General features: G+C 54.8%; 55 protein-coding genes (2 of these 55 only partly in view). 25 read left to right on the forward strand and 30 right to left on the reverse strand.

From position 1 onward, the window contains the following. The 7 genes from N7V53_RS15785 to gmk all read right to left on the reverse strand — a co-directional run. On the reverse strand, positions 1-1,693 hold the 5' portion of the coding sequence (locus N7V53_RS15785; RefSeq protein ID WP_279794099.1) for an AsmA family protein. Its footprint begins 32 nt before the window's first position; only the first 1,693 of its 1,725 coding nucleotides appear in the window; its start codon is at positions 1,691-1,693; its stop codon lies off the left edge, out of view. A gap of 123 nt (positions 1,694-1,816) precedes the next feature. Continuing rightward, positions 1,817-3,202: a uracil-xanthine permease family protein gene (locus tag N7V53_RS15790; RefSeq protein ID WP_279793955.1), complete on the reverse strand. Its 1,386-nt coding sequence runs from the start codon at positions 3,200-3,202 to the stop codon at positions 1,817-1,819. Positions 3,203-3,327: 125 nt separating this feature from the next. Next, positions 3,328-5,409 carry an ATP-dependent DNA helicase RecG gene (recG, locus tag N7V53_RS15795; protein ID WP_279793957.1) on the reverse strand — a complete coding sequence of 694 codons (2,082 nt, stop codon included), beginning with the start codon at positions 5,407-5,409 and terminating at the stop codon, positions 3,328-3,330. 3 nt (positions 5,410-5,412) lie between these two features. After that, the gene (trmH, locus tag N7V53_RS15800) at positions 5,413-6,102 is read right to left on the reverse strand and encodes a tRNA (guanosine(18)-2'-O)-methyltransferase TrmH (protein ID WP_279793958.1); all 690 of its coding nucleotides are present in this window, start codon (positions 6,100-6,102) and stop codon (positions 5,413-5,415) included. 4 nt (positions 6,103-6,106) lie between these two features. Next, on the reverse strand, positions 6,107-8,224 hold the full coding sequence (gene spoT / locus N7V53_RS15805; protein ID WP_042715011.1) for a bifunctional GTP diphosphokinase/guanosine-3',5'-bis pyrophosphate 3'-pyrophosphohydrolase: 2,118 nt from the start codon (positions 8,222-8,224) through the stop codon (positions 6,107-6,109). An 18-nt stretch (positions 8,225-8,242) separates the two neighbouring features. Further along, entirely contained in the window at positions 8,243-8,518 is a 276-nt protein-coding gene (gene rpoZ / locus N7V53_RS15810) for a DNA-directed RNA polymerase subunit omega (protein WP_007369481.1), read from the reverse strand. A gap of 54 nt (positions 8,519-8,572) precedes the next feature. Next, positions 8,573-9,196 (reverse strand): guanylate kinase, encoded by a 624-nt coding sequence (gene gmk, locus N7V53_RS15815; RefSeq protein WP_279793959.1) that lies wholly within the window; start codon positions 9,194-9,196, stop codon positions 8,573-8,575. A gap of 255 nt (positions 9,197-9,451) precedes the next feature. On the opposite strand from gmk, the gene ligB reads away from it, so the two are divergent. Next, on the forward strand, positions 9,452-11,131 hold the full coding sequence (gene ligB / locus N7V53_RS15820) for an NAD-dependent DNA ligase LigB (RefSeq protein WP_279794100.1): 1,680 nt from the start codon (positions 9,452-9,454) through the stop codon (positions 11,129-11,131). Here ligB and N7V53_RS15825 read toward each other — a convergent pair. Beyond that, on the reverse strand, positions 11,125-11,742 hold the full coding sequence (locus N7V53_RS15825) for a trimeric intracellular cation channel family protein (RefSeq protein WP_042715004.1): 618 nt from the start codon (positions 11,740-11,742) through the stop codon (positions 11,125-11,127). The two genes, ligB and N7V53_RS15825, sit on opposite strands and share 7 nt — an antisense overlap. Positions 11,743-12,005: 263 nt before the next feature. Continuing rightward, positions 12,006-12,869 (reverse strand): YicC/YloC family endoribonuclease, encoded by an 864-nt coding sequence (locus N7V53_RS15830; protein WP_124966977.1) that lies wholly within the window; start codon positions 12,867-12,869, stop codon positions 12,006-12,008. Positions 12,870-12,993: 124 nt separating this feature from the next. Between N7V53_RS15830 and rph the strand changes: the two genes are divergently transcribed. Both rph and pyrE read left to right on the forward strand, forming a co-directional pair. After that, a complete protein-coding gene (rph, locus tag N7V53_RS15835) occupies positions 12,994-13,710 on the forward strand; it encodes a ribonuclease PH (protein ID WP_279793960.1) in 717 nt (238 codons plus the stop codon). A gap of 120 nt (positions 13,711-13,830) precedes the next feature. Continuing rightward, positions 13,831-14,472 (forward strand): orotate phosphoribosyltransferase, encoded by a 642-nt coding sequence (gene pyrE / locus N7V53_RS15840; protein WP_139567446.1) that lies wholly within the window; start codon positions 13,831-13,833, stop codon positions 14,470-14,472. A 35-nt stretch (positions 14,473-14,507) separates the two neighbouring features. Here pyrE and N7V53_RS15845 read toward each other — a convergent pair whose 3' ends face one another. The 4 genes from N7V53_RS15845 to coaBC all read right to left on the reverse strand — a co-directional run bounded on the left by N7V53_RS15845 (position 14,508) and on the right by coaBC (position 18,080). Then, entirely contained in the window at positions 14,508-15,524 is a 1,017-nt protein-coding gene (locus tag N7V53_RS15845; protein WP_279793961.1) for an SMP-30/gluconolactonase/LRE family protein, read from the reverse strand. A 184-nt stretch (positions 15,525-15,708) separates the two neighbouring features. Continuing rightward, complete coding sequence (slmA, locus tag N7V53_RS15850) at positions 15,709-16,305, reverse strand: nucleoid occlusion factor SlmA (RefSeq protein ID WP_124966979.1); 597 nt, start codon at positions 16,303-16,305, stop codon at positions 15,709-15,711. Positions 16,306-16,429: 124 nt separating this feature from the next. Beyond that, positions 16,430-16,888, reverse strand: coding sequence for a dUTP diphosphatase (gene dut / locus N7V53_RS15855; protein WP_042714993.1), 459 nt, complete (start codon positions 16,886-16,888; stop codon positions 16,430-16,432). Continuing rightward, positions 16,866-18,080 carry a bifunctional phosphopantothenoylcysteine decarboxylase/phosphopantothenate--cysteine ligase CoaBC gene (gene coaBC / locus N7V53_RS15860; protein ID WP_042714991.1) on the reverse strand — a complete coding sequence of 405 codons (1,215 nt, stop codon included), beginning with the start codon at positions 18,078-18,080 and terminating at the stop codon, positions 16,866-16,868. The genes dut and coaBC overlap by 23 nt, the downstream gene beginning before the upstream one ends. A gap of 169 nt (positions 18,081-18,249) precedes the next feature. Here coaBC and radC point away from each other — a divergent pair, with 169 nt between their 5' ends. The 4 genes from radC to mutM all read left to right on the forward strand — a co-directional run bounded on the left by radC (position 18,250) and on the right by mutM (position 20,447). Then, entirely contained in the window at positions 18,250-18,918 is a 669-nt protein-coding gene (gene radC, locus N7V53_RS15865; protein WP_279793963.1) for a DNA repair protein RadC, read from the forward strand. Positions 18,919-19,134: 216 nt separating this feature from the next. Beyond that, a complete protein-coding gene (gene rpmB / locus N7V53_RS15870) occupies positions 19,135-19,371 on the forward strand; it encodes a 50S ribosomal protein L28 (RefSeq protein WP_002436699.1) in 237 nt (78 codons plus the stop codon). A 20-nt stretch (positions 19,372-19,391) separates the two neighbouring features. Then, positions 19,392-19,559, forward strand: coding sequence for a 50S ribosomal protein L33 (rpmG, locus tag N7V53_RS15875; RefSeq protein WP_003024094.1), 168 nt, complete (start codon positions 19,392-19,394; stop codon positions 19,557-19,559). A gap of 78 nt (positions 19,560-19,637) precedes the next feature. Beyond that, entirely contained in the window at positions 19,638-20,447 is an 810-nt protein-coding gene (mutM, locus tag N7V53_RS15880) for a bifunctional DNA-formamidopyrimidine glycosylase/DNA-(apurinic or apyrimidinic site) lyase (protein WP_124966982.1), read from the forward strand. Positions 20,448-20,486: 39 nt separating this feature from the next. Here mutM and coaD read toward each other — a convergent pair whose 3' ends face one another. Both coaD and waaA read right to left on the reverse strand, forming a co-directional pair. Beyond that, a complete protein-coding gene (gene coaD, locus N7V53_RS15885) occupies positions 20,487-20,966 on the reverse strand; it encodes a pantetheine-phosphate adenylyltransferase (RefSeq protein WP_279793965.1) in 480 nt (159 codons plus the stop codon). An 8-nt stretch (positions 20,967-20,974) separates the two neighbouring features. Next, complete coding sequence (waaA, locus tag N7V53_RS15890) at positions 20,975-22,252, reverse strand: lipid IV(A) 3-deoxy-D-manno-octulosonic acid transferase (protein ID WP_124966984.1); 1,278 nt, start codon at positions 22,250-22,252, stop codon at positions 20,975-20,977. Positions 22,253-22,637: 385 nt separating this feature from the next. On the opposite strand from waaA, the gene rfaQ reads away from it, so the two are divergent. The 9 genes from rfaQ to N7V53_RS15935 all read left to right on the forward strand — a co-directional run bounded on the left by rfaQ (position 22,638) and on the right by N7V53_RS15935 (position 31,557). Further along, positions 22,638-23,690: a lipopolysaccharide core heptosyltransferase RfaQ gene (gene rfaQ, locus N7V53_RS15895; RefSeq protein ID WP_279793966.1), complete on the forward strand. Its 1,053-nt coding sequence runs from the start codon at positions 22,638-22,640 to the stop codon at positions 23,688-23,690. Next, on the forward strand, positions 23,690-24,814 hold the full coding sequence (locus N7V53_RS15900) for a glycosyltransferase family 4 protein (RefSeq protein ID WP_279793967.1): 1,125 nt from the start codon (positions 23,690-23,692) through the stop codon (positions 24,812-24,814). The genes rfaQ and N7V53_RS15900 overlap by 1 nt, the downstream gene beginning before the upstream one ends. Beyond that, positions 24,807-25,604 (forward strand): lipopolysaccharide core heptose(I) kinase RfaP, encoded by a 798-nt coding sequence (rfaP, locus tag N7V53_RS15905; protein ID WP_279793968.1) that lies wholly within the window; start codon positions 24,807-24,809, stop codon positions 25,602-25,604. The genes N7V53_RS15900 and rfaP overlap by 8 nt, the downstream gene beginning before the upstream one ends. A gap of 19 nt (positions 25,605-25,623) precedes the next feature. Continuing rightward, on the forward strand, positions 25,624-26,718 hold the full coding sequence (gene waaB, locus N7V53_RS15910; protein WP_279793969.1) for a lipopolysaccharide 1,6-galactosyltransferase: 1,095 nt from the start codon (positions 25,624-25,626) through the stop codon (positions 26,716-26,718). Then, the gene (gene waaO, locus N7V53_RS15915) at positions 26,715-27,731 is read left to right on the forward strand and encodes a lipopolysaccharide 3-alpha-galactosyltransferase (protein WP_279793970.1); all 1,017 of its coding nucleotides are present in this window, start codon (positions 26,715-26,717) and stop codon (positions 27,729-27,731) included. Before waaB ends, waaO begins: the two co-directional genes overlap by 4 nt. 20 nt (positions 27,732-27,751) lie before the next feature. Then, positions 27,752-28,774 (forward strand): glycosyltransferase, encoded by a 1,023-nt coding sequence (locus N7V53_RS15920; RefSeq protein WP_270221906.1) that lies wholly within the window; start codon positions 27,752-27,754, stop codon positions 28,772-28,774. A 20-nt stretch (positions 28,775-28,794) separates the two neighbouring features. Further along, positions 28,795-29,493 carry a lipopolysaccharide core heptose(II) kinase RfaY gene (gene rfaY, locus N7V53_RS15925; RefSeq protein WP_279793972.1) on the forward strand — a complete coding sequence of 233 codons (699 nt, stop codon included), beginning with the start codon at positions 28,795-28,797 and terminating at the stop codon, positions 29,491-29,493. A gap of 97 nt (positions 29,494-29,590) precedes the next feature. Then, positions 29,591-30,448, forward strand: a complete 858-nt coding sequence (waaZ, locus tag N7V53_RS15930) for a 3-deoxy-D-manno-oct-2-ulosonate III transferase WaaZ (RefSeq protein ID WP_279793973.1) — start codon at positions 29,591-29,593, stop codon at positions 30,446-30,448. A gap of 14 nt (positions 30,449-30,462) precedes the next feature. Beyond that, positions 30,463-31,557 (forward strand): glycosyltransferase family 9 protein, encoded by a 1,095-nt coding sequence (locus N7V53_RS15935; protein WP_279793974.1) that lies wholly within the window; start codon positions 30,463-30,465, stop codon positions 31,555-31,557. Positions 31,558-31,591: 34 nt separating this feature from the next. Here the strand turns inward: N7V53_RS15935 and N7V53_RS15940 are convergent, their stop codons facing one another. From N7V53_RS15940 to rfaD, 4 genes are read right to left on the reverse strand one after another with little or no spacing between them, the layout of a single operon-like run. Beyond that, entirely contained in the window at positions 31,592-32,848 is a 1,257-nt protein-coding gene (locus N7V53_RS15940; RefSeq protein WP_279793975.1) for an O-antigen ligase family protein, read from the reverse strand. A gap of 10 nt (positions 32,849-32,858) precedes the next feature. Beyond that, positions 32,859-33,818: a lipopolysaccharide heptosyltransferase RfaC gene (rfaC, locus tag N7V53_RS15945; protein ID WP_279793976.1), complete on the reverse strand. Its 960-nt coding sequence runs from the start codon at positions 33,816-33,818 to the stop codon at positions 32,859-32,861. Positions 33,819-33,821: 3 nt separating this feature from the next. Continuing rightward, entirely contained in the window at positions 33,822-34,868 is a 1,047-nt protein-coding gene (gene rfaF / locus N7V53_RS15950) for an ADP-heptose--LPS heptosyltransferase RfaF (protein ID WP_279793978.1), read from the reverse strand. A 2-nt stretch (positions 34,869-34,870) separates the two neighbouring features. Further along, positions 34,871-35,803, reverse strand: coding sequence for an ADP-glyceromanno-heptose 6-epimerase (gene rfaD / locus N7V53_RS15955; protein ID WP_076769324.1), 933 nt, complete (start codon positions 35,801-35,803; stop codon positions 34,871-34,873). 214 nt (positions 35,804-36,017) lie between these two features. Between rfaD and kbl the strand changes: the two genes are divergently transcribed. The 3 genes from kbl to N7V53_RS15970 all read left to right on the forward strand — a co-directional run bounded on the left by kbl (position 36,018) and on the right by N7V53_RS15970 (position 39,569). Further along, positions 36,018-37,211 (forward strand): glycine C-acetyltransferase, encoded by a 1,194-nt coding sequence (gene kbl, locus N7V53_RS15960; protein WP_124966997.1) that lies wholly within the window; start codon positions 36,018-36,020, stop codon positions 37,209-37,211. 9 nt (positions 37,212-37,220) lie between these two features. Beyond that, positions 37,221-38,246 carry an L-threonine 3-dehydrogenase gene (gene tdh / locus N7V53_RS15965; RefSeq protein WP_124966998.1) on the forward strand — a complete coding sequence of 342 codons (1,026 nt, stop codon included), beginning with the start codon at positions 37,221-37,223 and terminating at the stop codon, positions 38,244-38,246. Between the two features lie 288 nt (positions 38,247-38,534). Then, a complete protein-coding gene (locus N7V53_RS15970; protein ID WP_279793979.1) occupies positions 38,535-39,569 on the forward strand; it encodes a glycosyltransferase in 1,035 nt (344 codons plus the stop codon). Positions 39,570-39,578: 9 nt separating this feature from the next. Here the strand turns inward: N7V53_RS15970 and N7V53_RS15975 are convergent, their stop codons facing one another. The 3 genes from N7V53_RS15975 to gpmM are packed head-to-tail and all read right to left on the reverse strand — an operon-like array spanning position 39,579 to position 43,330. Further along, positions 39,579-40,508, reverse strand: a complete 930-nt coding sequence (locus N7V53_RS15975) for a divergent polysaccharide deacetylase family protein (protein ID WP_279793980.1) — start codon at positions 40,506-40,508, stop codon at positions 39,579-39,581. 2 nt (positions 40,509-40,510) lie between these two features. Then, a complete protein-coding gene (gene envC, locus N7V53_RS15980; RefSeq protein WP_124967001.1) occupies positions 40,511-41,776 on the reverse strand; it encodes a murein hydrolase activator EnvC in 1,266 nt (421 codons plus the stop codon). Positions 41,777-41,785: 9 nt separating this feature from the next. Continuing rightward, positions 41,786-43,330 carry a 2,3-bisphosphoglycerate-independent phosphoglycerate mutase gene (gene gpmM / locus N7V53_RS15985; protein WP_279793981.1) on the reverse strand — a complete coding sequence of 515 codons (1,545 nt, stop codon included), beginning with the start codon at positions 43,328-43,330 and terminating at the stop codon, positions 41,786-41,788. A gap of 244 nt (positions 43,331-43,574) precedes the next feature. Between gpmM and N7V53_RS15990 the strand changes: the two genes are divergently transcribed. From N7V53_RS15990 to cysE, 5 genes are all read left to right on the forward strand, one after another. Beyond that, the gene (locus N7V53_RS15990) at positions 43,575-44,006 is read left to right on the forward strand and encodes a rhodanese-like domain-containing protein (RefSeq protein WP_042718673.1); all 432 of its coding nucleotides are present in this window, start codon (positions 43,575-43,577) and stop codon (positions 44,004-44,006) included. 47 nt (positions 44,007-44,053) lie between these two features. Next, positions 44,054-44,305: a glutaredoxin 3 gene (grxC, locus tag N7V53_RS15995; protein ID WP_054802704.1), complete on the forward strand. Its 252-nt coding sequence runs from the start codon at positions 44,054-44,056 to the stop codon at positions 44,303-44,305. A 39-nt stretch (positions 44,306-44,344) separates the two neighbouring features. After that, a complete protein-coding gene (secB, locus tag N7V53_RS16000) occupies positions 44,345-44,812 on the forward strand; it encodes a protein-export chaperone SecB (RefSeq protein ID WP_042718670.1) in 468 nt (155 codons plus the stop codon). Next, on the forward strand, positions 44,812-45,822 hold the full coding sequence (gpsA, locus tag N7V53_RS16005; protein ID WP_042718668.1) for an NAD(P)H-dependent glycerol-3-phosphate dehydrogenase: 1,011 nt from the start codon (positions 44,812-44,814) through the stop codon (positions 45,820-45,822). The genes secB and gpsA overlap by 1 nt, the downstream gene beginning before the upstream one ends. Positions 45,823-45,905: 83 nt before the next feature. After that, complete coding sequence (cysE, locus tag N7V53_RS16010) at positions 45,906-46,727, forward strand: serine O-acetyltransferase (protein ID WP_042718667.1); 822 nt, start codon at positions 45,906-45,908, stop codon at positions 46,725-46,727. 153 nt (positions 46,728-46,880) lie between these two features. On the opposite strand, the gene trmL is transcribed toward cysE, so the two are convergent. From trmL to N7V53_RS16050, 8 genes are all read right to left on the reverse strand, one after another. Then, complete coding sequence (trmL, locus tag N7V53_RS16015; RefSeq protein ID WP_042718666.1) at positions 46,881-47,354, reverse strand: tRNA (uridine(34)/cytosine(34)/5-carboxymethylaminomethyluridine(34)-2'-O)-methyltransferase TrmL; 474 nt, start codon at positions 47,352-47,354, stop codon at positions 46,881-46,883. 62 nt (positions 47,355-47,416) lie between these two features. After that, positions 47,417-48,604 carry an FMN-dependent L-lactate dehydrogenase LldD gene (gene lldD / locus N7V53_RS16020; RefSeq protein WP_279793983.1) on the reverse strand — a complete coding sequence of 396 codons (1,188 nt, stop codon included), beginning with the start codon at positions 48,602-48,604 and terminating at the stop codon, positions 47,417-47,419. Then, positions 48,601-49,377 (reverse strand): transcriptional regulator LldR, encoded by a 777-nt coding sequence (lldR, locus tag N7V53_RS16025; protein WP_279793984.1) that lies wholly within the window; start codon positions 49,375-49,377, stop codon positions 48,601-48,603. Before lldR ends, lldD begins: the two co-directional genes overlap by 4 nt. After that, positions 49,374-51,029 carry an L-lactate permease gene (gene lldP, locus N7V53_RS16030; RefSeq protein WP_124967006.1) on the reverse strand — a complete coding sequence of 552 codons (1,656 nt, stop codon included), beginning with the start codon at positions 51,027-51,029 and terminating at the stop codon, positions 49,374-49,376. Before lldP ends, lldR begins: the two co-directional genes overlap by 4 nt. A 261-nt stretch (positions 51,030-51,290) precedes the next feature. Continuing rightward, the gene (locus tag N7V53_RS16035) at positions 51,291-51,653 is read right to left on the reverse strand and encodes a YibL family ribosome-associated protein (protein ID WP_124967007.1); all 363 of its coding nucleotides are present in this window, start codon (positions 51,651-51,653) and stop codon (positions 51,291-51,293) included. Positions 51,654-51,707: 54 nt separating this feature from the next. Then, positions 51,708-52,295, reverse strand: a complete 588-nt coding sequence (gene mtlR / locus N7V53_RS16040) for a mannitol operon repressor MtlR (RefSeq protein WP_094193208.1) — start codon at positions 52,293-52,295, stop codon at positions 51,708-51,710. Next, positions 52,295-53,458, reverse strand: a complete 1,164-nt coding sequence (gene mtlD / locus N7V53_RS16045; protein ID WP_124971199.1) for a mannitol-1-phosphate 5-dehydrogenase — start codon at positions 53,456-53,458, stop codon at positions 52,295-52,297. The genes mtlR and mtlD overlap by 1 nt, the downstream gene beginning before the upstream one ends. Before the next feature lie 94 nt (positions 53,459-53,552). Beyond that, complete coding sequence (locus N7V53_RS16050; protein WP_279793985.1) at positions 53,553-55,466, reverse strand: PTS mannitol transporter subunit IICBA; 1,914 nt, start codon at positions 55,464-55,466, stop codon at positions 53,553-53,555. Between the two features lie 654 nt (positions 55,467-56,120). On the opposite strand from N7V53_RS16050, the gene N7V53_RS16055 reads away from it, so the two are divergent. Continuing rightward, on the forward strand, positions 56,121-56,410 hold the 5' portion of the coding sequence (locus N7V53_RS16055) for a glutathione S-transferase (RefSeq protein ID WP_279793986.1). It continues 319 nt past the right edge of the window; 290 of the gene's 609 nt are visible here — the first part of the coding sequence; it begins with the start codon at positions 56,121-56,123; its stop codon lies off the right edge, out of view.

Raw genomic sequence — 56,410 nt, forward strand, 5'->3', positions numbered from 1 at the left:
GCGCAACGGCACTCGCGCTGCTCACCGTACCGCCGTGCATGCTCTGTTTAATCTGCTGTTTTTGCGCGTTGACTGCCTGTAACTCGCCGTTGACGGAGGGCTTTAACGGCGCTTCGGCGCGCACCTGGCCGCTGGCGGTTAACTGCAAATTGCCTTCGCCATCAATCGGCAATGCGGGCCAGCCCCACGCCTGCAATACATTGACCGGCACGCCGCGCCCGTTGAGGCTGACATTGACGCTGCGATCCGGTGTTTGCGCAACCACCGCTCTCGCTTCCAGCAGCCCCTGGCCGGTAAAGGCACTAAGCTCGGTGATATTGACCGTGTTGCTATTGGCATTGAGCGCCAGCGACGGGCGGCGGACATCGACGCGGTTAAAGGTGCCTGCGGCGGCGTTCAGCTTCGCATTTCCGCTCCAGATCCCCCATTTGCGCTCGCGCACCAGCTGCAAATTGTTGCCATAGCCATCCAGCGCGGTGAGCTGCCACGGAAACGTCGGATCGATATCAATCACCAGGTTGCGGCTGGCGCTGAATTTTTTCAACACCAGGCTGTTCAGCCATGGGGGCAGATCGTCCATCCACAGCTGTTTCCAGTTTGCCGGCAGCGTGTATTCCAGCCCGGCAAATGCTGCATCATCCAGCACTAGCGCCTTGCCTGTGCGGTACCAGTTACCGGAGGTGCGCACCATGCCGTTTTCCCAGCGGGAGGTGAACTGCTGCAGCGCGATGCCCTGCGGGGAGAAGCTGGCATTCAGAATCGGGTCGAAGAAGTGCAGCGAACCGTAGATAAACTCGCTGGCATTCATCGACAGTTTGCCCTCTTCGCTCTCCCAGTCGCCCTTCCTGAAGGTCAGGTTGCGCAGGCTAAGATCGAGGTCAGTCACCGCCCACTCTGGCCCCTGCAAGGTGGCGTCGGTCACTTCCACACGGCCGATTTTCAGCGAAGGCAGGGTGGTAAGCGGGGCAAAGAAATCCTGCAGTGACTTATCGCTTTGCAGACGAATATCGTTAAGGCGCAGATTATTGACCACCCAACTGCCATCGGCGCTGCGCTTTGCATCACCCGTGAGCGAGCCGCGCGCCATATCGGCACCGATGGTGGTTAAGGTCACCACATCCTTATCGATGCTGCCCTGAATCAGCACATTACTGGCGGGAACGCCATTTAACGTCAGCGAACCGGCGCTCATCTGCAACTGCGCTTTACTGCCGATCACATTACCTGCGGCTGGCTGCCAGGGTGAAATACCGCCGGTAACGCGCTGGGCGCTTAACTCCCAGCCGGTTGCCGGGCTGTTGAAGGCCATGTTGCGCAGTTGCAGGCGATCGGCCTGGAAAGGCAGCGGCGCGGCGGTTGGGGAGAGGTTAAGCGTACCGTCCTGTAACAGAATGGTGTCGGCATGCAGCGGGTCGGTGAGTTGTCGGCTGCTGAGGCCAATATCGACCATTTTAGCCACCAGCGTTGCTGGCTGACCTTTGCGACCGAAGCTCACGCCTTTTAATACCAGATGAGAAGGGGAAGAGAAGCGGTGGTCAACGGCGTCGAATGTGAGGCGATAATCGCTGTTATCGCTGATCCACTGGCTCGCTTGCGTCGCGCCCCAGCGGGTTTGCAGCAGGAAGTAGGCCGCCAGCAGCAGCACAAACAGGATAATAACGACCGCTAACAGCAGCTTCCCAAGAAATTTCATCATCTTCCTCCCTCACGTGACCGTAAGGGAGTTATGCACGAATTGCGCGCGATGCTCAAGGGAGGAATGATGAAAGGAAATTGCTGCGGCAACAGAGGATGCTCTGTTGCCGCGCGAGGCAATTTACTCTTTTTCCGGGGGGAAGATCAGGTTCAGGACGATAGCGGTGATCCCGCCTGCCGCGATACCGGAGGAGAGCAGGTTTTTCAGCCAGTCCGGCGCAAATTGCAGGATCTGCGGCTGCTGCGACACGCCTAAACCCACCGCCAGCGACAGCGCGATAATCAGGATCGCGCGGCGGTTGAGCGGTTCGCGGGAGACGATGCGCACGCCGGAGGCGGCGATGGTGCCGAACATTACCAGCGTGGCTCCGCCGAGCACCGGCTCCGGTAACTGCTGCACAAACGCGCTTACCGCCGGGAAGAGGCCGAGCACCATCAACATCACCGCGATAAAGAAGCCGATATAACGACTGGCGACGCCGGTCAGCTGGATCACGCCGTTATTCTGGCCAAAGCAGGAGTTGGGAAAGGTATTGAACACGGCAGAGACAAAGGAGTTAAGACCATTCGCCAGCACGCCACCCTTCAGCCGCTTCATGTAGAGCGGGCCGGTAACAGGCTGTTCAGAGACATCGGAAGTGGCAGTGATATCGCCGATGGTCTCCAGGGAGGTGATCATAAAGACCAGCATCAGCGGCAGTAACAGGCTCCAGTCGATGCTCAGGCCGTAATAGAGCGGCGTCGGCACCATAAAGGTACTCTCCGGCGCGTTGTACGCCGGCAGCATGCCCATAAACATCGCCAGCACATAACCGACCGCCATCGCGATCACCAGTGAGGCAATGCGCAGATAGGGGTTGCGCTGGCGGTTAAGCAGGATAATCAGCCCGAGCACTACGCCTGCCAGCAGCAGGTTTTTCGGCGCGCCAAAGGTATGGTTGCCCATGGCCGCGAAGCCGCCACCGACGGAGGTCAACCCAACCTGAATCAGTGACAGGCCGATAATCATCACCACCACGCCGGAAACCAGCGGGGTGATAATGCGGCGCGCCAGCGGCAGAATACGCGAGATAACCATCTCGGTGCAGCTTGCCAGCATCAAGGTGCCAAACAGCGCCGCCATCATCGTCGGCACATCGGCACCGCCGGTTTTCAGCGCCGTGCCGCCCATAATCAGCGGTGCTACAAAGTTAAAGCTGGTGCCCTGGATTGAGAGCAGCCCGGAGCCGACCGGGCCCCAGGCTTTAATTTGAATCAGCGACGCGACGCCGGAAGCGAAGAGCGACATGCTGAGAATATGTTGAGTGTCCTGAGCCGGTAAACCCAGTGCCTGGCAGATCAGCAGCGCGGGCGTGATCACGCCAACGAACATGGCCAGCAGGTGTTGCAGCGCAGCAAACAGCGTTTGCGGCAGCGGGGGACGATCCTCAAGGCGGTAGATCAATTCGCTGGGTTGAGTCTGCGCAACCGGTTGCGCATTTTCCGACTCGATGGTATTTACGGACATCTCAAGCTATCCCCTGATGGAAAAGCGCTGATTTTATCGGACTGAATGGTAAAAGCAAACGGTTGCTTAGGCTGGAAGCATACTTTTCTAACGGAGGTTGATCTCGCACCATCAGGTTCTAAAAATCAGGCGTTGGAGTAGCGTTCCGTTTCCGGCATCCAGCGGTCAATCAGCGCTTCTGCCAGCTGTGGGTAACGTTCGTGAATGTGGCGCGCAACGCGCTGCACTTCGGGGATCATTGCCTGGTCCCGCAGCAGATCGGCGACTTTGAATTCGGCATTGCCGGTCTGGCGGGTACCCAGCAGTTCGCCCGGGCCGCGGATCTCGAGATCTTTTTGCGCAATCACAAAGCCGTCGTTGCTGTCGCGCAGCACCTGCAGGCGCTTTTGCGCCGTTTTCGACAGCGGGGATTTGTAGAGCAGCACACAGTGTGAGGCCACTGCGCCACGTCCGACGCGCCCGCGTAGCTGGTGGAGTTGCGCAAGACCGAGACGTTCGGGGTTTTCAATAATCATCAGGCTGGAGTTCGGCACATCCACGCCAACTTCAATCACCGTAGTGGCGACCAGCAGGTGTAGCTCGCCCTGTTTAAAGGCCTGCATCACTGCCTGTTTCTCGGTCGGCTTCATGCGGCCATGCACCAGCCCAATGTTTAGCTCCGGCAGGGCCAGCTTTAACTCTTCCCAGGTCGCTTCTGCGGCCTGGGCTTCCAGCAGATCCGACTCTTCAATCAGCGTGCAGACCCAGTAGGCCTGGCGGCCTTCGCCGGTGCAGGCGCTGCGGACGCGATCGATAATCTCGCTGCGACGCGTATCGGGAATGGCGACCGTGGTCACCGGCGTACGGCCCGGCGGCAGTTCATCAATCACCGAGGTATCGAGATCGGCATACGCCGTCATCGCCAGCGTTCGCGGGATCGGCGTGGCGGTCATAATCAATTGATGGGGGTGAAAGCCCTGCTGCTGCCCCTTTTCCCACAGCGCCAGCCGCTGGTGGACACCAAAGCGGTGCTGCTCATCAATGATCACCAGTGCCAGGCCGTTAAACTGCACCTGCTCCTGGAAAATAGCGTGGGTGCCGACGACCATCTGTACCTGACCACTGGCAATCGCCTCTTGCTGCGCCAGGCGGGCTTTGCCTTTCTGCTTGCCCGCCAGCCAGCCGACTTCGATACCAAGCGGCGCAAACCACGCGCGGAAATTATTGGCGTGCTGCTCTGCCAGCAGTTCTGTGGGTGCCATCATCGCCACCTGTTTACCATTGGCGATGGCGCGTAGCGCCGCGAGCGCGGCCACCAGCGTTTTACCGGAGCCGACGTCGCCCTGGACCAGGCGCATCATCGGCATATCCAGCGCCATGTCGCGTTCAATTTCCGCCACCACCCGCGCCTGTGCGCCGGTTGGTTTAAAGGGCAGGGAGGCGAGCAGTTGCTCTTTCAACGTATCGTTAGCGGCGAGCGACTGCGCATGGTAACGCTGGGCACCGGCGCGCAGCGCCAGCATACTCAGGTTATGGGCCAGTAGCTCTTCGAGAATGAGTCGGCGCTGAGCGGGATGCTGCCCGCTCTCCAGTTCGCTTAATTGCAGCGAAGGCGGCGGGCGATGCAGCGTATGCAGCGCCTCCGGCAGGCTCATCAAACCCTGCGCCAGCTCGGGCGGCAGCAGTTCGCTGATGGCACAGGTTGCCAGCAACTCCAGCGCCTGGTCGGTTAATTTGCGCAGCGTGGCCTGCTTAACGCCTTCGGTTGTCGGGTAGACCGGCGTCAACGTTTCCTGAAGCTCCGGCGTGCTGAGGTCGCCCTGCACCTTGTACTCCGGGTGGATCATCTCCGCGCCATACTTTCCGCGTTTCGCTTCGCCATAAGCCAGCACGCGGCGGCCAACCGCAAGGCTGTTTTTCATCGCCGCGTTGAAGTTGAAAAAGCGCATGGTCAGCATGCCGGAGCCGTCGCTAATCTGGCAGGTCATCATCCGGCGACCGCCGAACGTGACGTTACAGTTCAGCACTTCGCCCTCCACCGTGGCGTAAATGCCCGGCAGCAGGTCAGCAATGGGGTAGAGTTGAGTGCGATCTTCGTAGCGCAGGGGAAGGTGTAACAGCAGATCCTGAACGGTATGCAGGCCAATTTTCGCCAGCTTGCTGCTCTGCGCCGCGCCAACGCCGGTCAATGAACTCAGTGGCACCGCATCGAGCAGCTTCCCTTTCATCGGTTACCTCGAAGCCTGCATGGTAGCCCACCACATTGGGTCGGCTTCAATCTGCCCCTCATTATTCACATGAGGATAAGGCAGGCCTTTTTGTTTCGCGACCCGCGCGAGCACAGGGTAGCCGCCTTCGAACAGCAGGCGCTGCTGCTCGGCGTCCGGCAACATGCTGTTTTCACGCTTATACATACCGGCGTTTTGCCGCTGGCGCTGCGCTTCGTAGAGAATGAGCGCCGAGGCTACGGAGACATTGAGCGACTGCACCATGCCCGTCATCGGAATGATGATATCCCGATCCGCGAGATCCAGCGCTTGCTGAGTGATCCCGGTTTTCTCCTGCCCCATCAAAATACAGGTCGGGCGGGTATAGTCGATTTCACGGAAGTCGACGGCTTTGTCCGACAGATGGGTAGCCAGGATCTGCATGCCGCGCTGCTTGAGCACGCCGACGGCGTCTTCAATAGTACGGTGAGTTTTAACATCCACCCAGCTGTTGCTGCCCGCGGCGGAAGAGGCCATGGTGCGCATGCGGTTCCCCGGCCAGACAGCGTGCACTTCATGCACGCCGACGGCATCCGCAGTACGGATAATGGCAGAGACGTTATGAGGTTTATGGACCTGCTCCATGCAGACCGTCAGATCCGGCTGACGCCTGGCGAGCATCTCGCGGATTCGCGCATAACGCTGAGCATTCATACAATCAGTTTCGGTTACGGGTGACTTTAATCACATCCGGCATCACGCGGATTTTACGCATGATATTCGCCAGATGAACGCGATCGCGCGCCGTCAGGCGGATGAACGCGCTATAAACGCGGCCATCTTTCTCTTCCGTATTCAGGCTCTGAATATTGGAAGTGGCGGTGTTAATGGCCGCCGTCAGGTTCGCCAGCGCGCCCTGGTGGTTAAACATATCCACCTTGATCTCGGTGATAAACTCTTGCGCCGTCTCTTTATCCCACTCCACGGCCATAAACTTCTCTGGCTCTTTCTGGTAGCCACGAATATTACGGCAGGATTCATGGTGGATAACCAGCCCTTTACCGGGGCTGACGTGGGCGACAATTGGGTCGCCGGGGATCGGACGGCAGCATTTGGCGAAGGTGATCAGCACGCCGTCTGCGCCTTTGATCGGCAGGTGCGCGGTATTTGCGCCAGTCGGTGCGGCGGTGCCCGGCGTGGCTTCCCCTTGCTGCAGATTTTTCGCCACCACAACGCTCATCGCGTTGCCAAGGCCGATTTCCGCCAGCAGATCGTCAAGCGATGCCAGCCGCATACGCTCCAGCTCGCGCTGAATATGCTCCTGCGGAATTTCCGCCAGCTTGCGGCTTCCGCCCAGCGCGTGATTCAGCAGTCGACGTCCGAGGCTTACGGAGTCGTCGCGCTTGAGGTTTTTCAGCATCTGGCGGATCTTCGCGCGCGCTTTCGAGCTGACGACAAAGTTCAGCCAGGCGGCATTCGGGCGGGCGCCCGGCGCGGTGATAATCTCCACCGTCTGGCCGCTGGAGAGCGACTGTGACAGCGGGTAAGGCTGACGATCGACGCGCGCGCCAACGCAGGCGTGACCGATATCCGTATGCACTGCATAGGCGAAATCCACCGGCGTGGCGCCAGCAGGCAGTTCGACAATACGGCCTTCGGGGGTGAAAACATAAATCTCATCGGGGAAGAGATCAGATTTAACGCTTTCGATAAATTCGAACGAGCTACCGGCGCTCTGTTGCAGCTCCAGCAGGCTCTGCATCCAGCGCTGGGCGCGGATTTGTGCGGTGGTGCTGCTTTCACCGTGCTCTTTATAAGCCCAGTGCGCGGCAACCCCCATCTCTGCCATTTGATCCATATCTTCAGTACGGATCTGCACCTCGACCGGTACGCCGTGCGGGCCAATCATTGAGGTATGGAGGGATTGATAGCCGTTCGCCTTGGGGATGGCGATGTAGTCTTTCACGCGGCCAGGACGCGGCTTGTAGAGACTATGCATCTGACCGAGTACGCGATAGCAGGTATCGAGATCGTGAACAATGACGCGGAAGGCGTAAATATCCATGATCGAGTGAAAACGCTGCTCTTTCAGCACCATCTTGCAATAGATGGAGTAAAGGTGCTTCTCCCGCCCGCTGACGCGGCAGGGAATACCCGCTTCCTGTAAACGCCCTTCGATTTCCGAGAGGATTTTTTGAATCATCTCTTTGCGGTTGCCGCGCGCGGCTTTTACCACTTCTTTGATCACGCGATAGCGGTTCGGGTAGAGCGCCTCAAAGCCCAGCTCTTCAAGCTCGGTTTTGATGTGATGGATACCTAAACGGTGCGCCAGCGGACTGTAGATTTCGAGGGTTTCACGGGCGATGCGGCGACGCTTGTCCGGGCGAAGAGAGCCCAGCGTGCGCATGTTGTGGGTGCGGTCTGCAAGCTTGATAAGGATGACGCGGATATCCTGCACCATCGCCATAATCATCTTGCGAAAGTTTTCCGCCTGCGCCTCTTTTTTATCCTGGAATTTGAGCTTATCCAGCTTGGAGACACCCTCCACCAGCTCGGCAACGCTTTTGCCAAAGAGCTGCTCCATATCCTGGTAGGTGGCGGGGGTATCTTCAATCACGTCATGCAGCAGCGCGGCCATTAGCGTTTCGTAGTCGAGTTTCATCTCGGCCAGAATACAGGCCACCGCTACCGGGTGCGTGATATAAGGTTCACCGCTTGAACGTGTCTGACCCTCGTGAGCGTCACGTGCAACGAGATACGCCTGCCTGAGACGTTTGATCTGGTCTTCAGGCAGATAGTTTTGAATCAGCTGATTCAGGCTTTCAAACAGATACAAGGGTGACCTGCAGGTTAATTAACGACGACCTTCAGCAATGGCGGTGACGGCCTGCAGTTCTGCGGCTTCCTGCTCTTGCTGTTCCTGGCGCTCACGTACATCAAGGATCTGGTTGTTAATCAGACCTTCTTCGATTTCGCGCAGCGCGATAACGGTGGTTTTATCGTTTTCTTCCGGTACTAACGGGTCTTTACCGCCAACCTGCATCTGACGAGCGCGACGCGCGGCGACCAGCACCAGGTCAAAACGGTTACCAACTTTCTCTACAGCGTCCTGAACAGTTACGCGTGCCATACTTAAAATGCTCCACAGGTGAAGAAATGACTGGGCATGATACTGAAACCAGGCTCAGTCTGCCAATAGTTTGCTGATTAAAGCGTCATGTCGCTGCTTTTGGCGGCCCATGCGCAGACGTTCAGCGCGAATAATGGTTTTCAGATCGCCCAGGGCGGTATCGAAATCATCATTCACAATCAGGTAATCATACTCGGCGTAATGGCTCATTTCGGCAACCGCCTGGGCCATACGTTTCGCGATCACCTCTTCGCTATCCTGGCCGCGGCCACGCAGGCGGCGATCCAGCTCCAGCTTCGACGGCGGCAGAATAAAGATGCTGCGCGCCTGCGGCATGCGGGTACGAATTTGCTGCGCGCCCTGCCAGTCGATATCAAGAAACACATCGACGCCCGTTGAGAGCACTTGCTCAATCGTCGCGCGCGAGGTGCCGTAATAGTTGCCGAACACTTCGGCATGCTCAAGAAACGCATCCTCACTAATCATCGCTTTGAACTCATCGTGATTAACGAAGAAATAGTGTTCACCGTGCACTTCACCCGGGCGCGGCGCGCGCGTGGTGTGCGAAACAGAAACTTGCGTGTCGTATAACGGTTGGGTTTTCAGCAAAGCCTGGATGAGGCTTGATTTACCCGCGCCGCTAGGGGCGGAAACAATATAGAGCGTGCCTTGAGCCATGAGAGTCTTTTGTATGTGAATGCGATAGGAACTTACATACGTGCCTATTATACACATCGCCGCTACGTGACGTAGCTTTTGTCACCCGTTTTCCCATCAATGATTCGATTTTGCGTACTGCTTTCCTGATTTTTATGCACGTTTTCATCGCCATGTAAGTTCCCCGGAAGCTCGCTCGCATCCTGCTTTTTTGCCACTCGAAAGCGCTCAACCGCAGCGCTATAACCACTCCGCAATCACAAGGGAGAAGGGATGATGTGGAGAAGAGTTGGGGTCACCATTTTTCTACTGCTATGGAGTGCGTTTAGCCTCGCGGCTTGCCCGGTCTGGTCGCCCTTACGGGCGCAGGAGGAGGTAAAGCGCCTGAAACAGCAGCTCAGTAGATGGAACGACGATTACTGGTCCAGAGGCGCAAGCGAGGTGAGCGATGATGTTTACGATCGGATGAGCGCGCGCCTGGCGAACTGGCAGCGCTGTTTCAACATAACATCCGCAGACCTTGCGCCTGCTTTGCCGGGCGGCAATCTAGCTCATCCGGTTGCTCATACCGGAGTGCGCAAGCTGGCGGATAAATGGGCGCTGCAGCAGTGGATGAGGGGAAAGCAGGAGCTCTGGGTACAGCCAAAAGTGGATGGCGTTGCCGTCACGCTGGTCTATCGCAACGGCAGGCTGGCACAAGCTATCAGCCGGGGTAATGGCCTTGCAGGCGAGGAGTGGACAGCAAAGGCGCAGGCCATTCCTGCAATCCCGAAAATCGTTACCGGTGCGCTGGCGAATAGCGTCTTGCAGGGTGAGCTCTATTTACGCCGCAAGGGGCATATCCAAAAACAGGCCGGAGGTCTTAATGCCAGAGCAAAAGTCGCCGGCGCGATGATGCGGCACGACAACCCGGAATTGCTTAATGAGCTTGGTTTCTTTGTCTGGGCCTGGCCCGATGGCCCTGCCACCTTAGCGCAGCGGTTGGTGGCACTGAAAAAGGCGGGTTTTGAAGAGGCGCACTACTACAGCGCGCCGGTCAACAATGTGCAGGACGTAGAGCGTCTGCGCCAGCACTGGTTCACTTCGCCGCTGCCTTTCGTCACGGATGGCGTGGTGGTGCGCACCAGTGCTGAGCCTGCGGGCAAAGAGTGGTTACCCGATCAAAGTGACTGGGTGGTAGCCTGGAAGTATGAGCCGGTAGAAGAGGTGGCAGCGGTACAGGATATTCAGTTTGCCATCGGGCGGACCGGGAAAATTTCCGTTGTCGCGCTGCTGGAGCCGGTAAAACTGGATGATAAGCGCGTGCAGCGCGTGAATATTGGGTCCATCCAGCGCTGGCAGGCATTAGATATCGCACCGGGCGACCATATTGCCGTTACCCTCGCCGGGCAAGGGATCCCTCGCGTGGAGCGCGTGGTCTGGCGCAACCTTGCTCGAAAGCTGCCTACGCCGCCGGAGGCTCGCTTTACGCCGCTGAGTTGCTTTTATGCCACGCCGGATTGCCAGCAACAGTTTATTGCCCGCCTCTCCTGGCTCAGTTCCGATAAGGCGCTGGAGATAGCCGGATTGAGCGAGAGCGGCTGGCGGACTCTGCATCAGGCTCACCATTTTGAGCATCTTTTCTCCTGGCTGGCGCTGACAAAAGAGCAGTTGCAGGCCACACCCGGTATGTCGCCCGCGCGCGGGCTGCAACTCTGGCACCGTTTTTCCTTAACGCGGGAGAGGCCGTTAAGCCGCTGGCTTCACGCGCTCGGTACGCCGTTGCCGCAATCGGCGATCAATGCCGCGGGCGATGTTTCATGGCGGCAGATGCGAAGCCGGGATGAACTGGCCTGGCAACAACTACCCGCCATCGGCGCACAGAAAGCGCGTCAGGTTGTCGCTTTTATCCGCGAGCCGGCGGTTGAGCAGCTCACGGCCTGGCTGGCGAAGCAGGGCGTAAAAGCTTTTCAGTGAGCATTATGCTTGTAGTGAAACACCGGCAGGCCCAGCTTCCAGCGAATCGCCAGCAGGCGGCTGGTAAAGCCAAACAGCAGGGTGGTAATCACCACGATGTCATGGTTGGTGACGACATGGCTTAGCGCGATATAGAACACGGCGGCAGCAAACGCAATCCCAGCATAGAGTTCTTTCTGGAACACGAGAGGGATGCGCTTACAGAACATATCGCGCAGCACGCCGCCAAAAACACCGGTGATGACGGCTGCAATCACGGCGATGATGGGACCTTCGCCCATATCGAGCGCGATTTGCGCCCCGATAATGGAAAATACCACCAGGCCGAGTGCGTCCAGCACCAGAAACAGGCGGCGCAGATGGGGCATCACCGGGGCAAAGATTGTTGTCAGTACCGCTGCGACAGCAACAATGATCACATACTCCGGGTGTTTCACCCAGCCGAGCGGATAGTGGCCAAGCAGGATATCGCGCACCGAACCGCCGCCGAGTGCGGTCGCGGTGGCAATAATAATGACGCCAAAGGTGTCCATTCGACGTCGCCCGGCGGCCAGCGCGCCGGTCATGGCTTCGGCAGTGATGCCGATCAGATAAAGAATGTGTAACAGCATGCCGCCCCCATAAATTCAGTGCGGGCAGGGTAATGATTAAGCAGGAAGAGGGCTATTGAGATTTTCTAAGGAGGGGCGCTTCGGATTAGTTGGGTTAATGCCTGATGTGATAGGTTTTATTATTTATCTTATTGATTTTAAATTTTTTTAATCGGGATTATCTGTAATGTGCGCCAGAATAATAAAGCAATTATCGATAAATAATATGTGGGTGAATGGATACAAAAAAAGGCCCTGGCGGACCTTTTAATGAGACGAGAGGTTTATTCGATATTCTGAATCTGCTCGCGCATCTGCTCGATAAGCACTTTCAATTCAATAGCCGAGTTGGTCACTTCCGCATTGATTGATTTAGAGGCCAGCGTGTTCGACTCGCGGTTGAACTCCTGCATCATAAAGTCGAGGCGGCGACCTACAGCTTCCTTCTTCTTCAGGATGTTGTAGGTCTCTTTAACATGTGCTTCGAGCCTGTCCAGCTCTTCGGCAACGTCGATTCGCTGCGCCATCATCACCAGCTCTTGCTCGAGGCGGTTGTTTTCGAGCTGCACCTGCGCCTCTTCCAGCTTGCTGACCAGGCGCTCACGCTGCCATTGCAGGATTTGCGGCATATGGGCGCGCACGTTATTGACTTCGGTGCTGACGCCTTGCAGACGCTGCTCGATCAGCGCTTTCAGCGCCTGGCCTTCGGTTTCACGGGCGACGATAAAGTCGTCCAGCGCGCCATCCAGCGTGGCAAGGATTTCAGCGGTAATCGCATCGAGATCCTGCTCCTGAGCCGCCATCACGCCAGGCCAGCGTAGAATATCGACCGGATTAATTTCACCCTCGTCGCTCTGCATTTTTACCCAGTTAGCGGCGGTGACCAGCTGCTTAGCCAGTTTTTCATTCAGAATCAGTTCGCCCTGCGCGCTGGCATCCGGCTCAAAGCGTAAGGTGCATTCCACTTTACCGCGGGTCAGACGGGTACGCAGACGCTCGCGGACAACCGGTTCAAGGCTGCGGAATTGTTCCGGCAGGCGGAAGTAAGTTTCCAGATAACGCTGGTTAACCGAGCGCAGTTCCCAGGAGGCGGAGCCCCATGCACCCTTGATTTCACGCCGGGCGTAGGCGGTCATACTGCGGATCATAGTCGTTCCCGTTTTGAAGGAGAGATGCGGGGGATTATAGCTTTGGTGGCCTTATCAGGATAGGAATAACCAGGGTTAGCCAGTATAATGCGCAGCCACATTCGTAACAGCCGGAGAAATCATCATGCGTCCAGCAGGCCGAAGCGCCACTCAAGTGCGCCCCGTCACCCTGACCCGTAACTACACAAAACACGCAGAAGGTTCCGTGCTGGTGGAATTTGGCGACACCAAAGTGCTCTGCACCGCCTCCATCGACGAAGGTGTTCCACGCTTCCTCAAAGGCCAGGGCCAGGGCTGGATCACTGCCGAATATGGCATGTTGCCGCGTTCGACCCACACTCGTAACGCCCGTGAAGCGGCGAAGGGCAAGCAGGGCGGACGCACTATGGAGATCCAGCGCCTGATCGCGCGTGCACTGCGCGCGGCGGTCGATCTGAAAGCGCTTGGCGAATTTACTATCACCCTCGATTGCGATGTTCTGCAGGCCGATGGTGGTACCCGTACCGCGTCGATCACCGGTGCGTGCGTGGCGCTGGCCGATGCGCTGAACAAACTCGTTGCCGCAGGCAAGCTGAAGGCCAACCCGATGAAAGGCATGGTCGCGGCCGTCTCTGTGGGCATCGTCAATGGCGAAGCGGTGTGCGATCTGGAGTATGTTGAAGACTCAGCGGCTGAGACCGACATGAACGTCGTGATGACCGAAGATGGCCGCATGATCGAAGTTCAGGGCACCGCAGAGGGCGAGCCCTTCACTCACGAGGAACTGCTCGCAATGCTGGCGCTAGCCCGAGGGGGCATTGAGTCCATTGTCGCGGCGCAAAAAGCGGCATTAGAAAATTGATTTTGAGGGCGACGATGAGTCGCCCTTTTTTTTGCGCAACATCCGGCCTTCAAGCCGGTTGTCTGCGCAACGCACTTTGCTAAATTTTTAAATCATCAAAACAGGAAGAGGAGCGGATCCATGAAAGCGTACCAGCGTCAGTTTATTGAATTTGCGCTTAACAAACAGGTACTGAAGTTCGGCGAGTTCACGCTGAAATCCGGGCGCAAAAGCCCCTATTTCTTTAATGCCGGGCTGTTTAATACCGGGCGCGATCTGGCGCTGTTAGGCCGTTTTTACGCTGAAGCGTTAATGGATTCCGGGATTGATTTCGATCTGCTGTTCGGCCCGGCCTATAAAGGTATCCCGATTGCGACCACCACTGCGGTAGCGCTGGCAGAGCATCACGAACGCGATGTGCCTTACTGCTTTAACCGTAAGGAAGCCAAAGATCATGGCGAAGGCGGTAACCTGGTCGGCAGCGCGCTGCAGGGCCGTGTGATGCTGGTAGATGATGTGATCACTGCCGGGACGGCGATCCGCGAGTCGATGGAGATTATTCAGGCTAACGGCGCGACGCTCGCCGGCGTGCTGATCTCGCTCGACCGTCAGGAGCGTGGCCGCGCAGATATCTCTGCGATTCAGGAAGTTGAGCGTGATTATGGCTGCAAGGTGATTTCCATCATTACGCTGAATGACCTGGTGGATTATCTGGAAGAGAAACCGGAGTTAGCCGATCTGGTCGCCTCCGTGCGTGCGTATCGCGAAGAGTACGGCGTCTGAGTAGCTACCCGGCAGCAAGCCTGCCGGGTTTCGCCTTACAGAAGCTGCGCGCCCTGCGTGTTGACATACAGGGCGTAAATCGAGGTGCTGGCTGCCATAAAAAGCCGGTTTCGCTGCTCACCGCCGAAGCAGAGATTGGCGCAGCGCTCGGGCAGGTGAATCATACCAATCGCTTTGCCCTGCGGGTTAAATACCCGGACACCATCCAGCTCGTCGCTGCCCATCCCCCAGCCGCACCATAAATTGCCATCAACATCACAGGCGATACCGTCCGCGGTGCCGTTGCCACAATCAATATGTACCCGCTTATTTTGTAACTGCCCATCGACTATGTCCCACGCCAGTATTAAACGATTAGGCGTAGCGCGGCTCTCCACCACATAAAGGATTTTCTCGTCCGGCGAGAAGCAGATGCCATTCGGCCCGCGCACATCGCCCAGCACCACTTCCAGCTTGCGGGTCTGCGGATCGAGACGATAAACATTCTGCGGCAGCTGCGGCTCGGCTTTATGCCCTTCATAAAAACCGGCAATGCCAAATGGCGGGTCGGTAAACCAGATTGAACCATCTGATTTGACCGCGATATCGTTCGGCGAGTTGAGCGGCTTACCGTCAAAGCTATCCGCCAGCACCGTGATGGTGCCATCGTACTCCGTGCGTGTAATGCGCCGCGTATCGTGCTCACAGCTGATTAGCCTCCCCTGGCGATCGCGGGCATGACCGTTGGCGTTATTCGCCGGTTTGCGAAAAACCGCGGTCTCGCCGGTCTGCTCATCCCAGCGCATCACCGCATTATTGGGAATGTCGCTCCAGAGCAGCATGCGCATATCACCAAACCATACCGGCCCTTCCGCCCAGCGGCAGCCGGTGGCGATCTGCTCCACTTTCGCGCTGGAGACCATATACCCGCGAAAAGCGTCATCAAGCGCGACCACGCGCGGATCCGGGTAGCGCTGCGCAGGTGTCCAGGCAGCAAAACTTTTTTGACTGAGTAACAGGGAAGCGGTAGCGATACCGCTCAGCTTTAACAGTTCCCGACGAGATGTTGCCATCCGGTCTCTCCTTCTTGCTTTTGTAGGGTATCGAAGCGGTAATTTGTTTCAGGAATAACCAGGTGCCTGAAGGAGCGTAGAGAATCGGGAAGGGTGCCACATCTGGCATTTTTACGAATTACGTTGGGCTTTTACACAGAATGACGGGAAATGCGAATGCAGCCACAGAGGCTGCATAAGGTGATTACTGTAACTGCAGAAGTAACAGCGGCCAGCGCGCGTCAAAATCTTCGGTTGGGCTATATTTGAACTCGCTGCGCACATAGCGCGACAGCATCCCTTCACAGAAGGCCAGCAGCTGGCTTGCCAGCAGCGTTTCGTCGGTCGTATACCCTTCGCCTTCACGCATTTTGCGTTCGCGCAGTACCTGGCGCAGCTGCGCTTCGATACGCTCAAACAGCTGGTTAATGCGCCCTTGCAGGCGATCCTGCTCAAACATCAGCGCATGACCAGTCATGATGCGGGTCAAGCCGGGATTACGTTCGCCGAAGCCCAAAATCAGTAAGACAATCAGACGCAAACGCGCAGTCGTGTCTTTTTCATCTTTTAAGATCAGGTTGATGCGGGTAATCAGGCTATCTTCGATAAACTCAATCAGGCTATCGAACATGCGCGTTTTGCTGGGAAAGTGACGATACAGCGCGGCTTCAGAGACGCCGACCGATGCCGCCAGTTTCGCCGTGGTAATACGTTGGCTTCCATCGCTGGATTCCAGCATTAACGCCAGAGATTGAAGTATTTCCTCACGGCGATTCTTTTTCGCAGTCTGTTTTTCTGCCATGTTCTAAAAAACCCCAGAAAATAATCACTTGTCAGGCGAGCAACCACACAACGGCCGCAAATGCCTGGCATTTGCGGTCATCTTATCGCGTTATAGTGTTGTGTAATGCGTTAAATAGCGCGGATTATTGACGCCCGGAGTGGCCAAAGCCGCCTTCGCCACGCACGGTGGCATCGAACTCTTCCACCAGGTTAAATTCAGCCTGCACCACCGGTACAAAGACCATCTGCGCGATACGCTCGCCAGGCACAATGGTGAAGCTCTCTTTCCCGCGGTTCCAGACGGAGACCATCAGTTGCCCCTGGTAATCGGAATCAATCAGCCCCACCAGGTTGCCGAGTACCACGCCATGTTTATGACCCAGGCCCGAGCGCGGCAGAATCACGGCTGCAAGCGTTGGGTCGGCAATGTGAATCGCCAGACCGGTTGGCAGCAGCGTGGTGTCGCCTGGCGCCAGCTCTACGGCGTCATCCAGACAGGCGCGCAGGTCAAGACCGGCGGAGCCGGAGGTGGCATAGGTCGGCAGCGGGAACTGCTCACCCACGCGCGGGTCCAGAATCTTAACGTCGATTTTTTTCATCATAACGGGTAACAATCTCGTCCAGTAATAGGTGTCCCAGCAGCGCTTTGCGCTCCAGCGGCAAGCGCTTATCGCCATCTTGCCAGAACAGATGTAATGCGTTGTTGTCGCTATTAAAGCCTTGATTAGATTGCGAAACATCGTTGGCGCAAATCAGGTCGAGGTTTTTGCGGGCGCGTTTCTGCCGGGCGTATTCTTCCACATTATTCGTTTCCGCGGCAAACCCAACAACATAAGGGCGATGGCTGGTGAGTGCCGCAACGCCGGCGACGATATCGGGGTTTTTCACCATTTTTATTGTGATTTCATCGCCTTGCTTTTTAATTTTCTCAGGGGCGATCTCGCTGGCGCGATAATCCGCGACCGCCGCGCAGCCGATAAAAATATGCTGCTGCTGGGCGCGCTGCTGTACCGCCGCCTCCATCTCAAGGGCGGTGGTGACATCCACGCGCTGAACAAAGGCGGGCGTAGGCAGCGATACCGGGCCTGAAACCAGCGTCACGTTCGCGCCGCGCTTCGCGGCCGCTTCAGCAATGGCGAAGCCCATTTTGCCGGAGCTGAGATTGGTGATGTAGCGCACCGGATCCAGCGGTTCGCGGGTCGGGCCGGCGGTAATCATAATGTTCAGATGTTGCAAATCCTTGACCGGGGAAAAGTGAGCCGCGGCCATATCAACAATAGTCAGCGGATCGAGCATGCGGCCCGGGCCGACATCACCGCAAGCCTGACTGCCGCTATCTGGCCCCCACAACAGCAGGCCGCGCGAAGCCAGCACCTGTAAATTGTGTTGGGTGGCGGCGTTGCGGTACATCTGCTGATTCATCGCCGGGACAACTGCAACCGGTGACGGGGTGGCCAGGCAGATGGTTGAGACCAGATCGTTCGCCATGCCCGCCGCGACACGGGCGATTAAATCAGCGGTGGCGGGTGCCAGAATCACCAGATCGGCCCATTTACCCAACTCGATATGCCCCATTGCCGCTTCCGCAGCGGGGTCGAGCAGGCTGTCAGAGACCGGGTAACCGGAAACGGCTTGCAGACTTAGCGGTGTGATAAAGGCTTTGGCGGCCTCGGTCAGCGCTACGCGGACTTCCGCGCCGCGATCGCGCAAGCGGCGCACCAGCTCAGGCGCTTTATAGGCCGCGATACCGCCGCTTACGCCGAGGACAATTTTTTTACCCGCCAGAGTTGTCATGATTCTTTCCTGTTGGATTCGCCAGAGGCTGGGGATTTTATCACAATCCTGATGTCGTCGTGCCTATGCCCGTAAACCACTTTGCGAGGCGTTACGCAATGTTGAAAAGTGCCATTCGATGAGCATTCCAGGATGTGGCAGCATGAGTTCCTGACAGGGAGGTGTGGATATGGCGATTGTGTTAATTCCTCAAAAGCCGCGTGAAAAGATGATGCAGTTGGGCGTTGAGTCCCTTACGGACGTTGAGTTACTGGCGCTGTTTTTACGCACCGGCGCGTGCGGGAAAAGCGTACTTACCGTTGCGCGCGAGATGTTAAACCACTTTAGCTCGCTCCACTCTTTGCTCTGTGCTGACTATGATGAGTTCCGGTTTATCTCGGGAATTGGCGTCGCCAAATATGCGCAGCTCAGGGGCATCGGTGAACTGGCGAGACGCTCCTACAACGCGCGTATTGCCGAGGAGAGCTCTCTGCTCAGCCCGGAGATGGTGCGGGAGTTTTTGCAGAGCCAGCTGGCGAACGAAGAGCGGGAGGTCTTTATGGTCATCCTGCTTGATAACCGCAATCGCATCATCAAACACGCCCGGCTATTTTCCGGCACGATTAACCACGTTGAGGTGCATCCGCGAGAAATTTTGCGCGAAGCGATAAAATTCAATGCGGTCGGCGTGATCCTCGCGCATAATCACCCCTCGGGTAATGCTGAGCCCAGCAGAGCAGATAAGGCCATCACCGAACGAGTGATAAAATGCTGCCAACTCATGGACATTCGCGTTCTTGATCATCTGGTCATTGGTCGCGGCGAGTGCGTTTCTTTTGCGGAACGCGGTTGGATTTAGACCACTTTGCGCGATCCATCGGGATCTTTGTCTGTTCGGGACTTGAGCACACCGCCGAGTCAGCGTATACTACGCCACCTTTGAGAATCTCGGGTTTGGCATTTGGGCCTGGCAATCGAGAGTTCACATAGAACTGCGATGACCGGGCTGTAAAGCCTGACGAGGCGCCAATACCCCATACGAAGCTCGAGCTAATTTGATTTTTGGAGAATAGACATGTCCCGAGTCTGCCAAGTTACTGGCAAGCGTCCGGTGACCGGTAATAACCGTTCCCACGCACTGAACGCGACTAAACGCCGTTTCCTGCCGAACCTGCACTCTCACCGTTTTTGGGTTGAGAGCGAAAAGCGTTTTGTCACCCTGCGTGTATCTGCTAAAGGTATGCGTGTAATTGATAAGAAAGGCATCGATACAGTTCTGTCTGAACTGCGTGCCCGTGGCGAAAAGTACTAAGTACTTAAAGGATATAAATCATGGCTAAAGGTATTCGTGAGAAAATCAAGCTGGTTTCTTCCGCTGGTACTGGTCACTTCTACACCACCACGAAGAACAAACGTACTAAGCCGGAAAAACTGGAACTGAAAAAGTTCGATCCAGTTGTCCGTCAGCACGTGCTGTACAAAGAAGCTAAAATTAAATAATTTTAGTTTTCTTGAACAAAAACCCCGCACTGTCGGGGTTTTTGCATTTCTGATAGCCCGCAAAAAGCCGGAGACGAGATGCCTGAATTACCTGAAGTTGAAACCAGCCGCAGAGGCATTGAGCCGCACCTGGTCGGTGAGACCATCCTGCATGCGGTGGTGCGTAACGGCCGCTTACGCTGGCCTGTTTCCGATGAGATCCACAGCCTGAGCGACAAGCCGGTGCTCAGCGTGCAGCGACGCGCTAAATACCTGCTGCTCGAACTGCCGGATGGCTGGATCATCATTCACCTCGGTATGTCCGGCAGTCTGCGCATTCTTCCCCATGAGCTTCCCGCACAAAAACATGACCATGTCGATCTGGTGATGAGCAACGGCAAAGTGCTGCGTTACACCGATCCGCGTCGTTTCGGTGCCTGGCTGTGGACCAAAGAGCTGGAAGGGCATAACGTGCTGGCGCATCTCGGCCCGGAGCCGCTGAGCGACGCCTTTAATGCCGACTATCTGCGGGAGAAGTGCGCGAAGAAGAAAACGGCGATCAAACCCTGGCTGATGGATAACAAGCTGGTGGTGGGCGTCGGGAATATTTATGCCAGCGAATCGCTGTTTGCCGCCGGGATCCATCCCGATCGGCTCGCTTCATCCCTCTCGCAGCAGGAGTATGAACTGCTGGTACGCGTGATCAAAGCGGTGCTGTTACGCTCCATTGAGCAGGGTGGAACGACGCTGAAAGACTTTCTGCAAAGCGACGGCAAACCGGGTTATTTCGCGCAGGAGTTGCAGGTTTACGGGCGAGAAGGGCAGCCGTGCCGCATCTGCGGTGCGCCAATCGTGGCGGCAAAACATGCGCAGCGCTCGACATTCTACTGCCGTCAGTGCCAGAAATAGGTGTGGAGTAAAGCCGGATAAGCTATCCGGCATCGAAGCTTATTTCAGCTTATCAAGCAGCGCCTGGTGAACCGGCTGCGGCAGGAAATGCGCGACGTCACCCTGATGGCGCGCCACCTCTTTGACCAGCGAAGAGGAGATAAACGACCACTCTTTCGACGGCATTAAATAGACGCTTTCCAGATCCGGCATCAGATGCCGGTTCATATGCGCCAGCTGCATCTCATACTCAAAATCCGCCACCGCGCGCAGACCGCGGATCAAGATCGTGGCCTGCTGGTCACGTGCGAAGTTGGCCATCAGATCGCTAAAACCGACTACCTTGACGTTTTGCAGATGCGCCGTTGCTTCTTGTGCCAGCGCAACGCGCTCATCAAGGCTAAACATCGGCTTCTTACTTGGGCTGGCGGCAATCGCCAGTATCAGCTCATCAAACATCGCGGCGGCACGGGTCACAATATCGATATGCCCGTTAGTGATGGGATCAAACGTACCAGGGTAGATTGCCCGCTTTTGCATAATCGACCTTATTGCGCTTTAGGTGGCAGATAGGGTTCCAGCAGTTGCAACAGAAGCTGCAGAGCGCCCTGGTTCTGGTAGAGCACTTCCACTGCGTGGCGACCGTAAAAACTCCGGTAATCTTCATCGGTCAACAAAGAGGTGATCTCTTTGATGAGCGCATCCACGTCGTTTACGGTGATCAACCCATCAGCCTGCGTCAACCGCGCGCAGATATCTTTGAAGTTGAACGTATGCGGCCCCATCAATACCGGGATCGCATGCGCGGCGGCTTCAAGAGGGTTATGCCCGCCTCTCTCTACCAGCGACCCGCCAACAAAGGCCAAATCGGCAATGCCGTAAAGCAGCATCAACTCGCCCATCGTGTCGCCAACCACCACCTGCGTGCTGGCAGAGGGGATCTCGCCGGAAGAGCGCGTGATGAAACTCAAACCCGCCTCCCGCACCATATTCACGGCGTCAGGGAAGCGTTCAGGATGACGTGGAACCAGAATCAAGAGTAAATCAGGAAACTGTTTTAGCAAGGCCTGATGCGCGAGCAGCATGATGCTCTCTTCGCCTTCGTGGGTGCTGGTAGCAATCCACACCGGGCGATGAGGTGCCCACTGACGACGCAGGGCGACAGCGCGGGAGGCAAGCTGCGGTGTGACAGAGATATCAAACTTCAGGCTACCGGTTACGGTAAGCTGATTGCGTTTGGCGCCAAGTGCGATAAAACGGTCGCCATCTTCGCTGTTTTGCGCGGCAATCAGCGTAATTTTGCGCAGCAGCTTCTGAATAAATTTACCCAGCTTCGCATAGCCAGCGGCGGAGCGCGCCGAGAGGCGGGCGTTGGCAATCACCAGCGGAATGTTTCGTTTATGCAGCGCGCTAATCAGGTTGGGCCACAGCTCGGTTTCCATGATCAACACTAGCTTGGGGTCGACCTTATCAAGGAAACGGTTTAGCGCGCCGGGCAGATCGTAAGGCAGATAGACATGCTGAACGTCGCCGCCAAATGCGGACATAACGCGTTCAGAGCCAGTTGGCGTCATGGTGGTAACGGTAATCGGCAAATCGGGATAGCGGTGACGTAAGGCGCGCACCAGCGGAATCGCCGCCAGAGTTTCGCCGACCGAGACGGAGTGCAGCATGATGCCGCCTGCTTTCAACGGCTTATTGTAGAAGCCATAGCGCTCGCCCCAGCGTTTGCGGTAAGCCGGAGCTTTTGCACCACGCACCCACAACCGCACCCAAATCAGCGGCTGAATGATGTACAGCAGTGTGGTGTAGAGCAATTGGAGCATAGTATGTTGCAGGCTTAGGAATGTGCTGGGGATTTTATGTATTTAGTACCGCCATTGCTATTACTTTTGCTGAAATCGGTCAAATTCACCTCTTATCACGTCATTAGTATCAATCTTATGAATTTTTTTTCATTTTTATATAATTTATTGAATGTTTCAGAACGTACCCATTATCACCATGCAGCATTGGTATGTTTTTATCTTGTTGATTTTTAGGATCATTATAAGGGCTTTGTTGAAAAGTGCTTCGAGTCGGATTGGTGATAAAGAAGTGGTACAATAAAAGATCTATAAGTGCGCAATATCAGTGTTCAGGTAGCTGTCGAGCCTGGGGCGGTAGCGTGCCTGTAATTTTTCACGGACATCACATCAAGAAGAGCCGATTGTGGAAAAGCCATTTCACCGAATTCTGGTTATTAAAATGCGTTTTCATGGAGACATGCTGCTGACCACGCCGGTCGTGAGCACGTTAAAACGCAACTATCCTGATGCGCGCATTGATATGCTGCTCTACAAAGACACAATGCCAATCCTATCCGAAAACCCGGAGATTCATGCTCTTTATGGCATGAGCAATAAAGGGGCGTCATCAAAGGAAAAGATACAGAATTTCTTCTCTCTTGTGAGCCAATTACGCAAGAATAATTACGATCTCATCGTCAACCTGACGGATCAACATATCGTGGCGCCGCTGGTACGTTGTCTGCCAGCAAAAGTGAAAATTTCACAGGATTACGCCCATCGTCAGTCCGCTTTCTGGAAAAAGAGTTTTACCCATCTCGCGCCGTTTGCCGGTGAGCACGCGGTAGAGCGTAACTTATCGACCCTTGCTCCGCTGGGCATCACTGACTTCTGTCGTGAAACCACCATGAGCTACGCGCCCGAACACTGGGAGCATATGCGCAGCGCGCTGAATAAAGCAGACGTTGGTGAACACTATGTTGTCGTGCAGCCGACTGCCCGACAGCTGTTTAAATGCTGGGACAATGAAAAATTCTCGCAGGTGATTGATGCCCTGCAAGCCCGGGGCTATGACGTTGTGCTGACCTCCGGTCCTGGCGCGGACGATCTCGCCTGCGTTGAGGAGATTGCCCGCGGATGCGCGCGCAGGCCCGTCACCTCTCTGGCGGGTAAAACACGTTTTCCTGAACTTGGCGCTTTAATTGCCCACGCCGCGCTGTTTATCGGCGTGGATTCCGCGCCAGGTCATATCGCCGCCGCGGTGAAAACGCCGATTATCTGTCTCTTTGGCGCGACCGACCACGTTTTCTGGCGCCCGTGGAGCGACAACATCATTCAGTTCTGGGCCGGCAATTATCAGCCGATGCCTGCGCGCAGCCAGCTGGACAGAAACAAGAAATATCTCTCCGTCATTCCGGCAGAAGATGTCATCGCGGCAACGGAGAAAATGTTGCCCTCTTTAGAAGGCGTCTCCTGATGATTGTCGCTTTCTGTTTATACAAATATTTTCCCTTCGGCGGTCTGCAGCGCGACTTTATGCGTATTGCGCAAACCGTTGCCGGGCGCGGGCATCATGTCAGGGTTTATGTCCAGTCCTGGGAAGGCGATGTGCCAGCCGGGTTTGAGCTGATCCGCGTCCCGGTCTCCTCGCGCACCAACCACGGTCGCAACGCCGAATATCACGCCTGGGTAGTGGCGCATCTGGCGCAGCATCCCGCCGATCGCGTGGTCGGCTTTAATAAAATGCCGGGCCTTGATGTCTATTATGCGGCCGATGTTTGTTACGCCGAAAAAGTGGCCCAGGAGAAGGGCTTTTTCTACCGCCTGACGTCTCGCTATCGCCATTATGCCGCCTTTGAGAAAGCGACCTTTGAACAAGGGAAAGCGACGCAGCTGCTGATGCTGACGGATAAACAGATCGGCGATTTTCAACGGCACTACCATACAGAAAGCGACAGGTTTCACATTCTGCCACCGGGGATCTATCCGGATCGTAAATACAGCCAGCAGATCGCCAATGCCCGCCAGATCTTCCGTGAAAAAAATGGCATCGCGGACGATCAGTTCTGGCTGTTACAGGTCGGATCCGATTTCAGCAGGAAAGGCGTTGATCGAACGCTTGCCGCTGTTGCCGCGCTGCCAGAAGCATTAAGAAAGAAAACGACGCTGTTTGTGGTCGGTCAGGACAAGCCCGGACGCTTTGCCGCACAGGCGGCGAAGGCAGGCATCAAAGAGAATGTGCACTTCTTTTCAGGGCGCAGCGATGTAGCTGAACTGATGGCGGGTGCCGATCTGCTGATGCATCCGGCTTACCAGGAAGCGGCGGGCATTGTGCTGCTCGAAGCGATAACCGCCGGCCTGCCGGTGATCGTCAGCGCCGTTTGTGGATATGCGCACTATATTTCTCGCGCGCAGTGCGGCGTGGTAATTGACGAACCATGGTCTCAGGCCACGTTAAACGAGGCGCTACAGCATGCGCTGCAAGAGCCAGCCTTGCGCGAAGCGTGGGCTGCGCGGGCGCGCCACTTCGCGGACACAGAAGATCTTTATAGCCTGCCGGAGAGAGCGGCGGACATCATTACGGGTGAAGTGAATGGTTGAATTGAAAGAGCCGCTGGCGACACTCTGGCGGGGTAAAGATGCGTTTACTGAAGTTGAAAAGTTACAGGGAGAGGTGTTTCGCCAGCTAGAAACGCGCCGCACCCTGCGTTTTGAACTTGCCGGTAAAAGCTATTTCCTGAAATGGCATCAGGGCACCGCGTTTAAAGAGGTAGTGAAAAACCTGCTTTCGCTGCGCCTGCCGGTGCTGGGTGCCGATCGCGAGTGGAAAGCCATTCATCGTCTGCATGATGCGGGTGTTGATACCATGCACGGCGTTGGGTTCGGCGAAAAGGGTGCCAACCCTATCAATAAAACCTCCTTTATTATCACTGAAGATCTGACGCCAACCATTAGTCTGGAAGATTATTGCGCCGACTGGCTGAAGAGGCCGCCGGAACCGCGCGTTAAACGGATGATTATTCGGCGCGTCGCGACCATGGTGCGCAAGATGCATCAGGCTGGCGTAAACCATCGCGACTGTTATATCTGCCATTTTCTGCTTCATCTGCCGTTTGACGGCGATGAGCAGCATCTGAAAATCTCGGTGATCGATCTTCATCGTGCGCAAATGCGCGCGCATGTGCCGACGCGCTGGCGCGATAAGGATCTGATTGGGCTCTACTTCTCTTCACTCAATATTGGTCTTACCCAGCGGGATATCTGGCGTTTTCTTACGGTTTACTTTGCCGCGTCGCCGCGAAAGATTGTTCAGCAAGAAGCGGGATTATTAGCGCAAGCGCAGGCCCGGGCTGAAAGGATCCGCGAACGAACGGAACGAAAGTCTCTCTAAAATGAGAAGTGGTCACTCAATGAAAATTGCATTTGTTGGCGAAGCCGTATCGGGCTTTGGTGGCATGGAAACGGTCATCAAAGCTGTCATTCATTCGTTTCAGCAAGACGCCTTTGCACAGTGTGAGATGTTCTTTTTTTGCCGTAACGACAAAATGGATAAAGGATGGCTGGCAGGGATTAACGCCGCTTACTCCTTCTCGAACAGTAAACTTAGCTTCCTCAGGCGCGCGATACATATCCGTAATTTCAAGCGCTGGGTAGATGAGCATAAGCCCGACCTCGTTATCTGTATTGATACACCTTCCTGCTTTCTGGCAAACAGAGCCAAGCGGAAATGCAAACATCGTTTTACCGTTTTGTCCTGGCCGCATTTCTCGCTGGATCATAAAAAGCACGGCGACTGTGTAGCCTGGGCTGATTACCACCTCGCGATAAGCAGCGGCATCAAAAGGCAGATGGAGGCGCGGGATATTGTGCCGGAGGTAATCCACGTCATCTATAACCCGGTCGAACCGCAGGCTGATACGATCCCCGCCCCGAATGCGGATGAGATCACGACCTTCTTATATGTCGGCAGGATGAAGTTTGAAGGGCAGAAACGGGTTAAAGATCTGCTTGATGGCCTCGCGCAGGTCAAGGGCGACTGGCATCTGCATGCGATTGGCGATGGCTCGGATTTTGAAAAGTGCAGGGCCTACGCGCGCAAGCTCAATATCGACCGCAACATCACCTGGCATGGCTGGCAGGCTCAGCCCTGGGACGTGGTCAGGGACAAGATAAAAAAAGTCTCCGCATTGCTGCTGACCTCATCTTTTGAAGGCTTCGGCATGGTGCTGCTGGAGGCGATGGCGTGGGGCATTCCCTGTATCAGTGCAAACTGTGTGGCCGGCCCGGAAGATATTATTCGCCAGGGCGTGAATGGTTACCTCTACCCGCCGGGCGAAATGGCTGAGTTTGTGACATTGCTACAGCAGGTCGTTGATCGTCGTACCTCGTTCCAGCCGGATACGATTAAGCAGTCAATCAACGGGTTTTACAGCGAAACATATAATCGAAATATGCGAGAGGCGATTCGCTCTGTCCTCGCTGCACTGACAACGAGCATTAAATGAGCCAAACTTATTTTGATGAGAAAGAAGTGATTCTTTCGATAAAGGATTATAACTATTTATCTGATGCTGGCATCAGTACGTTTAATATCGCTTACGGCATCGATAAAAACTTTCTTTATGGATGTGGGATCTCGATAGCGTCAATTCTTTTAAATAATAAAGATAAGCGTTTATCCTTCCATGTCTTTACGGATTATATAACCGAAGAGGATAACAAAAAATTCTCTTCACTCGCAGAGCAGTACCAGTCAAGAATTACGGTTTATCTGGTGAACTGCGATAAATTAAAATCGCTTCCCAGCACCAAAAACTGGACCTATGCGACCTATTTCCGCTTCATTATCGCTGATTACTTTACGGAAAAAGCCGACCGCGTGCTCTATCTTGATGCGGATATCGCCTGTCAGGGTAGCGTCCAGGAGCTGATTGATCTTGAGTTCAAGGATCATGAGATCGCCGCGGTTGTTGCTGAAGGTGATATCACCTGGTGGCAAAAGCGGGCGGTAAGCCTGGACTCGCCAGGATTAGTTAGCGGTTATTTTAATGCGGGTTTTTTGCTGATTAATATCCCGTGCTGGACAGCGAATGATATCTCGCGGAATGCGATTGAAATGTTACGCGATCCGATTGTCGCCAGCAAAATTACGCATCTCGATCAAGATGTATTGAATATGCTGCTGGTGAATAAAGCGAAGTTTATTGATAAAAAATTTAATACTCAGTACAGCATTAATTATGAATTGAAAACCGGTGTATTAAATCCGGTAAACGAAAAGACGGTATTTATTCATTATATTGGGCCAACAAAGCCGTGGCACGACTGGTCGGACTATCCTGTTTCACAGGGCTTTCTGCGGGCGAAAAGAGAGTCGCCGTGGAAAAATGATCGCTTACTGAAGCCAACCAATGCAAATCAGTATCGATACTGTGCCAAGCATATGCTGCATCAGAAGAAGTTCGTTAAAGGGTTGATTAGTTATTTGTTCTATTTTCAAAAGAAAATCGCAAACTAAAAAAATACATAGGTGATGCAGTGGACTCATTTCCAGGTATTAAAATTTCTGAATTCGAAGTTTTTGATCATAGCAAAGAGAAAACAACCAACGCTCTAAACATCGCCTATGGAATTGATCGCAACTATCTTGATTGGGTTGGCGTATCAATAACGTCGATTGTAATCAATAACAGCATCAGCATTAATTACCACATCATTTCAGATGAGTATGATGACTGTTTCCTGAAGCGAATAGCGGTTCTGGCTGAGAAGTATGCAATCAAAATCAGCTTATACTTGATTAATGCTGAATGCCTGAGCGATCTTCCGAGCACCAAAATATGGTCACGCGCCATGTATTTCAGGTTGTTCGCCTTTGAATACTTCAGCAACAGCTTCGATAAGTTGCTCTATCTCGACGCCGACGTCTTTTGTAAAGGTAAGCTTGACGAGCTGGCTGGGTGTAATCTTGAAAACGTTGCCGCCGCAGTGGTCAGGGATGTTGATTCGATGCAAAGTAAAGCCATCGAAAGATTAAAAGACCCTGACATCCGCAACAATTATTTCAACTCTGGCGTGGTGTTTGCCAATCTTAAAGAGTGGGTAAAAAACGATCTCACTAATCGTGCATTCTCCATTCTGCTTGATAAAAATAACTGTGGCATACAATTTAAGTATCCGGATCAGGATGTGCTTAATGTATTACTAAAAGATAAAGTCCATTTCCTGCCGGGAAAATTTAATACAATTTACACCATTAAGAGTGAGTTAAAAGATCGCACTCACCAGAATTTCAAGAATATTATTTCGGATGAAACAGTATTAATACACTATACAGGTGCAACAAAACCCTGGCATAAATGGGCGACGTATCCATCCACCATCTACTATCAAACTGCGTTAGCTGCGTCACCATGGAAAGATCAACCGCCGCGTGACGCAAGAACATTTATTGAGTTTAAGAAGAGATACAAACATCTTCTGGTGCAACATAAATATATGGCAGGTATCAAAGCAGGTTTTTTATATCTTCTGAGAAAATATTCTTTACATTCAAAATAAAATAATAGCTGGTTTAATTTATGAGTGACAAATATCAAGTTGGGGATTATGTTGTTTTCACCAAAACAGGGGGTGAAAAATACCTGAAAATCTTTAAAGATTTCATGGATTATAATCTCGATGTGATAAAAGTTTTTCGTAGTATTGATGACACAAAAGTTGTGTTAATCAATACGGAATATGGTAAGTACATTTTAAAAGTCTTCGCACCTAAGCAGAAAAAAACAGAGCGTTTTCTCAAGTCTATTTTCAAGGGCGATTACTATGAGGCCTTGTTTCATCAGACTGAACGCATCAGGAAAAATGGCGCTGGTGCAATCAATGATTTTTATCTGCTGGCGGCTAAAAAGACATTTCGCTTTGCCCACTCCTATATTATGTTAATTGAATATATTGATGGTATTGAGTTAGCAGACTTTACCTCTATTGATGATGAACTGAAACAAAAAATAAAATTATCGATAGATGAGTTGCATAAAAATGGTATGGTTTCAGGCGATCCGCATAAAGGCAATTTTATCATTCAAGGCGGTGAGGTTCGCATCATCGATTTGTCAGGTAAATCGCCATCCCGGATACGAAAAGCCAAAGACCGCATCGACCTCGAGCGACATTACGGTATTGTTAATAGCGTGAAGGATCTTGGCTACTACCAGTTCGTTTATAAGAAAAAGATACGTAATTTTATTCGTAGGGTTAAAGGCAAACCGGTTCGCTGAAAAAGTATAAAAATTTTTCAAGTTTGGCCCGCATTATTAAAGATAAGCATATTGTTAGTCTGAAACAGTAATATGTATTAATCCCAACAGGTTTATTATGAAAAATATTAAATATATTACACATGCATGTGTTGAACGGTTGAAAAGACACAAGTCTTCAGATGACATTGTTATCTTTCTGTCTGGGCCTACGTCAAAGAAGACACCTCTGTCGATTCTTCGAACTCGTGATGTGATCGCGGTCAACGGGTCAGCCGCATATTTAATCGAGAACGATATTACTCCGTTGATTTACGTTTTAACGGACGCCCGCTTTTTGCTGCAGCGACGCGATGATTTTTATCACTTCAGCCGCAGCAGCCGTTTTACCATCGTTAACGCAGATGTGTACGAGGCGGCATCGGAGGAGGATAAGCGTTATCTGCGCGAAAATTGCCTGGTCCTGCGCGCCTTCTACAAACGGGAAAAAGGTGGGGCGGTTAAAAAGGTAAAGTTTCTGATGAAAAGCCGCCTGCATAAAAATTTACTCATCAATATCCCATGGTCAAAGAAAGGGCGTCTGGTCGGCTTCAGTAAAGATATCGCTTTGGGCTACTGCTCATGCCATACGGTGGCTTACACCGCGATTCAAATTGCGTATTCGTTGCAGTACAGTGCCATTATTTGCTCAGGCCTCGACCTGACGAATACCTGCCGCCGCTTTTATGATGAAAGCAATAATCCGATGCCATCTGAATTAAGTAAAGATCTGCCCAAGATCTTACCTTTCTTTATCTTTATGCGGGCTAACATTCCCGATATTAATATCTTTAATCTTTCGGATGATACTGCAATTAGTTACGACATCATTCCTTTCATTCAACCCGATGAACTTGAAAATAATCATTATAAAAAAAGTCGCGAGTTGCATGAAAAAATTGATTTCGAACGCAAAGCAAATACCTTTGCTAACTAGTGACAGAAACCTTTTTGGTAAGAAAAATGCGCCTTGGAACTTTCCACAAGAAGAAAAAGCATTTAATCAATAAAATTAAAATCAACTTCCTCTCTGTGTTGTTTAAAAACAGAAGGGGAGCTGATATTGATGGCAAAAGCATAAAAAGCTGCTTGTTAATTCATGACAACAGTAAGATTGGCGACCTGATTGTTCTCAGCGCGCTTTACAGAATACTGGCCAGAAAAGGTATCACATTATCGATACTCTCTTGCGGCACGGGGCACGCTTTCCTCAAAGCGCACCCGCATATTGAACAGCTGTTTATAAAAAAATCAAACAGCCTGACGGAAACGCTTAAACTCCGACGCCAGTTACGAGAGCGGCAGTTCGATGTTGTTCTGGATCCCTTCGAAACGTTTCCCTGCTTTGGTCATGCGCTCCTGCTCTCCGGTTTTCGGGATTCGTACGTGCTGGGATTTGATAAATGGTACAAGCGCTACTATTCGCGCTATAACCCTCATGACGAGCAGTTGAATGAGCATATGTCTTCGCGCACAAACGTCATTGTGCGACAGCTTTTCGGCAGCGATGCAGACGATGATTATCGCTACGATATCGCTATTCCGGCCGAGGTCGAGGATGCGGTGAGTGCGTTGGTAGGATCGTCTGATGTTGTTGTTATCAATCCACTGGGCGCCAAGAAGATTTGCCGCCTTTCATCTGAACAGATGATGCATATCCACAGTTGGTTTGCACAGCATCATCCTGGCCTGAGAATTATCTATACTGGCCATCCGGATGACTTATCGACCATCCCTGTAAGCAATATTGAAACGCTGCCCTATCCTGATTTTATCTATACCGTAGCCTTAACGAAGCTCAGCAAATACGTTGTCTCCGTCGATACCGCACTGGTGCATATCGCTTCAGCCTTTAACCGGCCAATGCTGGCGCTCTACCCTCAGGCACGCACCGTCGAGTATCCGTCGCCGCTCATTTGGGCACCAAATAACGAGTGCGCGCAGCAAATTATCTCTCCCACGCATTTCGTTTCTGATATCGATGAGCGCACGTTAGTTCACGGGCTGGAAAGGCTGATGTCAGGCAGGATGAACGCAACGCAATAAAATGGCCACACGCGGTGGCCATTAATTCATCATGCTATTGCGTGCTGCGAATCTTATTGAAGAGTAAAAGTAGTGTCAGGCCGCAGATAATGATAATCGGCACGCTTCTCGCCCAAATAAGTACGTCGCTTAGCCCGGTGCCAATTATTGCAAGGCTGAAAGCAAATAGCCCCAGCGCACGATAGTACCAGGCGGAAAAGATCAGCGCGGCATAAAAACAGAGAACGGAAATTACGCCAATAATACCCTTGAGTGAGGCATTCTCGACAATTTCGTTATGCAGATGAACATTGATATATACCATCGCAGAGCTTAACGTCTTATCTTTGACGATTAGATTTTCAACTTCCTGCGAGCGTTCTTCAGCCGAACGCCATTTCAATGGCGCTTCTTTAAAGAGCGTCATACCGGACCTGTACATTGCAAACCGTGCACCGAGGGAGGAGTTACCATCCCCTTGCTGATATAAGTTTATATCGTTAACGGCGGCATCGTACCGACTGGAGATTGAATGGCTAAACACGAGTCCAAGAACAATCATCAATGCTAAGAAACCACACATTCCCAGAAGAAGTTTTTTCGTATTCTTAAGGTAATAAGTAGCGATGGTGACACAGCAGATGATTGGGAAAATCAAGATAGATGAGCGGGTCTGTGTCATCACCAGAGCAGCAAAGACCATCACCGTGTTCAGCACAAATAACAGCGGATGTCTTCTGGATGTATACAGGATGGATACCGCGCTGATCAACCCAACCAGCATGATGGAGTAAGCGGCGCCCGTTGACGTGCCGATACCAAAATCAATCCTGTCCATGCCGATAGAGAATTTCTGAAACAGCGCGTAGCCCAGAATAATAAAAGAGACTGAGTAGAGAAGATAAAGGAGCACGCTGCTCTTGTACTTAATTTTTGTCGTGGCGGCCAGCAATACGATAAAGAAACCAAAAATAAAGACCCGCACGGTATTGATGTAGTTATGGTACGTCGCCTGAAAGGGCGAGTTACTAACTTTAAAAAGCTTGTACCAGATAAGATCGATGATGCCAATAAACAGAATGGAAGCGGGCAATGCGAAAATCTTCCAGTTTATATTTGACGACCTTCCTTTAATTATTAGCGTTAATATTGCAAGGATCCCGCAGATATTAAACAGCTTCATGCTCAAGTTATTATTTATCATCGCGACGACCAGCGTAGCGGCGCTAATGATAAACGTACCATACTCCATAATAAAGGCGGCTTTCTCACTTCGCCCCTTCCAGGTTTGCGCATTCATCGAGACTGGCATTCACTTTCCTTTATGCTAAACAGGCTATCTCATTAAAAACGTTATCTGCGCTGAGATGGGCTAAGTCGCCATCAGTTGCGCGGCATATATGCTGGTTTTTTCCATACCCGCCAATAAGCCCGGGATCGGTTGGGCCATATAACGTGATATTTGGTCGATCCAGTGCCGCCGTCAAATGACTGAGGCCCGTATCCACCGACACCACGAACTTCGCGCCAGCAAGTGTCTGCGCGACCTTCTCAAGAGTCATCTTCGGCAACACTTCAACGTAATCAAACCCTTGCGCTAACCGCTTCGCACGCGCCTCTTCATGCGCGGCTCCCCAGGGGAGCTTTATCTGCAAGCCGCTGCCGTTAAGCAGGCCAATCAATGTGCGCCAGTGGCTCTCCGGCCAGTGTTTATCATCGCGCGTGGTGGCATGTAAAAAGACGGCATAGGAGGAAGCTGGCACAGCGCTGGAGGTGAAATGCTGCGCAATAGCGTAGTCGCCCTGCGCCTGCGGTTTGGCGTAGCCCAGACTCTTCGCAAAGAGCTCGCGCGTCCGTTCAACCGCGTGTTGCTGCTTCGCAATGGCGTGACGGCGATTATAGAACAGGCTCGCCAGCGGCTCGCGCGCGGATTGCCAGTCCATCCCATGTTTCACGCCATGCGCCAGCCGGGTGACCAGCGCGGCGCTCTTCACCAGCCCCTGCGCGTCAATGATGGCGTCATACTGCCTCTCCTTCACCGCGTTGCGAAACGCCTGGCGCTCTGCTGTAACAGGCGCGGAAAACCACGCTTTGCGCCAGCGGCGGATCGCCACCGGGATAACGCGATCGACCGCTGCATGCCAGGAAGGAATTTGCGCAAACCCCTCTTCCACCACCCAATCAAAACGAATGCCTGGAATGGCCTGCGCGGCATCGGTCAGCGCAGGCAGCGTGTGCAGCACATCGCCCATTGACGAGGTTTTCACAATCAAGACCCGCATCGCTTATCCTTCTGCTGCCAGCAACAAACCATTCAACTCATCCAGCACGCGCTGCGGCGTAATATCGATCAGGCTCTGGTGATACCCTTCCGCGGCATCGCCTTTGCGCACCTTATGGTAGCCAGAGATTAAGCGGATCACGCGCGCTTTGTGGGAGAGCGGCGGCGTGAAATCGGGGCTGCTTGGGCCATAGAGCGCAACCAGCGGGCGATCGAGCGCGGCGGCAACGTGCATCAAGCCTGAATCATTACTTACCACCGCTTTACAGGCGGCAATCAGTACCACGGCCTGCTCCAGCTGCGTTTCTCCCGCCAGGTTGCGGCACCACGCCTGTTGCTCAACGCTCAGCGCGGCCAAAATCTGATTACCCGCGTCGTGATCTTTTGCCGAGCCGAACAGCAGCACCTGATAGCCTTCATCAATCAGCTGTTTCGCCAGCTCAGCATAGTGATAGTGCGGCCAGCGTTTCGCCGGGCCAAACTCTGCCCCGGGACAAAAACCGATCATCGGGCGCTCAGACGAAAGATCGAAGGTGGCGCAAACCTGTAGCTTCTCACTCTCATTGACCTGCAACTGCGGCCATAACAGCGGCTGCGGCAGATCTTTCGCCGAGTGCATCACGCCTTTGTCATACGCCAGCGCAACATAGCGCTCGACCATCAGCGGCCAGACTTGCTTATCCAGCACGCGCGCATCGTTAAGTACGCCGTAGCGCATCTCGCCGCGCCAGCCGGTACGGTGCGGAATGCCGGCAAAGAAGGGAACCAGCGCAGATTTAAAGGAGTTAGGCAGCACGTAGGCGCGATCGTAACGCCGTTCGCGCAGGCTGTGTCCCAGCTTACGGCGCGCGCCAATCTCCAGCGCGCCGTGACCGAGCGGCATCGGGATCGCCTCGTTAACTTCCGGCATGCGCGATAAAAGCGGACGGCACCACGCGGGTGCCATCACATCGATTATCGCCTGGGGAAAGCGCGCCTTCAGCGTGCGGTAGAGACTTTGCGACATCATCATGTCGCCCACCCAGGAGGGTCCAATGACCAGAATTTTCATACTTACGCGTCGCGGTTCAGCCAGGCCATATATTCGCTCACGCCTTCAGCCACGGTTTTAAACGGCTTGTCGTAGCCCGCCGCGCGCAGGTTGGTGAGATCGGCCTGCGTAAACGCCTGATAGCGGCCTTTCAGCTTGTCCGGGAACGGGATGTACTCAATGCTGCCTTTTTTATGGAAAGCGAGCGTTGCATCCGCTACGGCCTGGAAGGACTCCGCGCGGCCGGTGCCGAGGTTAAAGATGCCGGAGACACCGTTTTCCCAGAACCAGAGATTGACCGCCGCCACATCGCCAACGTAGACGAAATCGCGCTTGAAGTTGTCGCTGCCTTCAAACAGTTTCGGGCTCTCGCCGTTGTTCAACTGCGTATTGAGATGGAAAGCGACGCTCGCCATGCTGCCTTTGTGCCCTTCGCGCGGGCCATAGACGTTGAAATAGCGGAAGCCGACAATCGGTGAGTTCGCTTCTGGCAGAATGCTACGTACATACTCGTCGAACAGCATTTTCGAGTAGCCGTAGACGTTAAGCGGCTTTTCATATTCGCGCGATTCAATAAAGTCAGAGGTGCGTCCGCCGTAAGTGGCTGCGGATGAGGCATACAGGAAGGGGATTTCGCGCTCCAGGCAGTAGTGCAGCAGCTCTTTGGAGTACTGATAGTTGTTCTCCATCATGTACTTGCCATCCCACTCGGTGGTAGAGGAGCACGCACCTTCATGGAACACCGCTTCAATCTCGCCGAACTCTTCGCCAGACATAATCTGGATCAGAAAATCCTCTTTATCCATATAGTCGGCGATATGCAAGTCGACCAGATTGACAAACTTAGTGCCGTCTTTCAGGTTGTCCACCACCAGGATATCGGTGATGCCTTTGTCATTCAGGGCTTTAACGATATTGCTGCCGATAAAACCCGCGCCGCCAGTGACGATGATCATAACTGTACCTTTGCAAAATGAAGCGTTGAGACAATCTCAGACACGAATAACTTTATCATACCATCACATTGCTGCCCCTTCAGCCATTCCCCGGGAAAGGGGAGGGCTATGCGTGATTTATGCTGCAAAACGGATAAGCAGTGAAGCGTCATCTCGTATCAACGTATAGCTTTGGGTAATATGTGCCGAAATTTGCCCAGTCTGGAGAATTGCGATGCGTGGGGATTTTTATCAACAGTTAACGAACGATCTGCAAACCGCACGTGCGGAAGGGTTGTTCAAAGAGGAACGCATTATCACGTCAGCGCAGCAGGCTGACATCACCGTGGCGAATGGTAGCCACGTCATCAACTTCTGCGCCAACAACTACCTTGGTCTCGCCAACCACCCGGAGCTGATTGCCGCCGCAAAAGCCGGTATGGATAGCCACGGTTTCGGCATGGCCTCGGTGCGCTTTATCTGCGGCACGCAGGATAGCCACAAAGTACTGGAGAAGAAGCTGGCCGACTTCCTCGGCATGGAAGACTCCATTCTTTACTCCTCCTGCTTCGATGCGAACGGCGGGCTGTTTGAGACGCTGCTCGGCGCGGAAGATGCCATCATTTCTGATGCCCTCAACCACGCATCGATCATTGACGGCGTGCGTCTGTGTAAAGCGAAGCGCTACCGTTACGCCAACAATGACATGCAGGAGCTGGAAGCCCGTCTGCAAGAAGCGCGTGCAGCAGGGGCCCGCCACGTGCTGATCGCCACCGACGGCGTCTTCTCAATGGATGGCGTGATCGCCAACCTGCAAGGAGTCTGCGACCTGGCAGATAAATATGATGCGCTGGTGATGGTCGATGACTCGCACGCAGTCGGTTTTGTCGGTGCCAACGGCCGCGGAACCCACGAATATTGCGACGTGATGGGCCGGGTCGACATCATTACCGGAACGCTTGGCAAAGCGCTCGGCGGCGCATCAGGCGGTTATACCGCTGCGCGTAAAGAGGTGGTGGAGTGGCTGCGTCAGCGTTCGCGCCCTTATCTCTTCTCCAACTCGCTGGCGCCTGCGATTGTCAGCGCCTCGATCAAAGTACTGGAGATGCTGGAGTCCGGCGGCGAACTGCGCGATCGCCTGTGGGCCAACGCCCGCCTGTTCCGCGAACAGATGAGCGCCGCGGGCTTTACGCTGGCGGGTGCCGATCACGCCATTATCCCGGTGATGCTGGGCGATGCCGTGGTGGCGCAAAACTTTGCCCGCGAACTGCAAAAAGAGGGCATTTACGTCACGGGCTTCTTCTTCCCGGTGGTGCCGAAAGGCCAGGCGCGTATTCGTACACAGATGTCGGCGGCCCATACGCCTGAACAAATTGAACGCGCGGTAGCAGCCTTTACCCGCATTGGTAAACAACTGGGTGTGATCTGAGGACGTGAAATGAAAGCGTTATCCAAACTGAAAGCGCAAGAAGGCATCTGGATGACCGATGTGCCGGAACCGGAAGTTGGGCACAACGATCTGCTGATTAAGATCCGCAAAACCGCGATTTGCGGCACCGATGTGCACATCTACAACTGGGATGAGTGGTCGCAAAAAACCATTCCGGTACCGATGGTGGTCGGTCATGAGTACGTAGGTGAAGTGGTTGGCATCGGCCAGGAAGTGAAAGGCTTCAAAATCGGCGATCGCGTCTCCGGCGAAGGGCATATCACCTGCGGACACTGCCGTAACTGCCGCGCCGGTCGTACCCATTTATGCCGTAATACCGTCGGCGTCGGCGTCAATCGCCCGGGCTGTTTTGCGGAGTACCTGGTGATCCCGGCCTTTAACGCCTTCAAAATCCCGGACAATATCCCTGACGAACTGGCATCCATTTTCGACCCGTTTGGTAACGCCGTGCATACGGCGCTCTCCTTCGATCTGGTGGGCGAAGATGTGCTGGTCTCTGGCGCAGGCCCCATCGGCATTATGGCGGCCGCGGTCGCCAAACACGTTGGCGCGCGCCATGTGGTGATCACCGATGTGAACGAATATCGCCTTGAGCTGGCACGCAAAATGGGCGTCACACGCGCGGTAAACGTCGCCAAAGAGAACCTTACTGAGGTGATGGCGGAGCTGGGGATGACGGAAGGGTTCGACGTAGGTCTGGAGATGTCCGGCGCGCCTGCGGCATTCCGTACCATGCTCGATACCATGAACCACGGCGGACGCATTGCCATGCTCGGTATTCCGCCTTCGGAGATGTCGATCGACTGGAACAAAGTCATCTTCAAGGGGCTGTTTATCAAAGGGATTTATGGCCGTGAGATGTTCGAAACCTGGTACAAAATGGCCGCGCTGATCCAGTCCGGTCTCGACCTCTCACCGATCATTACCCACCGCTTCGGGATCGATGAATTCCAGCAAGGATTTGACGCGATGCGTTCGGGTCAGTCCGGCAAAGTCGTGTTGAGTTGGGATTAAAAGAGTAAGGGCCAGATAATGGCCCTTTTTTCTGCGATAAATCTCAAAACACATTTATTAAATGTAAACTTTTGTCAGTGTCATAAATTCTTCGCAATTCCGCAATACTCTTATTACGCCCCTTAACTCCCCAGGCTACTCTGAATAATCTTAGTTTGCATCGGCGATGAAACTTAATCGTAACCGCTGTGTCTGAGAATTTACCTAATCAATCTGCCAGACCTTAATTTTTTCTTAATTAAAACAATTTAAAAATAGTCACTGTAATGACAATAAATCAGGTAATTAATGATGAATAGCCCTGGTAAGCTTAGCGTTATTATCCCCCTCTACAATGCGGGCGATGACTTTGTACCTTGCATGGAATCCCTGTTAGCGCAAACCTGGACGGCGCTTGAAATCATCATTGTCAATGATGGTTCGACCGATAATTCTGCTGAAATAGCAGAGCGTTATGCAAAGAAGTACCCGCATATCCAGCTTATTCACCAGTGTAATGCCGGTGCCTCGGTGGCGCGTAATCGTGGCTTAACGTATGCCACAGGTGAATACGTCGCGTTCGTCGATGCCGATGATATTGTCTATCCGCAAATGTATGAAACACTGATGAAAATGGCGCTGGAGGACAATCTGGACGTCGCGCAGTGTAACTCGGACTGGTGCGATCGGCAGAACGGCAGCACCTGGCAATCCATTCCGCTGGATCGTATTCGTTCTACCGGCGTACTCAGCGGGCCTGATTGGTTAAGAGTGGCGCTGGCAAGCCGTCGCTGGACGCACGTGGTCTGGATGGGCGTTTATCGCCACGATGTAATTAAGCAAAATCGTATTGAATTTATTCCCGGGCTGCATCACCAGGATATTATCTGGAGTACCGAATTTATGTATAACGCCAAACGCGTGCGTTATACCGAACAATCGTTATATAAATATTTTCTCCATGGCTGTTCGGTCAGCCGTTTGAAGCGCCAGGGATTAAAGAACCTTGCCTATCAGCGTCATTACATGAAAATTACGCGCCTGCTGGAGAAATTGAATCGCGATTACGCTGACCGCATTACAATATATCCCGAATTCCACCAACAAATTACGTATGAAGCACTCCGCGTATGCCACGCCGTGCGAAAAGAGCCGGATGAAATAATTCGCAAGCGCATGATTGCCGAAATATATGCATCAGGAATGTTTAAACGTCTGGTCACTAATGTCCGCAGCCCTAAGCTTGCTTATCAGGCGCTGCTGTGGTCACTTCGTCTGTATAAATGGCGGGACAAGACGACGTCACACCACCGTCTTGCCCGTAAAGCGGTGAAAATCTACTAGCAGCGCTGCTTACTTCCGGCCCCAGCCCTGCCACTGGTGCTGGAAGTACTGTACCAGCGTACTTTCGCTGATGCTCTCTCCCAACACGCTAAAGAAGCGGCTGGCATTCACCGGCTCTGGCTTCTGCTTCGCTTTACACACCTTCGCAACGCGGAACGGGTTACGTGGCGGCTGCGGCTGCGCGTCAGGTTTGGCTGGCGTTGAGTTGTCGACCTGCGGCTCATGAAGCAGATCGCTCGGTCGCACCAGCGTAATGTCAGAGGGTAAGTTTGCCAGCGCCTGCTGCAATACGCGTACGGTCGCCGGATGTGGGTGTCCAATAGCGATAGCCGAGCCGTTACGGCGCGCCAGCGCGACGGCACGCTCGAACTGACGGCGAATATCGCCCTCATTCTGCGTATCGTCGAGGAACACTTTGCGCTTAATCACTTTTACCCCAGTGCCGGAGGCTGCGCGCATCGACTGGCTATTGCCAATGGTCATGCTGTCGAGGAAGTAGAGGTTATAGCGCTCCAGCGCCTGCATCACTTTCTGCATGCCAAACAGGCTGGAGGTCATGGCGCTGCCCATATGGTTATTCAACCCGACGGCATAGGGCACTTTATTCACGGCGTCACTGATGATGCGCTCAATCTCTGCGCTGCCCATCTCCGGGCGCAGGGTATCTTTTTCCAGCGGCTGTTTGCTGAGCGGTGCCATCGGCAGATGGATCAGCACTTCGTGGCCGCTATTGTGCGCTTTGGTCGCCATGTCGCGGGCGTGCGTGGCATTGGGCAGCACCGCGACGGAGACCGCCTGCGGCATGGCCAGCACCTGGTTTTCTGTCTGGGGACGGTAGCCAAAATCGTCGATAACGATGGCCAGTTTGCCGGCAAACACCGGCGAGGAGAGCGCCAGCACGCTGGCAAGAGTGATCACGATGCGGCGAAGTTGAAGCAAACCTATCTTCCCAACCACGGCTGTGGATTGACCGCCTGGCCCTGACGGCGAATTTCAAAATAGAGTGAAGGCCGGCCCTGACCACCACTGCTCCCGACGAGAGCTATCGGCTGGCCTGCGCGCACCTGCGCACCGACGCTAACGAGGGCGCTTTGGTTATAACCATAAAGGCTCATATCACCTTTGCCGTGCTCTACGACAACCACCAGGCCATAGCCCTGTAGCCAGTCGGCGAGGATCACGCGCCCGTCGGCGATGGCTTTGACTTCGCTGCCTTCAGACGCACCGATAACAATCCCTTTCCACCGTAGCTCACCCTGCAGCTGTTCGCCATAACGATGGAGTAACGGACCGCGAACCGGCCATATCGCGCGGCCTGCCGGCGAGCCTAAGCCGCCGGTGCGGGACATCAGAGAGCGTTCGCTCTCGGTTGGCTTATAGGTAGTGCCTTTGCGGCTGGCCTCGTTCTGCCGCTCACGCACCGCCTGTGCTTCACGGGCTTCGCGCTCGGCGCGGGCTTTCGCTGCTGCTTCCGCGCGGGCAAGGCGATCGCGCAGACGTGATTCGTTAGCGCGCATCTCGCTGAGCTGCTGCTGACCTTCCTGAATCGAGGATTCAAGCCCGGCAAGGGTCTTTTTACGCTCGTTTCGCGCCTGCTCCAGCTTCGCCTGCTGCGCTTTCTGCTCATAAAGCAGGGTTTGCTGCTGGCTCTGCTTCTCTTCCAGTTCGGCCTTTTGCGAGGTGACCTCTTCACGCGTCTGTTTGAGCTGCGCGATGGTCTCCTGGCGCGCCTGGTTGAGATAGCCGAAGTAAGCCTGCAAACGCTGGCCGCGCTGGCTCTCTTCACCGCTCAACAGAAGCTGGATACCGCTGTGCTCGCCCTGGCGAAACGCGGCATCGAGCTGCGCGGCAAGATTGCGCTCCTGCGACGCGCGCTGACGCTCCAGTTTGGCGATGGAGGCGTTCATCTCATCAATCTGTTTATTGAGTTCAGAGAGTGTGCTTTCGGTTTCGTGCAGCTGGCGGGCAGCGGCGGAGATGGCCTCCTCCTGCGCCTTCAGCTGCGCAAGCAGGCCTGCGCGCTGCTGCTGTTGTTGGCGAACCGCGCGCTCTTTGGCGGCGATATCGGCCTGGATAGATTTGAGCTGATCGCGGTCATCCGCGTGGGCGGGAACGGCGCACAGCAAAACGCCAGCGCTGAGTGCGCTGGCGCAGAGCAGAGGTCGGAGCCCGACCCATGTAATTGAAAAAATCGCCTTTCCCCTCATGGGGAGCGATTATTCCACGATGAACAGCGGCTTACCAGTCATCTCTTGCGGGATTTCCTCGCCCATCAGCGACAGCATGGTCGGCGCGATGTCGGAAAGTTTGCCGCCGGAGAGTGCTTTCACCCTTTTGTCACCCACATAAATCAGCGGAACCGGCAGATTGGTGTGCGCGGTATGTGCCTGACCGGTTGAGGGATCGCGCATCTGCTCGGCGTTGCCGTGGTCGGCGGTAATCAGCAACTGCCCGCCAACGGACTCAACGGCGCGGGTGACCTGCGCAATGCAGTTATCCAGCGCTTCCACGGCGGCGACAGCTGCATCAAACACACCGGTATGACCAACCATATCGCCATTCGGGTAGTTACAGATGATGGTGTCATATTTGCCGCTGGTAATGGCGGCGACCAGTTTTTCCGTCAGTTCGGCGGAGCTCATCTCCGGTTGCAGATCGTAAGTGGCAACTTTCGGGGAGTTAATCAGGATGCGGTCTTCGCCCGGGAACGGCTCTTCAACGCCACCGTTAAAGAAGAAGGTGACATGGGCATACTTCTCCGTTTCGGAGATACGCAGCTGGGTGCGATTTTTCTTCGCCATCCACTCACCAAGGGTGTTGGCAAGAGAGGTCGGCGGGTAGGCCACGGCAGTTTTGATGTCGGCGGCGTATTCGGTCAGCATCACAAAATCGAGATTGACCACTTTCTTACGCGCGAAGCCGTCAAAATCGGCGTTAACAAAGGCACGGGTGATTTCGCGGGCGCGGTCGGCGCGGAAGTTCATGAAAATCAGCGCGTCGCCATCTTCCATTGCCGCATCGGGTTGGCCAGCGGCGCGAATGACCGTCGCTTTCACAAACTCGTCGTTTTCGTCGCGGGCGTAAGCGGCTTGCAGCCCGGCAACGGCGCTGTCGAAGGTGAACTCGCCTTTGGCCTGGGTCATCAGGTCGTACGCCTGCTCGACGCGATCCCAGCGGTTGTCGCGATCCATGGCGAAGTAACGACCAATAATTGACGCCACGCGGCCTTTACCGAGGGCGGCGAACTTCTCTTCAAATTTTTTCAGCGAGGATTCAGCGCTGCGCGGCGGCGTATCGCGGCCATCAAGGAAGGCGTGCAGGTAGATTTTCTCTGCGCCGCGTTCGGCGGCCAGTTCGACCATCGCCATAATGTGATCTTCATGGCTGTGCACGCCGCCTGCGGAGAGCAGGCCCATAATGTGCACCGCTTTGCCGGCGCTAACCGCGTTATCCACCGCGCCGCGCAGTACCGGGTTAGTGAAGAAGGTGCGCTCTTTAATCTCAACGTCCAGGCGGGTTAAGTCCTGGTAGACAATACGCCCGGCACCGAGGTTGACGTGGCCCACCTCGGAGTTGCCCATCTGGCGATCCGGCAGACCGACTTCCAGGCCGGAAGCATCAATCAACGTGTGCGGACGGTTGGCCCACAGGCTATCCATCACCGGAGTTTTAGCGTTGAAAATGGCGTTATCTTGCTGATCTTCGCGATAGCCGTAGCCATCGAGAATCACCAGTACCATAGGTTTTTTTGAAACCGACATTGCGACAACCTCATGCTCTGAAGATAAAAATTTGCGTAATTTTACTACAGCTGAATCGATCAAATAGCCGCAGAAGATCAAAGAAAGGGGCCACCTGGGGGGATGTTTTACATCGCTTTGTTTATTTTTTTCGTAACACGCCGCAGAAAATGCAATCCATCGTGCTCGCTGGCTGTATTTGCCCAACTGCGCAGGTATACTCCTTGCTGGTTTTTAATCACTTAGTCGGGAGCTGTTACCCCAGATGCAAGAAATTATGCAATTTATTGGACGCAACCCGATACTCTGTATCGGCTGGCTTGCGTTGTTCGCCGCGGTGTTATACACGACCTTCAAAGGCGTCGCGTCGAAAGTGAAAGTGATTTCCCGTGGCGAAGCCACGCGCCTCATCAACAAAGAAGATGCGGTGGTTGTGGACTTACGTCAGCGCGATGATTTCCGTAAAGGTCATATCGCCGGCGCTGTGAATTTGCTGCCAGGCGAGATCAAAGCCAATAATGTAGGTGAGCTTGAAAAACGTAAAAGCACGCCGATTATTGTTGTAGACGGTACCGGCCTGCAGGCGCAGACCCCGGCAAACGAGCTGGTAAAAGCCGGTTTCGAGAAAGTCTTTGTGCTCAAAGACGGTGTCTCCGGCTGGGTCGGCGAAAATCTGCCGTTAGTTCGCGGTAAATAAGTTATCCGGTGGGCTTCGGCTCACGGGGTAAAACCAGGAGAAGAGATATGGCCAATATTGAGATCTACACCAAAGCAACCTGCCCGTTTTGCCACCGCGCAAAAGCGCTGCTGAGCAGCAAAGGCGTTGATTTTGCCGAGCTGCCGATCGACGGCGACATGGTAAAACGTGAAGAGATGATTCAACGTAGTGGCCGTACCACGGTTCCGCAGATCTTTATTGATGCACAGCATATCGGCGGCTGCGACGATTTATTTGCGCTGGATGCGCGTGGCGGATTGGATCCGCTGTTAGGTTAATGCTTTCTAAGCACTACAACACTTAAGGGTTACTTATTCATGTCTGAGCTAAACAACACCGAAATGACTTTCCAGATTCAGCGTATCTACACGAAAGATATCTCTTTCGAAGCGCCGAATGCGCCGCACATCTTTCAGAAAGAGTGGCAGCCGGAAGTCAAACTGGACCTCGACACCGCGTCAACGCAGCTGGCGGACGGCGTGTATGAAGTGGTTCTGCGCGTAACCGTAACCGCCTCACTGGGCGAAGAGACCGGCTTCCTGTGCGAAGTACAGCAGGGTGGCATCTTCTCTATCGACGGTATCGAAGGCACCCAGATGGCGCACTGCCTGGGCGCATACTGCCCGAACATCCTGTTCCCGTATGCCCGTGAATGCATCACCAGCCTGGTTTCCCGCGGTACATTCCCGCAACTGAACCTTGCACCGGTCAACTTTGATGCGCTGTTCATGAACTACCTGCAACAGCAGACTGGCGAAGGTGCCGAACAACATCAGGATGCCTGATGAACGCACTTAATGCTGCAATGACTGTGATCGGTGCCGGCTCTTACGGCACCGCTCTTGCCATCACGCTGGCAAGAAATGGCCACCAGGTTGTGCTCTGGGGCCATGACCCAAAACATATCGCGACGCTGCAACGCGACCGTTGCAACGTGGCGTTCCTGCCCGATGTGCCTTTCCCCGATACCCTTGAGCTTGAGAGCGACCTTGCCCGCGCGCTGGCCGCCAGCCGCGACATTCTGGTCGTGGTGCCAAGCCATGTCTTTGGTGAGGTGCTGGCGCAGATCAAACCGCTGATGCGTAGCGATGCGCGCATTGTCTGGGCGACAAAAGGGCTGGAGGCGGAAACCGGGCGTCTGTTACAGGACGTGGCGCGTGAAGTCTTAGGCTCCTCTATTCCGCTGGCGGTGATCTCAGGTCCGACGTTCGCCAAAGAGCTGGCGGCGGGAATGCCGACGGCAATCTCTTTAGCCTCCACCGACCCGCAGTTTGCCGACGATCTTCAGCAGCTGCTGCACTGCGGCAAGAGCCTTCGCGTCTACAGCAACCCGGACTTCATTGGCGTGCAGCTTGGCGGCGCGGTGAAAAACGTGATTGCGATTGGCGCGGGCATGTCTGATGGCATCGGCTTTGGCGCGAATGCGCGCACGGCGCTTATCACGCGCGGTCTGACGGAGATGTCGCGGCTTGGCGCAGCGCTGGGTGCCGATCCTGCCACCTTTATGGGCATGGCGGGGCTGGGCGATCTGGTGCTGACCTGTACCGACAATCAGTCGCGTAACCGCCGTTTTGGCATGATGCTCGGTCAGGGCATGGATGTCGAAGGCGCGCAGGAGAAGATAGGCCAGGTGGTTGAGGGCTATCGCAATACCAAAGAAGTGCGCGCGCTGGCGCACCGGTTTGGCGTCGAAATGCCAATAACCGAGGAAATTTATCAGGTATTGTATTGCGGAAAAAATGCGCGCGAGGCAGCATTAACGCTGTTGGGCCGCGCCCGCAAGGATGAGCAATAAGCGGCTAATCGCAGGGATTCTCATCACTATCACGTCAAGGCTGGCTGAGTCCGGCCTTGCTTTTATTTCGTCTGGAGTAAGCAATGCCGTGTGAAGAACTGGATCTGGTCTGGAAAAATATCAAAGCCGAAGCGCGCGCGCTGGCGGACTGTGAACCGATGCTGGCCAGTTTTTATCACGCAACCTTACTCAAGCATGAAAACCTCGGCAGTGCCCTGAGCTATATGCTGGCGAACAAGCTGGCGTCGCCCATCATGCCCGCCATCGCCATTCGCGAAGTGGTCGAAGAGGCCTACGCCGCAGACCCGGAGATGATCGCCTCCGCCGCCTGTGATATTCAGGCCGTGCGCACCCGCGACCCGGCGGTGGATAAATACTCAACGCCGCTGCTCTATCTGAAAGGGTTCCACGCCCTGCAGGCGCACCGTATTGGTCACTGGCTGTGGACGCAGGGCCGACAGGCGCTGGCGATTTTCCTGCAAAACCAGGTCTCAGTCAGTTTTCAGGTTGATATTCACCCGGCGGCGACCATCGGTCGCGGCATTATGCTCGACCACGCCACCGGCATTGTGGTGGGTGAAACGGCGGTTATCGAAGATGACGTGTCGATTCTGCAGTCGGTTACCCTCGGCGGGACCGGCAAAACCAGCGGCGATCGCCATCCGAAGATCCGTGAAGGGGTGATGATTGGCGCGGGGGCGAAGATCCTCGGCAATATCGAAGTGGGGCGCGGCGCGAAAATCGGTGCCGGCTCCGTGGTGTTGCAACCCGTACCGCCGCACACCACCGCCGCAGGCGTTCCGGCGCGTATCGTTGGTAAGCCAGAGAGCGATAAGCCGGCGATGGATATGGATCAGCATTTTAATGGAGCCAATCACGGGTTTGAGTACGGCGACGGTATTTGAAAAATGCCGGATGGCGCTGCGCTTATCCGGCCTACAACTATTTTTGCCAATAACGCCAGAAGTGCGGTAGGTTGATGCTCGCTACCCGTACCCGCTACCCGTAGGCCGGATAAGGCGTAGCCGCCATCCGGCAATTCCACACCAACTACCTCATCAGCTGCGCAACACCGCGCCGGGATAACCGAGCTGGCGCCAGGCTTCATACACCACCACCGACACCGCATTGGAAAGGTTCATGCTGCGGCTGTCCGGCATCATCGGAATACGGATCTTCTGCTCCGGCGGCAGCGCGTCAAGAATGGTGGCGGGCAGGCCGCGGGTTTCCGGGCCAAACATTAAATAATCCCCATCGGCAAACGACACGGCGCTGTGCGCGGGCGTCCCTTTGGTGGTCAGCGCAAACAGGCGCTGAGGCTGAGCGGCGGCCATAAAGGCGTCGTAATCAGCATGACGCTGCACGGCGGTGAATTCGTGGTAATCCAGTCCTGCACGGCGCAGGCGCTTATCGTCCCAGGTAAAGCCCATCGGCTCGATGATATGCAGACGAAAGCCGGTGTTAGCGCACAGGCGGATAATATTCCCGGTATTGGGCGGGATCTCAGGTTCAAATAAGACAATGTTCAGCATGCAGCCCCCTTAATAGCGGGGGCAGGATAGCACTCTCCCCAGGGCGGGGAGAGCATTTTTTACTACGCCGCATCGCCGTGCGACAGCGGTGCCAGCGCGGCGGGGATCTCGCTCTGCGCCTGCACTAACGAGTCCTTGCTGATTTCGCGAATCGATTTCGCGCCGGTCAGCGTCATCGCCACGCGCATCTCTTTTTCAATCAGATCCAGCAGGTTAGCCACCCCCTGTCGGCCATGTGTCGCCAGCGCATAGAGATAGGCGCGGCCAAGCAGCACGGTGTCTGCGCCGAGCGCAATCATCCGCACCACATCAAGGCCGTTACGAATCCCGCTATCCGCAAGAATGGCAATATCGCCTTTCACCGCATCGGCAATGGCCGGAAGCGCGCGCGCCGAGGAGAGCACGCCATCAAGCTGGCGACCGCCGTGGTTAGAGACGACAATCCCATCCGCGCCAAAACGCACCGCGTCGCGGGCATCTTCCGGGTCGAGGATCCCTTTGATCACCATCGGGCCATCCCAGAATTCACGGATCCACTCCAGGTCTTTCCAGGAGATGGAAGGATCAAAGTTGTTCGCCAGCCAGCCAATATAATCCTCCAGCCCGGTAGGTTTACCAAGATAGGCAGAGATATTGCCCAGATCGTGAGGACGACCATTGACGCCCACATCCCACGCCCACTGCGGATGCATCACCGACTGCCAGTAGCGGCGCAGTGCGGCGTTTGGCCCGCTCATCCCGGAGTGCGCATCGCGATAACGCGCGCCGGGGGTCGGCATATCGACGGTAAAGACCAGCGTGGAACAGCCCGCTGCCTTTGCCCGCTCCAGCGCATTACGCATAAAGCCACGATCGCGCAGCACGTAGAGCTGGAACCACATCGGGCGCTTAATGGTTGGCGCAACCTCTTCAATCGGGCAGACGGAGACGGTCGACAGGGTAAAGGGGATGCCTTTGGCATCTGCCGCCCCGGCAGCCTGCACTTCGCCGCGACGGGCATACATACCGCACAGCCCGACGGGTGCCAGCGCGACCGGCATTGAGAGCTTTTCATTGAACAGCGTGGTCTCAAGGCTCAGGTCGGACATATTCTTCAGCACCCGCTGGCGGAGCGCGACCTGCGATAAATCCTCGACGTTGCGGCGCAGGGTATATTCGGCGTAAGCGCCACCGTCGATATAGTGAAACAGGAACGGCGGCAGAATGCGTTTTGCCGCGGCGCGATAGTCGCTGGCTGCGGAAATAATCATGCTTTTTTCTCCCTTAAATGAATCAGTTGCTCGTCGGGCAGGCGGGTAATGCGCGCCTGGCGGGCCCGGTCTTCGTCAAACTGGCGAATCGTGGTGTGGACGAAAGCGAGGTGCGCCATCATCGCCTGACGCGCTCCCTCGGCATCGCCCGCAAGAATGGCATTCATTACCGTGCGGTGTTGCTCCGTAAGCCGGGCGAAAACCGGCGGAACAAGGTACATCCGCTGGCGGCTCTGCTTGACCGAGGATTGCAATAGGTCGAAGAAACCGCGCATGGTTTGCAGCAGCACCACATTGTGCGAGGCTTCGGCGATCGCCAGATGGAAACGCACATCCGCCTGCGAGGCGAGATCCGGATCATCGGATTGCGACGCCTCAAAGCAGAGCACGATTTTCTCTTTATCCGCTTCGGTGGCGCGCATCGCCGCATGCCAGGCGGTGCTGGCCTCAATAGCGTGGCGGGCTTCGAGAATATCAAAGCTGTAATCGGGGTCGTCATTGAGCAGCGTTTTCAGCGGCTGGACGATGTTCTGCTCCGACCAGGCCTCATGCTGCCAGCGTACAAAGGTTCCGCCGCCGCGGCGGCTCAGCAGCACGCCTTCGCTGACCAGCATTGCCAGCGCTTCGCGTAAGGAGTTGCGTGATACGCCAAGCTGCACGGCAAGCTGGCGCTCGGCGGGCAACTTCATGCCCGCTTCCAGCTGTTGTTCTGCAATTAACGCCCGTACGCGGTCGGCGACCTCGTCTGCCAGGCGTCTGGGTAATAGGTTCATGGGATCATCCAGGTCAGCACATAAGCCTGCAAGGTGGTGATCACGCCGACCATGCAGGTGAATATCAGGCTGTGTTTGACGGTAAAGCGGAAGAGATCGGACTCTTTGCCCACCAGTCCCACCGCCGCACAGGCGATAGCAATGGACTGCGGCGAGATCATCTTGCCGGTGACGCCGCCGGTGGTGTTAGCCGCCACCATCAGCACATCCGAGACGCCAATCTGCTGTGCGGCGGTGGCTTGCAGCGCGGCAAACAGCGCGTTTGATGAGGTGTCGGAGCCGGTCAAAAAGACCCCCAGCCAGCCCAGGAACGGCGAGAAAAAGGTAAACGCACTGCCGGTGTGTGCCAGCGCTAATGCCAGCGTCGACGACAGGCCCGAGTAGTTGGAGATAAAGGCGAAAGCCAGCACCATGCCGATAGAGTAGATAGGCAGCGCCAGCTCTTTCAGCGTACCGGCAAAAGTGGTGATGGCATCCTTCGGTTTCATCTTCAGCCACACAATCGAGAGGATTGCCGCAAAGAGAATGGCGGTGCCGGTGGCAGAGAACCAGTCAAACTTATAGACCGCCGCATACGGCGTGGCGGCGTTCACCACCGGCGGCATGCGCGCCACCAGCTTATCAAGGTGCGGCACAGAGATATTAAACACCCAGTCGTAGAGCGCGCCGCCCGGCGCAAAGAGCGCTTTGAAGGGTGGAACGCTCCACAGCGTCACGGTCGCGGTCAGGAACAGGAACGGCGACCAGGCGCGCAGGATCTGCCCGGCGCTGTATTTCGTGCGGGATAGATCGAGATCGACCTGCGATGCGCCCATATCGCCAAAGCGGAAAATGCGCACCGGCTTCCAGCGTTTGAGGAACAGCGTCAGGCAGACCAGCGACACCAGCGAGGAGATGATGTCCGGCAGCTCCGGGCCGATAAAGTTAGAGCTGAGATACTGCGCAATGGCGAACGACCCACCGGCAACCATCACCGCAGGCCAGGTCTCTTTCACCCCGCGCCAGCCATCCATAATCGCCATGATCCAGAAGAGCACAATAATGGTCAGGAAGGGGAGCTGGCGCCCCACCATCTGGCCGATTTCGAAGCTGTCCAGCCCGGTCACCTGGCCGGCAACCAGAATCGGAATGCCCATCGCACCGAAGGCCACCGGCGCGGTGTTGACGATCAGGCACAGCCCGGCGGCATAGAGTGGGTTAAAGCCCAGCCCCACCAGCAGGGCGGCGGTGATCGCCACCGGCGCGCCAAACCCGGCGGCCCCTTCCAGAAACGCGCCAAACGAGAAGCCGACAATCAGCATCTGCAAACGCTGGTCTGGCGTAATGGAGAGAATCGACGAGCGAATAATGTCGAACTGACCGGTTTTGACGGAGATCTTATAGACAAAGACGGCGGCGATAATGATCCACGCAATGGGCCACAGACCGTAGAAAAAGCCGTACACCACCGACGCCAGCGCACGATCCACCGGCATTTTGTAGAACAGCAGCGCAACGGCAAGGGCGATGGCGACGGTCCAGCTTGCCGCAACATAGCCTTTGAGCTTCAGCTTTATCAGCGCGAAAAAGAAGAACAGGATCGGAAGCGATGCGATGAGGCTGGAAAGCCAGAGATTACCAGCCGGGTCATAGTTCTGTTGCCAGAGCGTCATGCAGGTCTCCTGAGAACCACAGCAAAACCGCGAGCGATAAGTCTCTGCTTAGCTCTGTCTCACAGGTTTTGTAAAAGTGGTCCTGCCAATGCGGTTGTGTAGGGTTTGTGATAACGAATGGTTATCCAAATGTTGCGGCGTGGCAATCAGGCTGTGAAGGCATTTAGTGGAACTGTGAAGCGCGGAGAAAAAGCAGAGGGAATTGGTAGGGCCAATTAAGGCCGCCCGCGCGCTCAAGGGAGGCGGGGCGGAGAGAAGCTGTCAGAACTCGGTGTTGGCGAAACCGGTCATCGCGTCGAGACCCATTTCACGGCCCAGCGCCGTCATCGGGTGAACCACGACAATCCCGCGCACGCTTTTTTTCAGCTTGCCGAGGTCAGCCTGCTCTTTCTTGGTAATCGGGCGGCTGAAACGCATTTGCGTCAGTTTCTGCGCCTCTTTACTCAGCTTCTGGCTGTATTGGTCGCGCAGGCGGGCGATTTCGGTCTCCAGCGTGGTCTTCTCTTTTTCCAGTTCGGCGTACTTCTCAGCCGCGTCAACCAGAGAGAGCTCCGCCTGCTGGTGGCGGATCGCGTCGAGACGGTCGCTCAGACGCTTAATTTCGTTTTTTTCGACTTCTTTCATGATAGGCATTTTCTTCAGGAACAAAGTGCAAGGATACAACACTTCAGGAGGGGATTACTTCTGGAATGCTTTTTTTAAGCTGATCCGTGAGATCAGCTCGGTGAGCGAAAGCACCATGGTGGAGCGCACCACCTGCTGATAACGCTGTTTTTGCATGGCGAAAAAATCTGCATCGCTGGTATCAAAGACGGGCTGCGGCGGCAGGGCGGCGACGCAGTGCAGTTCGCCAAACGGCCCGAGGATCTCATCATCGGTGAAGGCGTACTCCGTGCCATCGTGGTTCAGCTCTTCGCGCAATGCCATCAGCAGCTCGGCATCTTCATACTCGGCCCGCGAGATAACCCCGAGGCCGTAAATCAGCTTCAAACGCACAGACAAATTGCCCAGCGGACCGTCGCCGTCCAGCAGCGGCTCGACGGCATATTTCACCGCGTAGTCATCTTTGCGAAACACCTGTAGCACGAGGATATTGATCGCTTCATTGAGTAACTCAACGGCGGCAATCAAAAAACTGCGCACGGTTTTTCCCGCATTCAGACGCTCGAGTACACGGTTTTCGAAAGCCTGGGTGTGTTCCATTATTGCCTGCATATCTGACAACTTCGTTAGCTGGCGCGGGGTCTCCCGCGCCAATATCGGCATCATGCCTGGGTTTGATAAGCGTTAACGGCTTCGTGTACCACCGGGCTGTCGGCGTCGAGGCCGGAAACCTGCGCCAGTGCCGCCTGCGGGCCTTTCTCAGCAATAAGCTGAGCCAGCTCCTGCGCCTGCGGATCCTCTTCGCTGCGATAGTGCATCGCGGCGGCGATCCCTTGCACCAGGTTGGCGTGCGGCAGGTTGTACTCCAGCGTGCCGAGCAGCGGTTTAATCAGACGGTCGCCCGCGCTCAGTTTACGCAGCGGTTGACGCCCTACGCGCTCGACATCGTCTTTCAGATAGGGGTTCTCAAAACGACCCAGGATTTTCTGAATATAGGCCGCGTGCTTATCCGCATCGAAGCCATAACGCTTGATCAGCACCGCGCCGCTCTCTTCCATCGCGCCTTTCACCACGGCACGAATTTTCTCATCAAGGATTGCGTCGCGAATAGTTTGATGACCGGTCTGTTTTCCAAGGTAGGCGGTTATAGCATGCCCGGTATTCAGCGTGAAGAGCTTGCGCTCAACAAAGGCCATCAAATTGTCGGTCAGCTCCATCCCCGGAATGGTCGGCAGCGCGCCCTTAAACTGGGTTTTGTCGACAATCCACTCGCTGAAGGTCTCGACGGTCACTTCCAGCGGATCGTTGTTGGCAGACGCGGAAGGGGGAACAATGCGGTCAACGGCAGAGTCGACGAAGCCGACATGCGCTTCAACCCAGGCTTTATCCTCTTCTGCCAGCTGGGCGAAAACATGCCCTTTCAGCTGGCTGGTGCCGCGCACCATATTTTCACAGGCGATAATGTTCAGCGGCGTATCGATGCCCTGCGCCTTACGTTTTACCAGCCCTTTGGCAACTGCCGGGGCGATGCGCTCCAGCACGACCGGGCCAACGGCGGTGGTGACTAAATCCACCTGCGCAATCAGGTCGACAACCTCATCGCCGATGCTGCTCACCGCATTGACGCCAGAGACGGTATCCACCTGCTCTTGTTCACCCACTACGTGAACCTGATAGCTATGACGGGCGTTGAGGGCGTCCAGAACCACCTGATTAACATCGGCGAACGTCAGTTCAATCCCCGCGTCGGCCAACAACTTGCCGATAAAGCCACGTCCGATATTACCTGCGCCAAAATGTAATGCTTTCATAGAATGACCCTTTATCAATGTTTTTACCCGAGAGGGCTGGGGTGAGGAACGTCAGCGGCTTCTCCTCACCCAAGCCCTCTCCTCCGAAGAGGAGAGAACGTGGAGCGGATTACTGGTTCAGCAATGCCAGTACTTCCTCAACGCTTGTGGTGTGCGTGAGACGTTCGACAATCGTCTCATCATCCAGCGCAGTGGTCAGGCTGGTAATCACCTGAATGTGTTCGTTATTACGTGCGGCAATACCGATCACCAGATGCGCAATCTCATCCTCTTCTTCACCGAAGCGCACGCCCTGCGGATACTGACAGAAGACCACGCCGGTTTTCAGGACGCGATCTTTCGCTTCCACCGTGCCGTGCGGAACTGCAATAGACTGGCCCAGATAGGTTGGGGTCATTTTTTCACGTTCCAGCATCGCGTCAATATATTCAGGCTGCACATAGCCGCCTTTGACCAGCTGCTCACCGGCAAAGCGGATCGCCTCTTCTTTCTGCGTGGCGCTACAGCCGAGGAAGATATTCTCCGCGCCCAGCTTAAACAGATGGCTGTTGGAGGTATCAAAGCTGTCCTGCAGGCTGCTGTTAACCTTCGCTTCGTTAGTCGTGTGGCGTTGGGCGGCCGCAAGACGCTCGGTCAGGCCGGTGTACAGGCCGCTGTCGAGGAAGTTGGTCAGCGAGATATGCTGCGCTTGCGGTGCCTGGCGCATGGCGCGCTCGGTCAGGTCGCGGTGCGTAATCACCAGATCGACATCGGACGGCAGGCTGTTAATCGCACTGTTGGTAACAGAGATGTTGGTCAGGCCCGCATCCTGCACTTTCTTACGCAGCACGCCTGCGCCCATGGCGCTGGAGCCCATCCCGGCATCACATGCGACGATGATTTTGCGCACGTGGCTCAGATCGTTAGTGACATCTTTTGTCCCCTGCGCAGTAGCAGCGCCTTTGGACTCAGCTTTCATATCCTGCATACGGCGGGTTGCCGCTTCGATATCGTCCTCTTCCTCTTTCACTTTGCTGGTTTTCAGCAGGATTGCCGCGATAACGAAGGAGACAATCATGGCTGCGAAAATCGCCGCGAGGTTAGCGAAGTAGGCACCTTTTGGCGTCATCGCCAGCACCGCGAGGATAGAGCCAGGAGAAGCCGGAGAGACCAGGCCGCCGTTCAGCACGCTCAGCGTAAAGACGCCGGTCATACCGCCGAGGATCACCGCAATCAGCAGACGCGGGTTCATCAGCACGTACGGGAAGTAAATCTCATGGATCCCGCCGAGGAAGTGAATAATCGCCGCGCCGCCCGCAGACTGCTTCGCGCTGCCGCGACCGAAGAACATATACGCCAGCAGGATACCCATACCCGGGCCCGGGTTCGCTTCAATCAGGAAGAAGATGGACTTGCCGATCTCATGGGACTGCTGAATACCCAGCGGCGAGAAGATACCGTGGTTGATGGCGTTGTTAAGGAACAGGATTTTCGCCGGCTCAACGAAGATAGAGGCCAGCGGCAACATGTCGTGAATCACCATAAAGTGCACGCCTGCGGCGAGCGCTTTAGAGAGCACTTCCACCGCCGGGCCAATCGCCAGGAACGCCAGAATGGCGAGGATCATCCCGATGATGCCAGCGGAGAAGTTGTTCACCAGCATTTCGAAACCGGACTTGATCTTACCGTCGACGGCCGCGTCAAATTTCTTGATGCAGTAGCCGCCCAGCGGGCCTGCAATCATCGCGCCGAGGAACATCGGCATATCCGCGCCCACGATCACACCCATGGTAGTGATAGCACCCACCACGCCACCACGATCGCCACCCACCAGGCGACCGCCGGTAAAACCGATCAGCAGCGGCAGCAGGTAGGTAATCATCGGGCCGACGAGTTTCGCCAGCGTCTCGTTAGGTAACCATCCCGTCGGTATAAACAGCGCGGTGATAATCCCCCACGCGATAAAGGCGCCGATATTCGGCATCACCATATTGCTCAGGAAACGACCAAAGCTTTGCACCTTGATCTTGATATCGGATGACATAGAACACCCCTTCTTATGTTTGCTAGCGCACAGGCCGGAAGCCCGAGGTTTATTGTTAATGTGGCGGCAGAGGTAGCCGGACCTGAATTGTCTGTGATGCGGAATCTGGCACCGAATCGTTAACCTGTCCAGATGACACACTTTTATGTGATCTTGATCACGCTGAGGCCGGGGGTTATCCACCATTAACAGTGATTTTCGTCACAAAAAATGAGTGTAAAAAAAGAACAGCGCGCAGAATTTGTGCGGCATCGGGCATTAAATGTGAGTTGCGTCACATTTGTTTGCCGGATGTTTGTTATTAATTTGTGACATAAGTCACAAGATATTTTCCTCGGAAAATTCCGAACGTGATCGACCGCAAAGTGCGCCTTTTCATCAGCCCAAAGATGTAACTCCCTTTCATCATTCAGGCGGTAATGATGCTGGAGTAAGAAATTGACACGGTGATGAACGCAACGCGCGCCTTTTATGCTTTAAGAGAGGCTCTTTTTTTCTGGATGAGATTCCTGGTTTTAGCCGCTTGCCGTTCCAGCCTGGGTGAAAAGGACTATTTTGTTATTGACCTGCGATGTAAGGAGGTTCGCTGTACAACCCCGGCACGTGACGTACACTCTTTTTTATCCCTGCGGCAAATTTCAAAAGGACACGGCAATGAAACTGATCGGCAGCTATACCAGCCCGTTTGTACGCAAAATCTCCGTCATACTGCTGGAAAAAGGCATCACCTTTGAATTTATCAATGAGCAGCCCTACAGCGCCGAGAGCGGCGTCGGTCACTACAATCCGCTCGGCAAAGTACCGGCGCTGGTCACCGATGAGGGAGAAGTGTGGTACGACTCGCCGATCATTGCGCAATACATTGACCTGCTGGGTGCAGAGCCGCCGATGCTGCCGGACGATGCTAAGGCAGCGCTGAAAATCCGCCAGCTGGAAGCGCTGGC

The organism is Kosakonia sp. HypNH10 (assembly GCF_029850615.1).
Taxonomy (GTDB): Bacteria; Pseudomonadota; Gammaproteobacteria; order Enterobacterales; family Enterobacteriaceae; genus Kosakonia; species Kosakonia cowanii.

Excerpts from the sequence above, each read along its gene's own strand:
- N7V53_RS15790 (WP_279793955.1), bottom strand. The coding sequence starts at position 3,202 with ATGTCCGTAAATACCATCGAGTCGGAAAATGCGCAACCGGTTGCGCAG.
- recG (WP_279793957.1), bottom strand. The coding sequence starts at position 5,409 with ATGAAAGGGAAGCTGCTCGATGCGGTGCCACTGAGTTCATTGACCGGC.
- trmH (WP_279793958.1), bottom strand. The coding sequence starts at position 6,102 with ATGAATGCTCAGCGTTATGCGCGAATCCGCGAGATGCTCGCCAGGCGT.
- rpoZ (WP_007369481.1), bottom strand. The coding sequence starts at position 8,518 with ATGGCACGCGTAACTGTTCAGGACGCTGTAGAGAAAGTTGGTAACCGT.
- gmk (WP_279793959.1), bottom strand. The coding sequence starts at position 9,196 with ATGGCTCAAGGCACGCTCTATATTGTTTCCGCCCCTAGCGGCGCGGGT.
- ligB (WP_279794100.1), top strand. The coding sequence starts at position 9,452 with ATGTGGAGAAGAGTTGGGGTCACCATTTTTCTACTGCTATGGAGTGCG.
- N7V53_RS15825 (WP_042715004.1), bottom strand. The coding sequence starts at position 11,742 with ATGCTGTTACACATTCTTTATCTGATCGGCATCACTGCCGAAGCCATG.
- N7V53_RS15830 (WP_124966977.1), bottom strand. The coding sequence starts at position 12,869 with ATGATCCGCAGTATGACCGCCTACGCCCGGCGTGAAATCAAGGGTGCA.
- rph (WP_279793960.1), top strand. The coding sequence starts at position 12,994 with ATGCGTCCAGCAGGCCGAAGCGCCACTCAAGTGCGCCCCGTCACCCTG.
- pyrE (WP_139567446.1), top strand. The coding sequence starts at position 13,831 with ATGAAAGCGTACCAGCGTCAGTTTATTGAATTTGCGCTTAACAAACAG.
- N7V53_RS15845 (WP_279793961.1), bottom strand. The coding sequence starts at position 15,524 with ATGGCAACATCTCGTCGGGAACTGTTAAAGCTGAGCGGTATCGCTACC.
- slmA (WP_124966979.1), bottom strand. The coding sequence starts at position 16,305 with ATGGCAGAAAAACAGACTGCGAAAAAGAATCGCCGTGAGGAAATACTT.
- dut (WP_042714993.1), bottom strand. The coding sequence starts at position 16,888 with ATGATGAAAAAAATCGACGTTAAGATTCTGGACCCGCGCGTGGGTGAG.
- coaBC (WP_042714991.1), bottom strand. The coding sequence starts at position 18,080 with ATGACAACTCTGGCGGGTAAAAAAATTGTCCTCGGCGTAAGCGGCGGT.
- radC (WP_279793963.1), top strand. The coding sequence starts at position 18,250 with ATGGCGATTGTGTTAATTCCTCAAAAGCCGCGTGAAAAGATGATGCAG.
- rpmB (WP_002436699.1), top strand. The coding sequence starts at position 19,135 with ATGTCCCGAGTCTGCCAAGTTACTGGCAAGCGTCCGGTGACCGGTAAT.
- rpmG (WP_003024094.1), top strand. The coding sequence starts at position 19,392 with ATGGCTAAAGGTATTCGTGAGAAAATCAAGCTGGTTTCTTCCGCTGGT.
- mutM (WP_124966982.1), top strand. The coding sequence starts at position 19,638 with ATGCCTGAATTACCTGAAGTTGAAACCAGCCGCAGAGGCATTGAGCCG.
- coaD (WP_279793965.1), bottom strand. The coding sequence starts at position 20,966 with ATGCAAAAGCGGGCAATCTACCCTGGTACGTTTGATCCCATCACTAAC.
- waaA (WP_124966984.1), bottom strand. The coding sequence starts at position 22,252 with ATGCTCCAATTGCTCTACACCACACTGCTGTACATCATTCAGCCGCTG.
- N7V53_RS15900 (WP_279793967.1), top strand. The coding sequence starts at position 23,690 with ATGATTGTCGCTTTCTGTTTATACAAATATTTTCCCTTCGGCGGTCTG.
- rfaP (WP_279793968.1), top strand. The coding sequence starts at position 24,807 with ATGGTTGAATTGAAAGAGCCGCTGGCGACACTCTGGCGGGGTAAAGAT.
- waaB (WP_279793969.1), top strand. The coding sequence starts at position 25,624 with ATGAAAATTGCATTTGTTGGCGAAGCCGTATCGGGCTTTGGTGGCATG.
- waaO (WP_279793970.1), top strand. The coding sequence starts at position 26,715 with ATGAGCCAAACTTATTTTGATGAGAAAGAAGTGATTCTTTCGATAAAG.
- rfaY (WP_279793972.1), top strand. The coding sequence starts at position 28,795 with ATGAGTGACAAATATCAAGTTGGGGATTATGTTGTTTTCACCAAAACA.
- waaZ (WP_279793973.1), top strand. The coding sequence starts at position 29,591 with ATGAAAAATATTAAATATATTACACATGCATGTGTTGAACGGTTGAAA.
- N7V53_RS15940 (WP_279793975.1), bottom strand. The coding sequence starts at position 32,848 with ATGCCAGTCTCGATGAATGCGCAAACCTGGAAGGGGCGAAGTGAGAAA.
- rfaC (WP_279793976.1), bottom strand. The coding sequence starts at position 33,818 with ATGCGGGTCTTGATTGTGAAAACCTCGTCAATGGGCGATGTGCTGCAC.
- rfaF (WP_279793978.1), bottom strand. The coding sequence starts at position 34,868 with ATGAAAATTCTGGTCATTGGACCCTCCTGGGTGGGCGACATGATGATG.
- rfaD (WP_076769324.1), bottom strand. The coding sequence starts at position 35,803 with ATGATCATCGTCACTGGCGGCGCGGGTTTTATCGGCAGCAATATCGTT.
- kbl (WP_124966997.1), top strand. The coding sequence starts at position 36,018 with ATGCGTGGGGATTTTTATCAACAGTTAACGAACGATCTGCAAACCGCA.
- tdh (WP_124966998.1), top strand. The coding sequence starts at position 37,221 with ATGAAAGCGTTATCCAAACTGAAAGCGCAAGAAGGCATCTGGATGACC.
- N7V53_RS15970 (WP_279793979.1), top strand. The coding sequence starts at position 38,535 with ATGATGAATAGCCCTGGTAAGCTTAGCGTTATTATCCCCCTCTACAAT.
- envC (WP_124967001.1), bottom strand. The coding sequence starts at position 41,776 with ATGAGGGGAAAGGCGATTTTTTCAATTACATGGGTCGGGCTCCGACCT.
- gpmM (WP_279793981.1), bottom strand. The coding sequence starts at position 43,330 with ATGTCGGTTTCAAAAAAACCTATGGTACTGGTGATTCTCGATGGCTAC.
- N7V53_RS15990 (WP_042718673.1), top strand. The coding sequence starts at position 43,575 with ATGCAAGAAATTATGCAATTTATTGGACGCAACCCGATACTCTGTATC.
- grxC (WP_054802704.1), top strand. The coding sequence starts at position 44,054 with ATGGCCAATATTGAGATCTACACCAAAGCAACCTGCCCGTTTTGCCAC.
- secB (WP_042718670.1), top strand. The coding sequence starts at position 44,345 with ATGTCTGAGCTAAACAACACCGAAATGACTTTCCAGATTCAGCGTATC.
- gpsA (WP_042718668.1), top strand. The coding sequence starts at position 44,812 with ATGAACGCACTTAATGCTGCAATGACTGTGATCGGTGCCGGCTCTTAC.
- cysE (WP_042718667.1), top strand. The coding sequence starts at position 45,906 with ATGCCGTGTGAAGAACTGGATCTGGTCTGGAAAAATATCAAAGCCGAA.
- trmL (WP_042718666.1), bottom strand. The coding sequence starts at position 47,354 with ATGCTGAACATTGTCTTATTTGAACCTGAGATCCCGCCCAATACCGGG.
- lldD (WP_279793983.1), bottom strand. The coding sequence starts at position 48,604 with ATGATTATTTCCGCAGCCAGCGACTATCGCGCCGCGGCAAAACGCATT.
- lldR (WP_279793984.1), bottom strand. The coding sequence starts at position 49,377 with ATGAACCTATTACCCAGACGCCTGGCAGACGAGGTCGCCGACCGCGTA.
- lldP (WP_124967006.1), bottom strand. The coding sequence starts at position 51,029 with ATGACGCTCTGGCAACAGAACTATGACCCGGCTGGTAATCTCTGGCTT.
- N7V53_RS16035 (WP_124967007.1), bottom strand. The coding sequence starts at position 51,653 with ATGAAAGAAGTCGAAAAAAACGAAATTAAGCGTCTGAGCGACCGTCTC.
- mtlR (WP_094193208.1), bottom strand. The coding sequence starts at position 52,295 with ATGCCGATATTGGCGCGGGAGACCCCGCGCCAGCTAACGAAGTTGTCA.
- N7V53_RS16050 (WP_279793985.1), bottom strand. The coding sequence starts at position 55,466 with ATGTCATCCGATATCAAGATCAAGGTGCAAAGCTTTGGTCGTTTCCTG.